The sequence below is a fragment of the Pseudomonas zhanjiangensis genome (assembly GCF_041027545.1).
GTDB lineage: Bacteria > Pseudomonadota > Gammaproteobacteria > Pseudomonadales > Pseudomonadaceae > Aquipseudomonas > Aquipseudomonas zhanjiangensis.
In genome coordinates this window covers 1-57,671 of the sequence record NZ_JBFTEG010000009.1, presented here as the reverse complement: position 1 = coordinate 57,671, position 57,671 = coordinate 1, and the positions used below count along the sequence as shown (strand labels likewise).

General features: G+C 66.7%; 45 protein-coding genes and 1 pseudogene (1 of these 46 running past the window's edge). 25 read left to right on the top strand and 21 right to left on the bottom strand.

All coding sequences use genetic code 11. The annotated features are described in order from the left end of the window. On the top strand, positions 1-848 hold the 3' portion of the coding sequence (rarD, locus tag AB5S05_RS12500; RefSeq protein ID WP_369287857.1) for an EamA family transporter RarD. It extends 40 nt beyond the left edge of the window; only the last 848 of its 888 coding nucleotides appear in the window; its start codon lies beyond the left edge, outside the window; the stop codon is at positions 846-848. Positions 849-1,103: 255 nt separating this feature from the next. Here rarD and AB5S05_RS12495 read toward each other — a convergent pair whose 3' ends face one another. Both AB5S05_RS12495 and AB5S05_RS12490 read right to left on the bottom strand, forming a co-directional pair. Beyond that, positions 1,104-1,622, bottom strand: a complete 519-nt coding sequence (locus AB5S05_RS12495) for a glycine cleavage system transcriptional repressor (protein ID WP_369287856.1) — start codon at positions 1,620-1,622, stop codon at positions 1,104-1,106. A 57-nt stretch (positions 1,623-1,679) separates the two neighbouring features. Beyond that, entirely contained in the window at positions 1,680-2,141 is a 462-nt protein-coding gene (locus AB5S05_RS12490; RefSeq protein ID WP_369287855.1) for a GNAT family N-acetyltransferase, read from the bottom strand. A gap of 297 nt (positions 2,142-2,438) precedes the next feature. Between AB5S05_RS12490 and AB5S05_RS12485 the strand changes: the two genes are divergently transcribed. Next, positions 2,439-4,616: a malate synthase G gene (locus AB5S05_RS12485; RefSeq protein WP_369287854.1), complete on the top strand. Its 2,178-nt coding sequence runs from the start codon at positions 2,439-2,441 to the stop codon at positions 4,614-4,616. A gap of 52 nt (positions 4,617-4,668) precedes the next feature. Here the strand turns inward: AB5S05_RS12485 and AB5S05_RS12480 are convergent, their stop codons facing one another. After that, on the bottom strand, positions 4,669-5,421 hold the full coding sequence (locus AB5S05_RS12480; protein ID WP_369287853.1) for a glutathione S-transferase family protein: 753 nt from the start codon (positions 5,419-5,421) through the stop codon (positions 4,669-4,671). Between the two features lie 165 nt (positions 5,422-5,586). On the opposite strand from AB5S05_RS12480, the gene AB5S05_RS12475 reads away from it, so the two are divergent. After that, positions 5,587-7,518 (top strand): putative nucleotidyltransferase substrate binding domain-containing protein, encoded by a 1,932-nt coding sequence (locus AB5S05_RS12475; protein ID WP_369287852.1) that lies wholly within the window; start codon positions 5,587-5,589, stop codon positions 7,516-7,518. Then, complete coding sequence (locus AB5S05_RS12470) at positions 7,515-8,225, top strand: 3'-5' exonuclease (RefSeq protein ID WP_369287851.1); 711 nt, start codon at positions 7,515-7,517, stop codon at positions 8,223-8,225. Before AB5S05_RS12475 ends, AB5S05_RS12470 begins: the two co-directional genes overlap by 4 nt. Before the next feature lie 104 nt (positions 8,226-8,329). On the opposite strand, the gene trhP is transcribed toward AB5S05_RS12470, so the two are convergent. From trhP to AB5S05_RS12455, 3 genes are all read right to left on the bottom strand, one after another. Continuing rightward, complete coding sequence (gene trhP / locus AB5S05_RS12465) at positions 8,330-9,646, bottom strand: prephenate-dependent tRNA uridine(34) hydroxylase TrhP (protein ID WP_369287850.1); 1,317 nt, start codon at positions 9,644-9,646, stop codon at positions 8,330-8,332. A 147-nt stretch (positions 9,647-9,793) separates the two neighbouring features. Next, positions 9,794-11,560 carry a sodium:solute symporter family protein gene (locus AB5S05_RS12460; protein WP_369287849.1) on the bottom strand — a complete coding sequence of 589 codons (1,767 nt, stop codon included), beginning with the start codon at positions 11,558-11,560 and terminating at the stop codon, positions 9,794-9,796. 10 nt (positions 11,561-11,570) lie between these two features. Beyond that, positions 11,571-11,837, bottom strand: a complete 267-nt coding sequence (locus tag AB5S05_RS12455; protein ID WP_369287848.1) for a DUF4212 domain-containing protein — start codon at positions 11,835-11,837, stop codon at positions 11,571-11,573. Between the two features lie 343 nt (positions 11,838-12,180). Between AB5S05_RS12455 and AB5S05_RS12450 the strand changes: the two genes are divergently transcribed. Next, a complete protein-coding gene (locus AB5S05_RS12450; protein WP_369287847.1) occupies positions 12,181-12,810 on the top strand; it encodes a glutathione S-transferase family protein in 630 nt (209 codons plus the stop codon). Positions 12,811-12,906: 96 nt separating this feature from the next. Here AB5S05_RS12450 and AB5S05_RS12445 read toward each other — a convergent pair whose 3' ends face one another. Both AB5S05_RS12445 and creD read right to left on the bottom strand, forming a co-directional pair. After that, positions 12,907-13,209: a hypothetical protein gene (locus AB5S05_RS12445; RefSeq protein ID WP_369287846.1), complete on the bottom strand. Its 303-nt coding sequence runs from the start codon at positions 13,207-13,209 to the stop codon at positions 12,907-12,909. 12 nt (positions 13,210-13,221) lie between these two features. Next, a complete protein-coding gene (gene creD / locus AB5S05_RS12440; protein ID WP_369287845.1) occupies positions 13,222-14,580 on the bottom strand; it encodes a cell envelope integrity protein CreD in 1,359 nt (452 codons plus the stop codon). Between the two features lie 252 nt (positions 14,581-14,832). On the opposite strand from creD, the gene mgtE reads away from it, so the two are divergent. Beyond that, the gene (mgtE, locus tag AB5S05_RS12435) at positions 14,833-16,485 is read left to right on the top strand and encodes a magnesium transporter (RefSeq protein ID WP_369287844.1); all 1,653 of its coding nucleotides are present in this window, start codon (positions 14,833-14,835) and stop codon (positions 16,483-16,485) included. 15 nt (positions 16,486-16,500) lie between these two features. Here the strand turns inward: mgtE and creC are convergent, their stop codons facing one another. The 4 genes from creC to AB5S05_RS12415 all read right to left on the bottom strand — a co-directional run bounded on the left by creC (position 16,501) and on the right by AB5S05_RS12415 (position 22,098). Next, entirely contained in the window at positions 16,501-17,925 is a 1,425-nt protein-coding gene (gene creC / locus AB5S05_RS12430; protein WP_369287843.1) for a two-component system sensor histidine kinase CreC, read from the bottom strand. Position 17,926: 1 nt separating this feature from the next. Then, complete coding sequence (gene creB / locus AB5S05_RS12425) at positions 17,927-18,655, bottom strand: two-component system response regulator CreB (protein WP_369287842.1); 729 nt, start codon at positions 18,653-18,655, stop codon at positions 17,927-17,929. 100 nt (positions 18,656-18,755) lie between these two features. Beyond that, entirely contained in the window at positions 18,756-20,786 is a 2,031-nt protein-coding gene (locus AB5S05_RS12420; RefSeq protein WP_369287841.1) for a methyl-accepting chemotaxis protein, read from the bottom strand. A gap of 85 nt (positions 20,787-20,871) precedes the next feature. Then, complete coding sequence (locus AB5S05_RS12415; RefSeq protein WP_369287840.1) at positions 20,872-22,098, bottom strand: HD-GYP domain-containing protein; 1,227 nt, start codon at positions 22,096-22,098, stop codon at positions 20,872-20,874. A 167-nt stretch (positions 22,099-22,265) separates the two neighbouring features. Between AB5S05_RS12415 and yihG the strand changes: the two genes are divergently transcribed. The 5 genes from yihG (at position 22,266) to AB5S05_RS12390 (ending at position 28,865) form a co-directional block, all read left to right on the top strand. Further along, a complete protein-coding gene (gene yihG, locus AB5S05_RS12410) occupies positions 22,266-23,168 on the top strand; it encodes a 1-acylglycerol-3-phosphate O-acyltransferase, YihG family (RefSeq protein WP_369287839.1) in 903 nt (300 codons plus the stop codon). A gap of 85 nt (positions 23,169-23,253) precedes the next feature. Continuing rightward, positions 23,254-24,633: an ATP-dependent RNA helicase DbpA gene (gene dbpA / locus AB5S05_RS12405; protein WP_369287838.1), complete on the top strand. Its 1,380-nt coding sequence runs from the start codon at positions 23,254-23,256 to the stop codon at positions 24,631-24,633. Between the two features lie 59 nt (positions 24,634-24,692). Next, positions 24,693-25,928 carry a diguanylate cyclase domain-containing protein gene (locus AB5S05_RS12400; protein ID WP_369287837.1) on the top strand — a complete coding sequence of 412 codons (1,236 nt, stop codon included), beginning with the start codon at positions 24,693-24,695 and terminating at the stop codon, positions 25,926-25,928. 169 nt (positions 25,929-26,097) lie between these two features. Next, the gene (locus AB5S05_RS12395; protein WP_369287836.1) at positions 26,098-27,540 is read left to right on the top strand and encodes a TldD/PmbA family protein; all 1,443 of its coding nucleotides are present in this window, start codon (positions 26,098-26,100) and stop codon (positions 27,538-27,540) included. Continuing rightward, positions 27,540-28,865, top strand: coding sequence for a TldD/PmbA family protein (locus tag AB5S05_RS12390; protein ID WP_369287835.1), 1,326 nt, complete (start codon positions 27,540-27,542; stop codon positions 28,863-28,865). Before AB5S05_RS12395 ends, AB5S05_RS12390 begins: the two co-directional genes overlap by 1 nt. Before the next feature lie 46 nt (positions 28,866-28,911). Here AB5S05_RS12390 and AB5S05_RS12385 read toward each other — a convergent pair whose 3' ends face one another. Further along, positions 28,912-29,649, bottom strand: a complete 738-nt coding sequence (locus tag AB5S05_RS12385) for a substrate-binding periplasmic protein (protein ID WP_369287834.1) — start codon at positions 29,647-29,649, stop codon at positions 28,912-28,914. A 79-nt stretch (positions 29,650-29,728) separates the two neighbouring features. Next, positions 29,729-30,463 (bottom strand): substrate-binding periplasmic protein, encoded by a 735-nt coding sequence (locus tag AB5S05_RS12380; RefSeq protein WP_369287833.1) that lies wholly within the window; start codon positions 30,461-30,463, stop codon positions 29,729-29,731. Positions 30,464-30,854: 391 nt separating this feature from the next. Between AB5S05_RS12380 and AB5S05_RS12375 the strand changes: the two genes are divergently transcribed. The 3 genes from AB5S05_RS12375 (at position 30,855) to AB5S05_RS12365 (ending at position 34,739) form a co-directional block, all read left to right on the top strand. Further along, positions 30,855-31,475, top strand: a complete 621-nt coding sequence (locus tag AB5S05_RS12375) for a class I SAM-dependent methyltransferase (RefSeq protein ID WP_369287832.1) — start codon at positions 30,855-30,857, stop codon at positions 31,473-31,475. Positions 31,476-31,632: 157 nt separating this feature from the next. After that, positions 31,633-32,817, top strand: a complete 1,185-nt coding sequence (locus AB5S05_RS12370; RefSeq protein WP_369287831.1) for a BaiN/RdsA family NAD(P)/FAD-dependent oxidoreductase — start codon at positions 31,633-31,635, stop codon at positions 32,815-32,817. Between the two features lie 80 nt (positions 32,818-32,897). Next, the gene (locus tag AB5S05_RS12365) at positions 32,898-34,739 is read left to right on the top strand and encodes an SLC13 family permease (RefSeq protein WP_369287830.1); all 1,842 of its coding nucleotides are present in this window, start codon (positions 32,898-32,900) and stop codon (positions 34,737-34,739) included. A gap of 15 nt (positions 34,740-34,754) precedes the next feature. Here AB5S05_RS12365 and AB5S05_RS12360 read toward each other — a convergent pair whose 3' ends face one another. The 3 genes from AB5S05_RS12360 to AB5S05_RS12350 all read right to left on the bottom strand — a co-directional run bounded on the left by AB5S05_RS12360 (position 34,755) and on the right by AB5S05_RS12350 (position 36,704). Continuing rightward, complete coding sequence (locus AB5S05_RS12360; RefSeq protein WP_369287829.1) at positions 34,755-35,531, bottom strand: substrate-binding periplasmic protein; 777 nt, start codon at positions 35,529-35,531, stop codon at positions 34,755-34,757. A 55-nt stretch (positions 35,532-35,586) separates the two neighbouring features. Further along, positions 35,587-36,240 (bottom strand): dioxygenase family protein, encoded by a 654-nt coding sequence (locus AB5S05_RS12355; RefSeq protein ID WP_369287828.1) that lies wholly within the window; start codon positions 36,238-36,240, stop codon positions 35,587-35,589. A gap of 71 nt (positions 36,241-36,311) precedes the next feature. Then, positions 36,312-36,704 carry an RNA-binding S4 domain-containing protein gene (locus AB5S05_RS12350; protein ID WP_369287827.1) on the bottom strand — a complete coding sequence of 131 codons (393 nt, stop codon included), beginning with the start codon at positions 36,702-36,704 and terminating at the stop codon, positions 36,312-36,314. Positions 36,705-36,820: 116 nt separating this feature from the next. Here AB5S05_RS12350 and rimB point away from each other — a divergent pair, with 116 nt between their 5' ends. Together rimB and rimK are read left to right on the top strand one after the other, a co-directional pair. After that, the gene (gene rimB / locus AB5S05_RS12345; RefSeq protein WP_438943575.1) at positions 36,821-37,288 is read left to right on the top strand and encodes a retropepsin-like aspartic endopeptidase RimB; all 468 of its coding nucleotides are present in this window, start codon (positions 36,821-36,823) and stop codon (positions 37,286-37,288) included. Then, positions 37,285-38,190, top strand: a complete 906-nt coding sequence (rimK, locus tag AB5S05_RS12340; protein ID WP_369287826.1) for a 30S ribosomal protein S6--L-glutamate ligase — start codon at positions 37,285-37,287, stop codon at positions 38,188-38,190. The genes rimB and rimK overlap by 4 nt, the downstream gene beginning before the upstream one ends. A 3-nt stretch (positions 38,191-38,193) precedes the next feature. Here the strand turns inward: rimK and AB5S05_RS12335 are convergent, their stop codons facing one another. The 3 genes from AB5S05_RS12335 to ompR form a co-directional block, all read right to left on the bottom strand. Beyond that, positions 38,194-41,994, bottom strand: a complete 3,801-nt coding sequence (locus tag AB5S05_RS12335; protein ID WP_369287825.1) for a bifunctional diguanylate cyclase/phosphodiesterase — start codon at positions 41,992-41,994, stop codon at positions 38,194-38,196. Positions 41,995-42,151: 157 nt separating this feature from the next. Beyond that, positions 42,152-43,465, bottom strand: a complete 1,314-nt coding sequence (locus AB5S05_RS12330) for an ATP-binding protein (protein WP_369287824.1) — start codon at positions 43,463-43,465, stop codon at positions 42,152-42,154. A 6-nt stretch (positions 43,466-43,471) separates the two neighbouring features. After that, positions 43,472-44,206, bottom strand: a complete 735-nt coding sequence (gene ompR / locus AB5S05_RS12325) for an osmolarity response regulator transcription factor OmpR (RefSeq protein ID WP_369287823.1) — start codon at positions 44,204-44,206, stop codon at positions 43,472-43,474. 224 nt (positions 44,207-44,430) lie between these two features. On the opposite strand from ompR, the gene AB5S05_RS12320 reads away from it, so the two are divergent. From AB5S05_RS12320 to AB5S05_RS12280, 9 genes are all read left to right on the top strand, one after another. Then, the gene (locus tag AB5S05_RS12320; RefSeq protein WP_369287822.1) at positions 44,431-46,785 is read left to right on the top strand and encodes a Tex family protein; all 2,355 of its coding nucleotides are present in this window, start codon (positions 44,431-44,433) and stop codon (positions 46,783-46,785) included. A gap of 3 nt (positions 46,786-46,788) precedes the next feature. Continuing rightward, positions 46,789-47,175, top strand: coding sequence for a PaaI family thioesterase (locus tag AB5S05_RS12315; RefSeq protein ID WP_369287821.1), 387 nt, complete (start codon positions 46,789-46,791; stop codon positions 47,173-47,175). A gap of 238 nt (positions 47,176-47,413) precedes the next feature. Continuing rightward, positions 47,414-48,994, top strand: a complete 1,581-nt coding sequence (gshA, locus tag AB5S05_RS12310) for a glutamate--cysteine ligase (RefSeq protein ID WP_369287820.1) — start codon at positions 47,414-47,416, stop codon at positions 48,992-48,994. A gap of 154 nt (positions 48,995-49,148) precedes the next feature. Continuing rightward, a complete protein-coding gene (gene rmf / locus AB5S05_RS12305) occupies positions 49,149-49,355 on the top strand; it encodes a ribosome modulation factor (protein WP_369287819.1) in 207 nt (68 codons plus the stop codon). A 289-nt stretch (positions 49,356-49,644) separates the two neighbouring features. After that, positions 49,645-50,163, top strand: a complete 519-nt coding sequence (locus AB5S05_RS12300; RefSeq protein WP_369287818.1) for an Hcp family type VI secretion system effector — start codon at positions 49,645-49,647, stop codon at positions 50,161-50,163. 175 nt (positions 50,164-50,338) lie between these two features. After that, positions 50,339-52,381 carry a type VI secretion system Vgr family protein gene (locus AB5S05_RS12295; RefSeq protein ID WP_369287977.1) on the top strand — a complete coding sequence of 681 codons (2,043 nt, stop codon included), beginning with the start codon at positions 50,339-50,341 and terminating at the stop codon, positions 52,379-52,381. A 17-nt stretch (positions 52,382-52,398) separates the two neighbouring features. Beyond that, a complete protein-coding gene (locus tag AB5S05_RS12290; protein WP_369287817.1) occupies positions 52,399-53,247 on the top strand; it encodes a DUF4123 domain-containing protein in 849 nt (282 codons plus the stop codon). Further along, on the top strand, positions 53,244-56,522 hold the full coding sequence (locus AB5S05_RS12285) for a toxin VasX (RefSeq protein ID WP_369287816.1): 3,279 nt from the start codon (positions 53,244-53,246) through the stop codon (positions 56,520-56,522). Before AB5S05_RS12290 ends, AB5S05_RS12285 begins: the two co-directional genes overlap by 4 nt. After that, the gene (locus AB5S05_RS12280; RefSeq protein ID WP_369287815.1) at positions 56,519-57,478 is read left to right on the top strand and encodes a hypothetical protein; all 960 of its coding nucleotides are present in this window, start codon (positions 56,519-56,521) and stop codon (positions 57,476-57,478) included. Before AB5S05_RS12285 ends, AB5S05_RS12280 begins: the two co-directional genes overlap by 4 nt. A gap of 67 nt (positions 57,479-57,545) precedes the next feature. Here the strand turns inward: AB5S05_RS12280 and AB5S05_RS12275 are convergent. Next, positions 57,546-57,671: pseudogene (locus AB5S05_RS12275) on the bottom strand (IS3 family transposase); the annotation flags it as partial.

The following is a 57,671-nucleotide window of genomic DNA, read 5'->3' as shown; positions in this document are numbered from 1 at the left end:
TGACCGCCTACATCATCTGGGGCCTGTTCCCCCTCTACTTCAAGGCCATCCAGAACGTCCCCGCGCTGGAAATCATCGTCCATCGGGCGCTCTGGTCGGCCGTGTTCGGCGCCGCCCTGCTGCTGCTCTGGAAACACCCCGGGTGGCTGCGCGAACTGCGCGACAATCCCCGGCGCCTGGCCGTGCTGGCCGCCTGCGGGCTGCTGATCGCCTGCAACTGGCTGGTCTATGTATGGGCGGTGAACAACGGGCGCATGCTCGAGGCCAGCCTTGGTTACTACATCAACCCGCTGGTAAACGTGCTGCTCGGCCTGCTGCTGCTCGGCGAACGCCTGCGCCGCCTGCAGTGGCTGGCCGTGGGCCTTGCCGCGCTGGGCGTGGCGCAGCAGGTCTGGCAGCTCGGCAGTCTGCCATGGGTTTCCCTGGCGCTGGCGCTGACCTTCGGCTTCTACGGGCTGATCCGCAAGCAGGCGCCGGTCGCCGCCCTGCCCGGCCTGGTGGTGGAAACCTGGCTGCTGCTGCCGCTGGCCCTCGGCTGGCTGCTGTTCAACCCGACCGCCATGAGCAGCCAGGCGGCATTCTGGGAAACCCCCGCCTCGCTCTGGCTGATCGCCGCCGGCCCGATCACCCTGGTGCCGCTGGTGTGCTTCAACGCCGCGGCGCGCCACCTGCCCTACACCACCCTGGGCTTCCTCCAGTACATCGCGCCGACCCTGGTGCTGCTGCTGGCGGTGTTCGTCTTCGGCGAGCACTTCGAGCCGAGCAAGCTGCTGGCCTTCATCTGTATCTGGGCCGGCCTGGCGCTTTACAGCCTGGACGCCTGGCTGACCCTGCGCCGCCGCGCCTGAGGCGATCGTCCGGGCGCGGGCGAAGGCCGCGCCTGGACAAAAAACGCTCAACCGGCCGCAGGCCGCGCCCGCCGCGGCGCGCAGCCGGTCATCCCGACCTTATCCACAGAACCATCCCCGACCTGTGTGCACAAGTCGTTGAAAATGCTGCTTTTTTAATCAACCACAGGCAAGCCGCGAGCCACTAGCGCCAGCCGCGGGACTCCCCAGGTTATCCACAGCGATACCCACCTCGGCCGTGGATATCCAGCGCCATCACTGTTCGGCGCGCAGATTGAGCTCGACCATCAGTTCATCGGCGAGGGTTTCCAGGCTGCCTTGCAGCGTTTCCAGGGCCATGCCCTGGGGCGCCGCGAGCAGGGCTTCGGCATGGAACAGGGATTCACCGCTCATCGGTGCCGGCACCACCTCGGTGACCAGGCTCTCCAGATTGACCCCCTGCTCGGCAAGCAAGCGGGTGATGTCGCGGATGATCCCCGGGCGATCATTGCCGACCAGATCGAGCAGGATTGGCGTCCAGCTGCCGGCCGGCTCGCCGCCGCCGTCCTCGAAGAGCACGCGAATGCCCTGAGCGCCCAGAGCCTGCAGGGCGCCCATCAGTTCGGCGCGGCTCTCGTCAGGCACGGCGACGCGCAGGATGCCGGCGAACTGCCCGGACATCCGCGACATGCGGCTTTCCAGCCAGTTGCCACCGTGATCGGCCACGCACTGGGCGAGACGTTCGACCAGGCCCGGCTGATCCCGGGCGATGACCGTAAGTACCAGATGATCCATGACAAACCTCGCTTTGTGGTTTTGCGCTGGGCCGGGTCGCTCGGCGCACGGGATAGATCAGCGTCCGGTCTGGCCGGGCAGCTCTAGCCAATAGGTATAGAACACTTGATCGCGGACATAGCCCAGGCGCTCGTACAGGGCCTGGCCGGCCAGGTTGGTTCTGGCCGTCTCCAGCTGCAGGCCGCAGGCACCACTGGCCTCGGCATGGGCACGCGCGGCATTCATCAGCGCTTCGCCGATGCCCTGGCGGCGCGCGGCGGCATCCACATAGAGATCGCTCAGCAGCCAGGCCGGCCGCAATGCCAGGGAGGCGAACTGCGGGTAGAGTTGGACGAAGCCCTGGGCCAGGCCTTGCTCGTCACGAGCGATGATGATGGTCGAGTCGCCACGACGCAGGCGCGTGGCCAGAAAGGTGCGCACCTCGGCCAGCGGCTTAGCCACTCGATAGAACGCCAGATAAGCGGCGAACAAGGGCGCCAGGTCCTCGAGATCGGCTTCTGTGGCAGCCTCTATGGCCATGGGGTGTCGGCTCCGGGCACAGTCGCCAGCAGTATAGCCAGGGCTTCAGCCGGAAGAAGCGGGAATCTACGACCAATTACCTGTGTACACTTTTTTAATCTTTATGAAACAATAACGAGCATTGATTGCGACAAAAAGCCGCACACGGTGACTGCAAAGCACTTCTTGGTCGCAGAGCGACGCTTACCCCCCTGATTTTCCCTAGATCTTGATGTAGTATGCCGCGGCTCGGACTACATGACTAAATTCCAGGTCCGACGCGGCTATTGAGTAGAGCTGAGCAGAGTGAGGCAAGTGATGACTGAACGCGTTCAAGTAGGCAGCCTGCAGGTTGCCAAAGTGCTGTTCGACTTCGTGAACAACGAAGCCATCCCCGGGACCGGCATCGCTGCCGACGCGTTCTGGGCGGGAGCCGAAGCCGTGATCAACGAGCTGGCCCCGAAAAACCGTGCCCTGCTCGCCAAACGCGACCAGATCCAGGCGCAGATCGACGCCTGGCACCAGGCCCGCGCCGGTCAAGCCCATGATGCGGCCGCCTACAAGGCCTTCCTCCAGGAAATCGGCTACCTGTTGCCGGAGCCGGCCGACTTCCAGGTCAGCACCGCCAACGTCGACGACGAGATCGCCCGCCTGGCCGGCCCGCAGCTGGTGGTGCCGGTGATGAACGCGCGCTTCGCCCTGAATGCCTCGAACGCCCGCTGGGGCTCGCTGTACGACGCCCTCTACGGCACCGACGTGATCAGCGAAGCCGGCGGCGCCGAGAAGGGCCGCGGCTACAACAAGGTCCGCGGCGACAAGGTCATCGCCTTCGCCCGCGCCTTCCTCGACGAAGCCGCGCCACTGGCCGCCGGCTCCCACGTCGACTCCACCGGCTACCGCATCGAAGCCGGCAAGCTGGTGGTCAGCCTCAAGGGCGGCAGCAACAGCGGCCTGCGCGACGACGCCCAGCTGATCGGCTTCCAGGGCGACGCCGCGGCGCCGGTCGCGGTGCTGCTCAAGCACAATGGCCTGCACTTCGAGATCCAGATCGACGCCAGCACCCCGGTCGGCCAGACCGACGCGGCCGGGGTCAAGGACGTGCTGATGGAAGCCGCCCTGACCACCATCATGGACTGCGAGGACTCGGTCGCCGCGGTCGACGCCGATGACAAGGTGGTGGTCTACAAGAACTGGCTCGGCCTGATGAAGGGCGACCTGGCCGAAGTGGTGACCAAGGGTGACAAGAGCTTTACCCGCACCATGAACCCGGACCGGGTTTACACCCAGGCCGACGGCAGCGAGCTGACCCTGCACGGGCGCAGCCTGCTGTTCGTGCGCAACGTCGGTCACCTGATGACCAACCCGGCGATCCTCGACGCCGCCGGCAACGAGATTCCGGAAGGCATCCAGGACGCGCTGTTCACCAGCCTGATCGCCATCCACAACCTCAACGGCAACACCAGCCGCAAGAACACCCGCACCGGCAGCGTGTACATCGTCAAGCCGAAGATGCACGGCCCGGAAGAAGTGGCCTTCACCAGCGAGATCTTCGCTCGCGTCGAGGACGTCCTCGGCCTGCCGCGCAACACCCTGAAGGTCGGCATCATGGACGAGGAGCGGCGCACCACCGTCAACCTCAAGGCCTGCATCCAGCAAGCCCGCGAGCGTGTGGTGTTCATCAACACCGGCTTCCTCGACCGCACCGGTGACGAGATTCACACCTCCATGGAAGCCGGCGCCGTGGTGCGCAAGGCCGCCATGAAGGCCGAGAAGTGGATCGCCGCCTACGAAGACAACAACGTCGACGTCGGCCTGGCCACCGGCCTGCAGGGCCGTGCGCAGATCGGCAAGGGCATGTGGGCCATGCCCGACCTGATGGCCGGCATGCTCGAGCAGAAGATCGCCCACCCGCTGGCCGGCGCCAACACCGCCTGGGTACCCTCGCCGACCGCCGCCACCCTGCACGCCCTGCACTACCACAAGGTCGACGTGTTCGCCCGCCAGGCCGAGCTGGCCAAGCGCACCCCGGCCTCGGTCGACGACATCCTGTGCATCCCGCTGGCCAAGGACACCAACTGGTCGGCCGAGGAAATCCAGAACGAACTGGACAACAACGCCCAGGGCATCCTCGGCTACGTGGTGCGCTGGATCGACCAGGGCGTCGGCTGCTCCAAGGTGCCGGACATCAACGACGTCGGCCTGATGGAGGACCGCGCCACCCTGCGCATCTCCAGCCAGCTGCTGGCCAACTGGCTGCGCCACGGCATCGCCAGCGAGGAGCAGATCGTCGCCAGCCTCAAGCGCATGGCCCCGGTGGTCGACCGGCAGAACGCGGGTGACCCGCTGTACCGTCCGCTGGCGCCGGACTTCGACAGCAACATCGCCTTCCAGGCCGCCCTGGAACTGGTGATCGAAGGCGCCAAGCAGCCCAACGGCTACACCGAGCCGGTGCTGCACCGCCGCCGCCGCGAATTCAAGGCCGCCAACGGCCTCTGATTCGCAGCGCAGAAAAAACCGCCCTCCGGGGCGGTTTTTTTATGGCCGGTGGTCAGCCGCGGCTCATCGGCCCGAGTACCGGCTGGGCGCGCAAGTGGCTGCGTGCACTGAGCGGTGCACCAGCCTGGCGCAGGGCCTCGCGCTGCTCGGCGATGGGCGTGCGCGCGGCGACCGTCTCGTATGCGCCAAGCCGGGCGAACGCCGGCAGCGCCAGGGCAGTGTCGACCAGGGCGGCCAGCCTCGGCCAGCGCGCGGCGTCGACGCGGTAACGGACGAACTGGGCGTTGCGCAGGAAGCAGGCGATGGCGATGTCGGCGATCGACAGCTCGCCGAACAGCCAGCCCTGGGCCGGCAGCCGGGCCTCCAGATAGTCGAAGATGGCCGGCAGGTCCTCGTCGTAGGTCTTCTGCAGCAGCGCCTGGTCCGGCTCGCGGCCCCACACCGCGCGGCCGATCGCCAGCTGGTTGAACAGCTGCCAGATCACCACCTGGCCCATGCGGCTGTCGGCATACTCCTCCAGCCAGCGGGCCTGGGCGCGCACGGCGATATCCGCCGGGTACAGGCACGGCTGCGGGTAGCGCTCCTCCAGGTACTGGCAGATCACCGAGGAATCGTTGAGCACCAGGTCGCCGTCGACCAGCACCGGAATCTGCCGCAGCGGGCTGAGACGGGCGAACTCGTCGTCACCGTAGAAGGGCACGATCGGGTCGATCTGGTAGGGCACACCCTTGAGCTCGAGCAGCACCAGGGCCTTGCGCACATAGGGGGACAGGTAGGAGCCGATGATCAGCAACGGTTGCGTCATGGGAAGGTCCTTGTTGTCGATGGGCAGAACGCAGTCTTGCCCTGAACCGCGCTTCTGTACAGCGGGCGGGAGGTCGGTCCGATGCCAGCGACTAGACTTACGTCCAATTTGCAGCCGTCGCCGCGCGGCCGACCATAGTCCCCCAGCAAACCGTCGAGAGCGCCCATGAGCAAAGCGGATGCCTTCAGCCAGGCAGGCAGGGCCGCGGTACTGCAGAACATCCACGGCACCGTGGAGTTCCTGCAGAAGTTCCCGCCCTTCAACCAGATGGACATGGCCCACCTGGCCTACCTGGTGGAACACTGCCAGCTGCGTTTCTACGGCGAGGGTGAGACCATCATCAAGCCGGCCGACGGACCGGTCGAACACTTCTACATCGTCAAGCAGGGCCGGGTGCACGGCGAGCGGCCGCATTCGGCCCGACGCGGCACCGAGACCACCTTCGAGATCACCACTGGCGAGTGCTTCCCGCTGGCCGCCCTGATCGGCGAGCGCGCCACCCGCACCGAGCACCTGGCCGCCGAGGATACCTTCTGCCTGCTGCTGAGCAAGGCCGCCTTCGTCAAGCTGTTCGCCGTGTCCAACCCACTGCGCGACTTCGCCCTGCGCGGGGTCAGCAGCCTGCTCGACCAGGTCAACCAGCAGGTCCAGCTGCGCGCGGTGGAGACCCTCGGCGCCCAGTATTCGCTGGACACCCGCCTGGGCGAACTGGCCATGCGCCAGCCGATCGGCTGCGCGCCCGATACGCCGCTGCGCGAGGCGGTCAAGCAGATGCACGAGCAGCACGTCGGCAGCATCGTCATCGTCGACCCGGCGCTCAAGCCGCTGGGCATCTTCACCCTGCGCGACCTGCGCCGGGTGGTGGCCGACGGCGAGAGCCTGGACCAGCCGATCGCCAAGCTGATGACCCCGGAGCCCTTCCACCTGGCGCCCGACGCCAGTGCCTTCGACGCGGCCATCGCCATGACCGAGCGGCATATCGCCCACGTCTGCCTGGTCGAGCACGAGAAGCTCTGCGGGGTGGTCTCCGAGCGCGACCTGTTCAGCCTGCAGCGCGTCGACCTGGTCCACCTGGCGCGCACCATCCGCCACGCCGGACGGGTCGAGACCCTGAGCGCGCTGCGCGAAGACATCCGCCAGCTGGTCGACCGCATGCTCGCCCACGGCGCCAGCTCGACCCAGATCACCCACATCATCACCCTGCTCAACGACCACACCGTGTGCCGGGTGATCGAGCTGACCCTGGAAGACCTCGGCGATCCTGGCGTGCCCTTCACCTGGCTGTGCTTCGGCAGCGAGGGCCGCCGCGAACAGACCCTGCACACCGACCAGGACAACGGCATCCTGTTCGAAGCGGCGGACAAGACCGAGGCCGCCGAGATACGCCGGCGCCTGCTGCCGCTGGCCGCCGAGATCAACCAGCGCCTGGCGCAGTGCGGCTTCACCCTGTGCAAGGGCAACATCATGGCCGGCAACCCCGAGTTGTGCCTGTCGCGCCAGGAGTGGACCCGGCGCTTCGCCGGTTTCATCGACGAGGCCACCCCGGAGAACCTGCTGGCCTCGAGCATCTACTTCGACATGCGCGTGGTCTGGGGCCCGCCGGACGGCTGCGAACAGGTGCGCGAAGACCTGCTGCGGCGCATCCGCGGCCACAGCCTGTTCCAGCGCATGATGGCCGAGAACGCCCTGCGCCAGCGCCCGCCGGTCGGCCGCTTCCGCGATTTCGTGGTGGCCCGCAAGGGCGCCGAGAAGGACACCCTGGACCTCAAGGTGCAGGGCCTGACGCCCTTCGTCGACGGCGCCCGGCTGCTCGCCCTGGCTAACGGCATCGAGGCCTGCAACACTCTGGAGCGCCTGCGCGAGCTGATCGCCAAGGGCGTGATCGAGAAGCTCGATGGCGCCGCCTTCGAAGAGGCCTATCACTTCATCCAGCAGACCCGCATGCAACAGCACCAGCTGCAGGCCCGCGAGCAGCAGCCCTACTCCAACCGCCTCGACCCGGACAGCCTCAACCACCTGGACCGGCGCATCCTGCGCGAGTCCTTCCGCCAGGCCCAGCGCCTGCAGAGCAGCCTGGCCCTGAGGTATCAGCTATGAGCCAGTTCACCTGGTTCAGCGCCCGCGGCCCGGCCTTGCGCGAGGCCCAGCTCGATCGCCGCGCCCGCCTGCCGGCGCCCGCCGCTCTCGACCGGCGCCCGCTGGGCGAGCAGCGTCTGGTGGTGCTGGACCTGGAAACCAGCGGCCTGGACACCAAGCGTGACCAGGTGCTGTCGATCGGCGCGGTGGTGATCGAGCACGGCGCCATCGACCTCGGCCAGCAGTTCGAGTGCACCCTGCAGCGAGCGGATCACCGGCTCAACGCCAGCGTGCTGATCCATGGCCTGGCACCCAGCGCCATTGCCGCCGGCAGCGAGCCGGCCGAGGCGCTGCTGGCCTTCATGGAGTTCGTCGGCGACAGCCCGCTGCTGGCCTTCCACGCCGCCTTCGACCAACGCATGCTCGCCCGCGCCCTCAAACAGAGCCTGGGCCAGCGCCTGCGCCACCCCTTCTTCGACGTCGCCGAGTTGGCCCCCCTGCTCTGCCCGCAGGCGAAGATCCCGCGCGGGGGGCTGGACGACTGGACCCGCCACTTCGGCCTGCAGGTCCACCAACGCCACCATGCCAGCGCCGATGCCCTGGTCACCGCCGAGCTGGCGCTGATCCTGTTCAGCCAGGCACGCCGCCAGCAGCTCGACAGTCTGCTGGTGCTGCAAGAGCGCCTGAGCGGCTGGCGCCGCCGCCAGCGCGCCCACCAGCTGGCGTAGGGTGGATCGGGGCGACGAGTCGGTGGATGAATAGAGCGTCATCCAGCCTACGCGCTATCGGGCCACGCGCTGAGTGAAGCCTCAGCCAGGCACTCCGATCCAGCCTAGAGGTCGCGCATCAGCAGGCCGTACTCCAGCTGCACCTCGGTCGGCACCGGCAGGTACAGCACATGGCCGTCCCCCGGCGCCACTGCCACGCCCTGGCCCTGGCGGTTCTGCAACTGCTCCAGGTCGAAGCGCAGGTTGCCCTGGGGGGTCATCAGCTCCAGGCGGTCGCCCACGGCGAAGCGGTTCTTCACCCGCACCTCGGCCAGTTCGCCACGGCGCTCGCCGGTCAACTCGCCGACGAACTGCTGGCGCTCGGACATCGACGTGCCGCGCTGGTAGTTCTGGTACTCGTCATGCACATGGCGACGCAGGAAGCCCTCCGTGTAGCCGCGGTGGGCCAATGACTCCAGGGTGTCCATCAGGCTCTTGTCGAACGGCCGCCCGGCGATCGCATCGTCGATCGCCTTGCGGTACACCTGGGCGGTACGCGCGCAATAGTAGTGCGACTTGGTCCGCCCCTCGATCTTCAGCGAGTGCACGCCCATCTGCACCAGGCGCTCGACGTGCTGCACCGCGCGCAGGTCCTTGGAGTTCATGATGTAGGTGCCGTGCTCGTCCTCGTAGGCGGCCATCTGCTCGCCCGGGCGATTGCCCTCCTCCAGCAGGAACACCTGGGAAGTCGGGGCGCCGGCGCCCAGGGTCGGGTCGACCAGTTTGACGATATCGCCCAGCTCGTTCTCCTGCGCCGCCTCGGCCTTGTACTGCCAGCGGCAGGCGTTGGTGCAGGAGCCCTGGTTGGGGTCGCGCTTGTTGATATAGCCCGACAGCAGGCAGCGTCCGGAATAGGCCATGCACAGCGCGCCGTGGACGAACACCTCCAACTCCATCGCCGGCACCTGCTGGCGGATCTCCTCGATTTCCTCCAGCGACAGCTCGCGCGACAGAATCACCCGCGACAGGCCCTGCTGCTGCCAGAACTTCACACTGGCCCAGTTGACCGCGTTGGCCTGCACCGACAGGTGGATGTTGGTCTGCGGGAAATGCTCGCGCACCAGCATGATCAACCCCGGGTCGGACATGATCAGCGCGTCCGGGCCCATGGCGATCACCGGCTCCAAGTCCTTGAGGAAGGTCTTCAGCTTGGCGTTGTGCGGGGCGATGTTGACCACCACGTAGAACTGCTTGCCCTGGGCATGGGCCTCGGCGATGCCCTGGGCCAGGTGGGCGTGGTCGAACTCGTTGTTGCGCACCCGCAGGCTGTAGCGCGGCTGCCCGGCATAGACCGCATCGGCGCCGTAGGCGAAGGCGTAGCGCATGTTCTTCAGGGAGCCGGCCGGGGACAGCAGCTCGGGGGTAGCGATGGGCAGGGACATGGGCGCAGGCTCGACGAATCAAAACCGGCAACTCTAGATCAGGCGCCACCGTCATCTATTGATCTGGGTCTATGAATCGGCGCGATCGAATCGAGCGGACAGCAAAACGCCCCGTTTCCGGGGCGTTGTGTTTACAGCGGTTGACGCTTAGTGCTCGATCGCGGCACCGGCACCACGGGGGATGCGGATGTCCTCGATGATGTGCTGGATATGCTCCGGCGGTGCGGCGGTGACCTTGGCCACGATGATCGACACCACGAAGTTGAAGATCATGCCCAGGGTACCGATACCTTCAGGGGAGATGCCGAACCACCAGTCCGCCGGGCCCGCAGTCGGGAAGATGAACTTGTAGTAGACGATGTAGCTGAAGGTGAAGGCCAGACCGACCACCATGCCGGCGATCGCCCCTTCCTTGTTCATCTTCTTGGAGAAGATGCCCATGACGATGGCCGGGAAGAACGAGGCCGCCGCCAGGCCGAAGGCGAACGCCACCACCTGGGCCACGAAGGCCGGTGGATAGATGCCGAACAGACCGGCGACCACCACCGCCACGCCGGCGGCGATACGGGCGGCGAGCAGCTCACCCTTCTCGCTGATGTTCGGCATGATGGCGCTCTTGAGCAGGTCGTGAGAGATCGAGGTGGAGATCACCAGCAACAGGCCGGCGGCGGTGGACAGCGCGGCAGCCAGACCACCGGCGGCGATCAGGGCGATCACCCAGCCCGGCAGGTTGGCGATTTCCGGGTTGGCCAGGACCATGATGTCGCGGTCGACATACAGCTCGGTGGCGGCCGGAGTCGGCTCGTTGGTCACCAGACGCTGACCATGCTCGCCACGCTCGGCGGCGAAGGTCGGGGTACCGGCGAAGGGCGCGCCCGGGCCGTACTGGATCTTGCCGTCACCGTTCTTGTCCAGCCAGGCGATCAGGCCGGATTTCTCCCAGTTGCTGATCCATTGCGGCGCTTCTTCGTAGCTGATGCCCGGGATGGTGGTCAACAGGTTGGTACGGGCGAAGGCGGCGATGGCCGGCGCGGTGGTATAGAGGATGGCGATGAACAGCAGCGCGTAACCGGCGGACTGACGGGCCGCACGCACGGTCGGGGTGGTGAAGAAGCGCACGATCACGTGCGGCAGGCCGGCGGTGCCGACCATCAGCGCCATGGTGATGAAGAACACGTCGATGGTCGACTTGCTGCCATCGGTGTAGGTGCTGAAGCCCAGCTCGGCGCTCAGGCCGTTGAGGCGCTCGAGCACGGACTGGCCGGTGCCCAGCACTTCACTGCCGAAGCCCAGCTGCGGGATCGGGTTGCCAGTGATCATCATCGAGATATAGATCGCCGGCACCATGTAGGCGAAGATCATCACGCAGTACTGCGCCACCTGGGTGTAGGTGATGCCCTTCATGCCTCCGAGTACCGAGTAGAAGAACACGATGCACATGCCGATCACCACGCCGGTGTTGATGTCCACTTCCAGGTAGCGGGAGAAGACGATACCGACGCCGCGCATCTGCCCGGCCACGTAGGTGAAGGAAATGAAGATCACGCACACCACCGCCACCAGGCGCGCGGTCTGCGAGTAGTAACGCTCACCGATGAAATCCGGCACGGTGAACTTGCCGAACTTGCGCAGGTAGGGCGCCAGGCACATGGCCAGGAGCACGTAACCGCCGGTCCAGCCCATCAGGTAGACGCTGCCGTCGAGACCGACGAAGGAGATGATCCCCGCCATGGAAATGAACGAGGCCGCGCTCATCCAGTCGGCGCCGGTGGCCATGCCGTTGAGGATCGGGTGCACGCCCTTGCTGGCGACGTAGTACTCGCTGGTGGAACCGGCACGGGTCCACAGGGCGATACCGATGTACAGCGCGAAGGTCGCGCCGACGAACAGGTAGATCAGGGTTTGGGTATCCATGTTCGGCGCCTTATTCTTCGTGGACGTCGTGCTTGCGGTCGTACTGATTCATCTTCCACACGTAGAAGAAAATCATCGCCACGAACACATAGATGGAACCCTGCTGGGCAAACCAGAAGCCCAGCGGGAAGCCGAAGAACTGGATCTGGTTGAGTTGATCGACGAACAGGATGCCGCAACCGAACGACACCGCGAACCAGATGGCCAGCAGTATCAACATCAGCCGCAGATTATCCTTCCAGTAGGCTGTGGCAGCCTCTTGCTTAGACGCGGACATATGAGGGACTCCTCAATAATTTTTGTTGTTTTGACCCTTGCAACTTAGCAGCACCAAGGGCGACCGCCACTGAGACTTTGGTCGAGTACCGGGAGCCTCAGGCGCGCCAGCCACGGTTTCAGGCGCCTGCACAGGCACGCCGGCGCCGCTGCTCCCCCGCGTACTCGACCAAGGTCGAATGGGTAAAGGGCCGCACCGGCGCGCGCGGCCGCTACCAGCATAGTCGCTGCCGGGCAGATGCAATGCCGGTGGCAAAGCTCCATCCGCCTGGCTCCCGCGCCTGCATGGAGGTGCCGATCCGAGCCTGCTACCCTGCTGGGCAACACCGCGCCAAGGAGTCAACATGCCCACAGCCAGCATGACCCTGCTCTACTCACCCGCCTCGCCCTTCGTGCGCAAGGTCCTGGTGTTGCTCCACGAGACCGGCCAGCTCGACCGGGTCGCCCTGGAAGAAGTGCAGCTGAGCCCGACCAGCCCCAGCGCGACGGTCAACGCGCAAAACCCGGCCGGCAAGATCCCGGCCCTGCGCCTGGCCGACGGCAACGTGCTGGTCGACAGCCGGGTGATCCTCGAGTACCTCGACCAGCAGCATGTCGGCGAAGCGCTGATCCCGCCGAGCGGCAGCGCCCGCTGGCGGCGCCTGAGCCTCGCCGCCCTGGCCGATGCGATCCTCGATGCCGCGGTGCTGATGCGCTACGAGAGCTTCCTGCGCCCGGCCGACAAGCGCTGGCCCGAGTGGCTGGCCGCCCAGCAGGCGAAGATCGAGCAGAGCCTGGACCACTTCGAGCAGCACGCCATCGCCGAGTTGAGCAGCCGCTTCGACATCGCCGCTATCGGCGTCGCCTGCGCCCTCGGCTACCTGGACCTACGCCAGCCCGAGCTGGGCTGGCGCCAGCGCTGCCCGCACTTGGCCGCCTGGTTCGCCGAGGTCAGCCTGCGCCCTTCGCTGCAGGCGAGCGTGCCGCCGGGCTGATTTCGCCATGCCTTGCTAGCGGACGAAACAGGCGGGCGATGCGCCGGGCCAGCAGGTGCCCGGCACGGCCCTCCTCGCGCAGGCCGACATGCCCGCTCATGACCGATACCACAGGCGGTAGAAGCCGAGCGCCAGCAGCAGCGCGCTCTGCCCCAGCGCCACGCACAGGGCCAGGAAGGACTGCACCGATGGGTTGTGCGCGGCGTCCGCCACGCCGGTCAGGCCGCTCCAGAAGTCCGCCGGCAGCAGGGCCAGGCCCAGCTGCCCCAGTGGCTGGCCGCTCGCCAGCAGGGCGTCGATCAGGCCGAACTGGCCGCCGAACATCAAACCGAGCAACAGCAGCGCGCTCAGCACCAGGCCCAGGGCGAAACAGGCGCAACCTCGCAGTAGTACACGCATGCTCACGTCCTCCTAGACCCTGGCCGCCGCCGTGTTCTCGGTCGGCTTGCCGACCCCGTACCAATCCAGGTTGCGCGTCAGCACCATGATGCAACCAAGCACCCCGAACACCAGCAGCGAGCCCATCAGCAGGGCATAGTCCTCGGCGCTGAGCAGGCCATAGAGCAGTCCGTACAGGGCGGCCAGGAGCAGGCCGAAGGCGCCGCCGCGCAGCCGGCTGTGCAGCACGTGGCTGACGTAGAAGGCGTTCAGCGCCACGCAGCCCGCCGCCGACAGGCCATAGGCCAGGGCGAAGCCCAGGTGCTCGGACAGCGACAGCAGCAACAGGTAGAACAGCGCCAGCGACAGGCCGACCAGGGCGTACTGCAGCGGGTGCACGGCCAGGCGCTTGAGCACCTCGAACAGGAAGAACACGGCGAAGGTCAGGCCGATGAACAGCAGCGCGTACTTGATCGCCCGATCGGTCTTCAGGTACTGGTCCACCGGGTCGACGAAGCTGACGCCGAAGCGCCGGCCGAACAGCCCATCGCAACTGTTCTTGCGCACGCAGGCCTGCAGGCTCTGCTCCAGGTCGGTGGCGAAGAAGCTGGTCTGCCAGTGCGCGTCGAAGCCCTGGGCGCTGACCTCGCGTCGGGTCGGCAGGTACTCGCCGACGAAGCTCGGGTGCGGCCAGTCGGCCTGCAGGCTGACCCGGCTGTCGCGCCCCACCGGCACCACGCTGAGCTGCTCGGTGCCCTGCAGCTTGAGGTCGAAGGCAAACTCCAGGCTCTGCCCGCCCTGGCTGTCGAGGGCCGGCAAGGGCACGTGCACGCCGGCGCCGAAACGCTCGTCGCCGCTGCCCGGGGCGAAGTCCAGGGTGGCGCCGTTGAGGCGCAACTGCAGGGCGTTGCCGATGCCGCGGATGTCGCTGATGCCGACCGCGAGCAGCGGCGCCTCGAAGCGGTACAGGCCCAGCTGATCGCCCAGGCCCATGCGCGCCGGCAGCTTGAAGCGGCCGCTGATCTGGTTGTCGCTGTGGTACAGGCGCGCCTGGTAGATGCCGCGCGAACGCTGCTCGGTGACCACCGTGCCATTGAGCTCGAAGCGCTCGGGTAGAAAATACAGGCGCCCGCGCACCTGACGCTCCTCCAGGTAGCGCTCGCCGGTCTTGGCCTGGGTCTTCCACTCGTGCAGCTCCTTGGTATAGGGCAGCACCAGGATCGGCCCGGTGAGCTGCTGGCTGTAGCTGGAGCTGCGGGCGATATCCTGCAGCACATGGTCGCGTTGGCGCTGCCGCTCATCGACCAGGCCGCCGATCATCAGCAGGGGGATGAGTAACAGCAGGATCAACAGGGCGATGGCGCCCAGCTTGAAACCCAGGGCTCTGGTCATGGTGCGGCTCTCCGGCGCAATTGAGGTAGGAAAATTCTGCGCCGGCACTGGGGTGGTTTTATGGAGGTTGTATGGAGACTGCATGGAGATTCGCCGCCCTCCGGCCTGGGCAAAACGCCTGCGCAGCAGCGCAAGAGTGCATAGCGCTGTAGCTCGGGGCATGGCTGGGCCATACTTGCCAGCCTGAGAACCGCGCCAACGACGCCCCGCCTGCGGGGTTGCTCAACCCTCCGCCACCAGCCGACGGCCACCATGAGTTCGACCGACCCAGACGACCGCCCGACCCAGGATCTGCTTGGGCGCACCGACAGCGAACAGATCATCCAGGCGCTCGATAGCGGGAAGAACAAGCGTGCGCGCAAACTGCTCAGGCGCATGCACCCGGCCAAGATCGCGGCCATGCTCGAGATGCTCGAGGCCGAGCAGCGCCTGGCGCTCTGGCAACAGATCGATGCGGCGCAGGAGGAGCGCATCCTGCCGCACCTGAACAGGCGATTGAGCGGGCAGCTGCTCGGAGACTCGGCGGATGCTCAGCCGGCCAGGCCGGAGACCGAGCAGGAGGAGGAAAAGAGCGAACTCAACCACCTGGAGGCCATACGCCAGGCCTTGAGCCTGAAGAAGCTCAAGCGGGTCGGCAAGATCCTCCACCGCATGCACCCGGCCAAGGTCGCCGGCCTGCTCGAGGCGCTGCCGCCGGAAGAGCGCCTCAGCGTGTGGAGCATGGTCGAGACCGAACGGGCCGGCAAGGTGCTGACCTACCTGCACGACGAGATTCGCATCGCCCTGGCCCTCGAACTGGACCTCGAAGAGCTGATCGCCTCGGCCGAGCACCTCGAGCTCGACGACCGCGTCGACCTGATCCAGACCTTGCCCGCGGCCCTGGGGGCCAAGCTGCTGTATGCCAGCAGCGCCGGCCAGCGCGCCCAGCTGGAGTCGATGCTGTCCTACCCGGAGGACTCGGCCGGCGGCCTGATGAACGCCGACGCCATCCAGGTGCGCGCCGACGTCAGGGTGAGTACCGTGCTGCGCTACCTGCGCCTGCTGGAAAAGCTGCCGCCGCAGACCGACATGCTGATGGTGGTCGACCGCAAGGGCCACTATCAGGGCGCGCTGCACCTCAGTGCCCTGGTCACCGCCGACCTGGGCCGTGCCGTCGCCGAGCTGATGGACCGCAATATTGTCGGCATTGCCGCCAGCGCCTCGGACAGCGAGGTCGACCGCCTCTTCAAGGAGCTCGACCTGCTATCTGCTCCGGTGGTGGACGAGCACAACCGGGTGATTGGCCGCATCACCCTGGACGACGTCGCCGACCTGATGCGCGAAGACACCGAGCGCACCCTGATGCAGATGGCCGGTCTGGATGACGAGGCGGATATCTTCGCCCCGGTCATGGTCAGCTCGCGGCGCCGCGCGGTCTGGCTGGGCATCAACCTGATCACCGCCTTCAGTGCCGCCTGGGTGATCGGCCTGTTCCAGGCCACCCTCGAACAACTGGTGGCGCTGGCCGTACTGATGCCGATCGTGGCGAGCATGGGCGGCATCGCCGGCAGCCAGACCCTGACCCTGGTGATCCGCGGCCTGGCCCTGGGCCAGGTGCAGAAAGGCAATCTGCGCATCCTGCTCAACCGCGAGCTGGGGGTATCGATCCTCAACGGCGTGTTATGGGCCCTGGTCATCGCCTTGCTGGCCGTGGCCTGGTTCGATCACTGGGGCCTGGGCGCCGTGCTTGGCAGCGCCATCCTGATCAATCTGCTGTGTGCGGCCCTGGCCGGCTGGGGCATCCCCCTGCTGCTCGAACGCATGGGCATCGACCCGGCGCTGGCCGGCAGCGTGATCCTGACCACGGTGACCGATATCGTCGGCTTCTTCGCCTTCCTCGGCCTGGCCAGCATCCTGCTGCTGTGACATTGCCGCCAGGGCTCAGGCGCGCGGCAGGCTCAGGCTGACCTCGACCCCGCCCTCGACATTGCCGATGTGCAGCGCGCCGCCGTGCAGCTGCGCCACCTCCTCGACGAAGTTGAGCCCCAGCCCCGTGCTCTTGCGCCCGCTGGCCGGGCGTGGCAGCGAGTAGAAGCGCTCGCACAGGCGCCCCAGGGCGTAGTCGGGAATCGCCTCGGCCTGGTTGAACAGGCGCAGCTCGACCTGGCCGTCGCGGACCTCGGCGGCGAGGCGGATCAGGCCGCCGGGCGGGCTGAAGTCCAGGGCGTTGTCCAGCAGATTGGTCAGGGCCTGGCGCAGCAGAAAACGCTCGCCGCGTACCGCCAGCTCGGCAGCAATGCGGTTGTCCAGCTGCAACCCGGCCGCCTGGATACGCGCGGCCTGGGCCTGCAGCCGCTCCTCGAGCAGCGCTCGCAGCGGCACCGCGACCCGCTCCTCCAGGCCCTGGCGCTGCTCCACCTGGGCCAGGTTGAGCAGGCGCTCGATCAGCTGCTGCATGCGTGCGCTTTCCTGGTCTATGTTGGCGACGAAGCGTCGACGCTGCTCGCTCGGCATCTCGCCGTCGAGCAGTTCGGCGGCGCCGCGCACCGCCGCCAGCGGGCTCTTCAGCTCGTGGGTCAGGGTATGCACGTAGCGCTCGACGTAGGCCTTGCCCTCCAGTTCGCTGCGCATTCGCTCCAGCGCCGCGGCCAGCTGCGCCAGCTCGCCGCCGTGCAGGGCCGGCACCTGCGCCCGCTGGCCGGCGCTGACCGCCTGGGCGTAGCGGGTCAGCTGGCGCAGCGAGGCGCTCAGCCACCAGGACAGCAGGCCGCCGATCAGCAGGCCGAGGCCGACCAGGCCGCCGCCGAGCCAGCCCAGGCGCTGCTGCGAGCGCTCGATATAGGGCTGCAGGGTGCGGTTCGGCTTGGCCACCGAGACCACCCCGATGATCCGCTCGCCATCGAGCACCGGCGCGGCCACGTACATCACCGAGGAGTCCGGGTCGCCCGGGTTCTCGCGGGTCGAGCGGGCGCCGTACTCGCCGCGCAGGGTCAGGTAGACGTCGTTCCAGCGCGAGTAGTCCGCGCCCACGGCCGCACCGCTGGAGTCGAGCAGGACGATGCCGCGCTCGTCGGTGACATAGATGCGGTGGTTGACCCGGGTCTTGTCCACCCCCCAGATCTGCGCCTGCGGCCGGCGCTGGCCATAGGCCTGGAGCAGCTCCGGCAGCCGGCCCTGAGCGAGGCTGCCGGCCTTGAGGTCGTCGCGGATGATTTCCGCCAGCAGGTTGGCGGTGTCGACCAGGGTTTCCTCGGTGGACTGGCGCACCCCGGGACGAATCTCGTCCATCACCGTGCTCAGGACGAACCAGCCGGCCAGGCCGACGAACAGGAAGTAGACCAGGAAGATGCGCACGCCCAGCGGCATCTCAGTGCTCCGGCTGGTAGCTGTAGCCCAGGCCGCGATGGGTCCGGATCGGTTCCTCGGCCGCGGCCACCAGGCGCAGCTTGGCGCGCAGGCTCTTGATGTGGCTGTCGACGCTGCGCTCGTAGCCGGCATCGCTGGCCACGCCCAGGGCGTCGAGTAGCTGCGCGCGGCTGAACACCCGCTCGGGCTGGGCCAGCAGCGCCTGCAGCAGGCGGAACTCGTGGCGGGTCAGATTGAGCAGCTGGCCGTGGTAGTGGATCTGGTAGCGCTGCAGGTCGATGCGAAACGCCGCGTCCGTCGCCGGCCCCGGTTCGGCCGGATGCTGCCCAGCCGGCTGCGGCCCGACCGGGTGCGGCCCGACCGACCGCGGCCCGACCCGCTTGAGGATGGCCCTGACCCGGGCAGCCACCTCGCGCGGGCTGAACGGTTTGACCACGTAATCGTCGGCGCCGATCTCCAGGCCCACCACCCGGTCGATTTCCTCGCTGCGCGCGGTGAGGAAGATCACCGGCACCTCGGAGAACCGGCGCAGGCGCTTGCACGCCTCGAAACCGCTGATATCCGGCAGGCCGACATCGAGGATCACCAGGTCGAACGACTCGCGCGCCAGGGCCTCCAGGGCCTGACCGGCCAGGCCCAGCCACTGGGTGCTGAAGCCATCGGCCTGCAGGGCATAGACCAGGGTATCGGCGATTGCGACTTCGTCTTCGACGATCAGAATGTGCGGCATCGGGCGTCCTGCTCGGTGGCGGTCAGGGCCGGCAGACTGCGTCAGGCCACCCCCGGCGTCAAGGGGGTGGCCATTGGGCAACGCGATCCGCGCCGGCGCCTCAGTTCAGCTGGAAGCGCCCGGTGTTCTGCGCCAGGCCATCGCTGCCGCGGCGCAGCTGCTCGGCGGCGCTGCTGACCGCCTGGGCACCGTCGAGCAAGGCGCTGGCACCCTGGTCGACCTGCTGGATGCTGCCACTGACCTCATCGGCGGTGGCGGCCTGCTGCTCGGCGGCGGTGGCGATCTGCGCCAGGCGGTCGCTGACCCGCTGCACCGACTCGACGATCCCGGCCAGGTCCTCGCCCATGGCCAGCACGCTGCCGACATCGCCCTCGGCCTGACGCACCGCCTCCTCCATCAGGGTCACCGACTGGCCGACCACCCTATGCAGGTTGGCCACGGTCTCGGCGATTTCCGCGGTGGAATTCTGGGTGCGCTGGGACAGCGAGCGCACCTCGTCGGCGACCACGGCGAAGCCGCGGCCCTGCTCACCGGCGCGGGCAGCCTCGATCGCGGCATTGAGCGCCAGCAGATTGGTTTGCTCGGCGATACCCTTGATCACGTCGACCACCCGGGTGATCTGCTCGGTCTGCTCGCGCAACTGCTGCAGGGTCGCGGCGCTGCTGCCCAGGCTGCTGCTGAGCTGGCGCATGCTGGCCGAGGTACGCACGCTGCGCTGGTTGCTCTGGTCGGCGATCTCGCGGGTGTGCCCGGCTTCCACCGCGGCCTCTTCGCAGCTCTGCGCCACACTCTGCGCGGTGGCCGCCATCTGGGTCGCGGCGGCGGCGATCTGGCTCATCTGCCCCTGCTGCTGCTCGACCGCCGCCAGGGCGCTCTGCGCCTGGCCACTGAGCAGCTGCACGGTGCCACCGAGCTGCTGGCTCTCGCGGTCGACCCCCTGCAGCGAGTCGCGCAGCTGCAGCACCGCGGTATTCAGCGCCGCGGCGATACCCGCCAGATCATCCTCGCCGTGCACCTGCATCTGTACCCGCAGGTCGCCATCGCGCAGGCCCTGGGCGGCCTCGATGATGGCGGCGGTGCTGCGCCGGATCGAGGCATTCAGGCAGAACAGCACATAGAGCGCCAGTGCGGTGAGCACGGCGAATACACCGATCACCCAGAGCATTTCGCCCTTGGCCTGCTGGCGGTAGTCACCCAGGCTGGCGGCGAACTGTCGGTAGAGCGCCTGCTGCAAGGCGGCCAGTTGTCCCTGCAGGGTGTCCACCCGCTGAATGAACTGTTGCGGGGTCAGGGTCATGGGGTTGGCCTCGAACATGTCCCGGTCGATTTCGCCGAGAAACGCCTGCATGGCCTGCTCGGTATCGGCGAAGGGGGCCTGCAGCTGCCCGGCGGCCGACGAGTCGAACTGGCCGAGGGCCGCACGCGCCTTGACCAGCTGCGCCAGGGACTCGTCCAGGCCGCGGCGCAGGTCGCGGATCAGCACCCGGCTCTGCAGGGTGAAATGCTCGGACACCACCGCGCCATAGCCCTGGCTGGCGAAGCTGCCGAGGTTTTCCAGCAGGCGCGGCAGAATGAAGGTCAGCTGTTCCATCATCAGGTAGCTGTCGAGGCTGGGGTCGAGGATCAGGCCGCTGTCGGTGGCCAGCTGCTCGCGCAGGGTCATCAGCTGCAACAGGGTCTTTTGGTAACGTTCCAGGCCGTCCGGTAGCGCTATTTTTCCCACTTCGGCCACCGCCAGCCCGGCGCGCAGCGCCTGCAGCTCGGCCAATTGCTGGCGCGCCTGGGCGCTCAGGGGCGCCTGCTCCAACTCAGCCGCGGCCTGTTGCAGGGCCTCGTCCAGGGCCGCTGCGCGCTGTTGCAACAGGGCCTCGGCCGGCTTGTCGGTGCCCTTCCAGCGCGCCAGCAGGGTGCGCTGCTCGAGCAGCGCCTGCTGCACCGAGCCCAGCGCCTGCACCCCGCGCATGCCCATGAGCTCGCGATCGATCAGGCTCAGGCGCGCCAGGTGATCGCTGCTGATCACCCAGAGGGCGTAGCCCAGCGGCAGGGCGAACAAGACGAACAGCAACTGAAACTTGCGCGCGAAGCTGAAACGCTCCAGCACACGAACCCCAGGTTTGAGTACTCCGGTCATAACGACACCTCAACGAATCCCGCGCACCCCGGCAGCGGATGCGGCAAAGAACCCGTGTAGCAAGAATTGAGCCGCACCACTGGCGTCAATTCACTGGCAGGCCCGTCCACAACTCGTCGAGGTGGCGAAAGCCCCAGTCGGCGGCCGACTCGCGGCCGACGATCTTGTCCTGCCCTTCGAGTGCAGCCAGGTCGATGACCCGCGGTGCGATCGGCATCCTGCCGGCAAGCGAGAAGAACACCTTGACCCGCGGGGTCAGCAGCGACTGCCCGTGCTGCTCCAGCACCACCCCCAGGCGACCGCTCTGCAGCCTGACCAGCGAGCCGGTCGGATAAATCCCGACGGTCTTGACGAACGCCTGGAACACCCGCTCATCGAAGTGGCCCTTGCTCCACTCGGCCATCTTGCGGATCGACTCGGCAGGCCCCCAGCCCTTCTTGTAGGGCCGATCGGAGGTAATGGCGTCGTAGACGTCGCAGACCGCGCCCATGCGCGCGAACAGGCTGATCCGTTCGCCGGCCAGGCGATGTGGGTAGCCGCTGCCATCGACTTTCTCGTGGTGATGCAGACAGACATCCAGCACCAGTTCGCTGACCTGCCCACTCTCCAGCAGGATATTCACCCCCGCCTCGGGATGCCGGCGCATGGTGGCGAACTCGCTGTCGCTGAGCTTGTCCGGTTTGTTCAGCAGCCTGTCGGGCACAGCCATCTTGCCGATGTCGTGCAGCAGCCCGGCCATCCCGGCCTCGCGCACCTGCTCCTCGGGCAAGCCGAGTTGGCGGGCCAGGGCGATCATCAGGGCGCAGACCGCGACCGAGTGCATGTAGGTGTATTCATCGGCGTTCTTCAGCCGCGCCAGGCTGATCAGGGCATTGGGCTGGCGCATGACCGAGGCGGATATCTGGTCGACCAGATCGCTCACCTGGCCGACATCCACGGCCCGGCCCATGCGCGCATCGCCGAACATCGCCATGACCGCTGCCTTGGAACTCAGGCAGAGCCTCGCTGCATGCTCGATCTCCTCATCCAGCGTCTTGGCCTCGAACGCCACGGCCACGCTCGGCTCGGCAGCCAGCAGCAGCGCATCGGTCTCGACCCGCACCTGCTCGAGGGTCTGCCCGGCCGGCAGGTCGAGGCCCTTGCGGGTGTCGATCCAAACCTCGCGAATGGCGCTGTCGCGGATGCGCTGCAGATCCCGGGCGGAGTCGAGCAGGAAGCGCGTCTTCCAGAACGGGTGCTCCATCCAGGAGCCGCAGAACTCATGAATGAACATCCCTTCGAGCAACTCGGCAACGGCGATCCGCTTGAGCATTGAGGTGACCACGGCCAGGACAGGTGTGCGAACCAAGCATAAGCCATGGCCGTGCACGCCGGCCCCTCTCCAGGCGCTATTTTTGCGCCGGCACCGCCGCCGTGCGCTGGAGCTCGCCGGCCGGCCTGCCTATGATGGCGCGCAACGCGCACCGCAAAGGAGTCACCATGCGCCCCCTGCTGACCGGCCTGAGCGTCATCCTGCTGTTGCTGCTCAATACCCTGGCCCTGATCGGCCCGCTGCTGCTGATCGCCCTGGGCAAGTTCGTCCTGCCCGGACGGGCCGCCAAGGCCGCCTGCTCGCGCGGGGTGATGTGGGTGGCCGAGACCTGGGCCGAGCTGAACAAGCTGATCTTCGCCGCCCTGCTGCCGACCGTCTGGGATATCCGCGGCGGCGCCGAGCTGCGCCGCGACACCTCCTACCTGGTGATCAGCAACCACCAGTCCTGGGTCGACATCCCGGCGCTGGTGCAGGCCCTCAACCGCAAGACCCCCTATTTCAAGTTCTTCCTCAAGCAGCAGCTGATCTGGGTGCCCTTCCTCGGCCTGGCCTTCTGGGCGCTGGACTACCCCTTCATGAAACGCCACTCCAAGGCCAAGCTGGCCAGGCGCCCGGAGCTGGCCGGCCAGGACCTGGAGATCACCAAGCGCGCCTGCGAGAAGTTCAAGGACCTGCCGGTGACCGTGGTCAATTACCTCGAAGGCACCCGCTTCACCCCGACCAAGCAGGCCGAGCAGGGCTCGCCCTATCGCTACCTGCTCAAACCCAAGGCCGGCGGCGTGGCCTTCGTCCTGGCCGCCCTGGGCGAGCAGCTGGATGCGGTGCTCGACGTCACCCTGGTCTACCCGGGCCAGCGGATTCCCGGCTTCTGGGACCTGATCAGCGGCCAGCTGCCCAGGGTCATCGTCGATATCCGGACCCGCCCCCTGGAACCGGCACTGTGGCAGGGCGACTACCAGAACGACCCGGCGTTCCGCCGCCTGCTGCAGGGCTGGGTCAGCCGGCTGTGGGACGACAAGGACGCGCGCATCGCCGTCCTGCGCGGCGAACAGCGGCAATCTGGCGACTAAAGTGGCGTCCCCCGGTCGCCGCACGTCACCGCCGCGGCCCGCGCCTGCTACACTGCGCGCCATTTCGTTTTTTCAGGTCCGCCCCGTGCCATCCACCGCCTTCAATTCCCTGCCGCTGTCCGCCGCCATGCTGGCCAACCTCGAGTCGCTCGGCTACGCGCAGATGACCCCGATCCAGGCGCAGAGCCTGCCGGTGATGCTCAAGGGCCTGGACCTGATCGCCCAGGCCAAGACCGGCAGCGGCAAGACCGCGGCCTTCGGTATCGGCCTGCTCAACCCGCTCAACCCGCGCTACTTCGGTTGCCAGGCGCTGGTGCTGTGCCCGACCCGCGAGCTGGCCGACCAGGTGGCCAAGGAAATCCGCCGCCTGGCCCGCGCCGGCGACAACATCAAGGTGCTGACCCTGTGTGGCGGCGTGCCCTTCGGCCCGCAGATCGGCTCGCTCGAGCACGGCGCACAGATCATCGTCGGCACCCCGGGGCGCATCCAGCAGCACCTGGCCAAGGGCACCCTCAAGCTCGACGGGCTCAATACCCTGGTGCTCGACGAAGCCGACCGCATGCTCGACATGGGCTTCTACGACAGCATCGCCGAGATCATCGGCCAGACCCCGGCGCGCCGGCAGACCCTGCTGTTCTCCGCCACCTACCCGGCCGGCATCAAGCAGCTGGCCGCGGCCTTCATGCGCGACCCGCAGCAGGTCAAGGCCGAGGCCCTGCACGACGACAGCCAGATCGAACAGCGCTTCTACGAGATCGCCCCCGAGCAGCGCCTGGACGCGGTGCTCAAGCTGCTCGCCAGCTACCGCCCGCAATCCTGCGTGGCCTTCTGCTTCACCAAGCAGCAGTGCCAGGAGCTGGTCGACCACCTGGCCGCCCACGGCATTTCCGCCGCCGCGCTGCACGGCGACCTGGAGCAGCGCGACCGCGACCAGGTCCTGGCGATGTTCGCCAACCGCAGCCTGTCGGTGCTGGTGGCCACCGACGTGGCCGCCCGCGGCCTGGACATCGACGCCCTGGACATGGTGATCAACGTCGAGCTGGCGCGCGACTCGGAGATCCACATCCACCGCGTCGGCCGCACCGGCCGTGCTGGCGAGAAGGGCCTGGCGGTGAGCCTGGTCGCCCCGGCCGAGGGCCACCGCGCCCAGGCCATCGAGACCCTGCAGAAGAGCCCGCTCAACTGGCAGCCGCTGAGCAGCCTCAAGGCCCAGGCCGGCGAGCCGCTGCAGCCGCCGATGATTACCCTGTGCATCGGCGCCGGGCGCAAGGACAAGCTGCGCCCCGGCGACATCCTCGGCGCGCTGACCGGCGAGGCCGGCATCCCCGGCGCCCAGGTCGGCAAGATCGCCATCTTCGACTTCCAGGCCTACGTGGCGGTCGAGCGCGGCATCGCCAAGCAGGCGCTCAAGCGCCTCGGCGAAGGCAAGATCAAGGGCCGTTCGCTGCGCGTGCGCACGCTCTAGCCCCTTTCCAACCCATGCCGTAACTGGAAGCGGCGGTGTAACAAGAACAGGGGCATCCCGTGCGCAATATTCTGGTCATCGAAGACAGTCCGCTGGTGCTGAAGATCCTCGAACACCTGTTCCGCCAGGAGCCCGACCTGCAGCCGTTGTTCTGCGCCTCGCTGGCCGAGGCCGAGGTGATGCTGGAGACTTCCGCCGAGCTGTTCTTCGCCGCCATCGTCGACCTGCACCTGCCCGACGCGCCGCACGGCGAGAGCGTCGACCTGGTGATGCGCTACCGCCTGCCGTGCATCGTCCTCAGCGGCTCCTATAACGAGCAGCGGCGCGACGAGTTGCTGCTCAAGGGCGTGGTCGACTACGTGCTCAAGGAAAGCCAGCACTCCTACGAATACGCCTTCCGCCTGCTGCACCGCCTGGAAAGCAACAGCCAGGTGAAGATCCTCATCGCCGAGGATTCCGATGCCACCCGCCATTACATCCGCCATGTGCTCGCGCCGCACCGCTTCCAGCTGATCGATGCCTGCGACGGCGACGAGACCCTGCGCATCCTCCAGCAGCAGCCGGACATCGACCTGCTGGTGGTCGACCACAGCATGCCGGGCCTCAGCGGCTTCGAGCTGGTCAAGCTGCTGCGCCAGCAGATGAAGCGCAACGAACTGATCATCATCGGCCTGTCGGCCGACGCCAAGGGTTCGCTCAACGCCAAGTTCATCAAGCACGGTGCCGACGACTTCCTGCGCAAGCCGTTCTGCCCGGAAGAGCTGAACTGCCGAGTGATCTCGACCCTGGAGCGCCGCGACCTGATGCGCGCGCTCAAGCAGGCGGCGCAGTTCGATGCCCTGACCGGCCTGAACAACCGCCGCGCCTTCTACGAGCACGGCCTGGAGCAGATCCGCCGGGCCCAGCGTGGCAACCAGCCGCTCAGCGTGGCCATGCTCGACCTCGACCTGTTCAAGCGGATCAACGACGAGCACGGCCATGCCAGCGGCGACAGCGCCCTGGTGGTGTTCGCCCGCGCCCTGGCCGCGGCCTTTCCCGACGCCCTGCTCGGTCGCCTCGGTGGCGAGGAGTTCGCCCTGCTCAGCGCCCTGGACGGCGCCGCCCTGGCCGCGGCCCTCGACCAGTTGCGCCGCACCTGCGCCGGTCTGCACTACGCCACCGGCGCGCCGCCCTTGTCGTTCAGTGCCGGCATCCATCACGGCGCCGCCGAGGACCTCGAGAGCCTGCTGCACCAGGCCGACCTGCGCCTCTACCAGGCCAAGCGCCGGGGCCGCGGCCTGAGCATCTGGCAGTAGCGCTGCCGCCGCCGGGCGCACGCCGCGGCCGGCGGCCCGGCGCGCGGCGATCCGTCCGCCCTTGTCGCACCAGCGCGCTTCGCGCAATCATGCAAGCAGACGCCATCGATCGCCGCCAGCCGCCGGGCCCTTCGCGCCGGCGCGCGGCAGAGCTGACAGGAATCCGCGCATGTTCGAGTCCTTCGCCACGCTCCAGCAGCACTTCGCCGCCCTGCGCTGCGACGCCGAGCACTGGTCGCTGCGCTACGTGCGCGAGGACCACCAGCAGCTGGTGGTGCGCAAGCAGGTGGCCGAGCCGCCGCGCCTGAGCCGCGACCAGGGTGCCATGCTCAGCGTGCGCCTGGCCGGGGTCGAGGCCTACGCGGCGACCAGCGACCTGTCGCGCCGGGGCCTGCAGGCCGCGCTGGACCGGGCCTGCGAACTGGCCCGCCGAATCGCCCCGCGCGCCCTGCTCGAGCTGCCCGAGCTGGCGCCGTCCAGCGCTCGCGGCGACTACCTGTCGCCCAATCTGGAGCAGGTGTTTCCCACCCTCGCCGAGTGCTACCAACTGCTGGCCGCCGAGTCTGCCGCCGTGCCCCGCGACCCGCGCCTGGTCAGCTGGCGGGTCGGCCTCGAGCTGACCTGGGTCGAGCAGCTCTACCTCAACACCAGCGGCGCCCAGCTGCGCCAAGCCCAGCGCTTCGTCTACCCGCACCTGGGCGTCACCGCCTACGACGGCCAGGACAGCCAGACCCGCCACCTCGGCGGCGCCCACCTCGGCCAGCAGGGCGGTGCCGAGCTGATCGAGCGCCTGGGCCTGGTCGGCGCTGCGCCTCGGGTCGCCGAGCAGGCCCTGCAGCTGCTGCTGGCGCCCAATACCCCGAGCGGTGCGCGCGAGCTGCTGCTGATGCCGGACCAGATGATCCTGCAACTGCACGAATCGATCGGCCACCCGCTGGAGTTGGACCGCATCCTCGGCGACGAACGCAACTTCGCCGGCACCAGCTTCGTCCAGCCAAGCGACTTCGGCCGCCTGCAGTACGGCTCGCCGCTGCTCAACGTGACCTTCGATCCGTCCATCCCCGAGGAGCTGGCCAGCTACGGCCATGACGACGACGGCAGCCCGGCGCGCAAGCAGTACCTGATCCGCGACGGCGTGCTCCTGCGCCCCCTGGGCGGCGCCCTGTCACAGGCGCGCAGCGGCCTGCCGGGGGTGGCCAACAGCCGCGCCTGCAGCTGGAACCGCCCACCGATCGACCGCATGGCCAACCTCAATATCGAACCGGGCCAGCACAGCCTGGCGCAGCTGATCGCCGGCATCGAGCACGGCATCCTGATGGCCAGCAACCGCTCCTGGTCGATCGACGACGCGCGCAACAAGTTCCAGTTCGGCTGCGAATGGGGCCAGCTGATCGAGCACGGCGAGCTGCGCGGGGTGGTCAAGAACCCCAACTACCGCGGCACCTCCAGCCGGTTCTGGCGCTCGCTCAAGGCGGTCGGCGACGCCGGCACCCGCGAGGTGCTCGGCACCCCGCACTGCGGCAAGGGCGAACCGAACCAGGTGATCCGGGTCGGCCACGCCACCCCGGCCTGCGTGTTCGCCGCGGTCGACGTGTTCGGGGGGGATGCCTGATGGACCCGCTGGCCCAGTTCGAAGCCCTGACCGAGTGGCTGCGCGGCGCCCTGGCCGCCGGCGAGGACTTCTGCCTCGGCTACAGCGCCGAATCCTCCGAGTTCATCCGCTTCAACCAGGCGCGGGTGCGCCAGGCCGGCCAGGTGCAGCAGGCCAGCCTGAGCCTGCGGCTGATCCGCGACGGGCGCCACGCCGAGCTGCAGCTCAGCCTAGGCGCCACGCCCGAGGAGGATCGTCGGCGCCTGGCCGACGCCCTGGACCAGCTGCGCCAGCTGCTGCCGATGCTGGCGGCCGATCCCTACCTGCAGTTCAATCGCGACGCCTGGCGCAGCCAGGTGGTGCAACTCGAGCCGCTGCCGGACAGCGCCGCGCTGGTCGAACAGATCGGCCGGGAGGCCGGCGACCTCGATCTGGTCGGCTTCTACGCCGCCGGCCCGCTCAGCCGCGGCTTCGCCAGCTCGGCGGGGGCCTTCGGCTGGCACCAGGCGAGCAGCTTCAATTTCGACTGGAGCCTGTTCCACGCCAACGGCCAGGCGCTCAAGGCCCAGTACGCCGGCCAGCGCTGGGATGCCGAGGCGCTGGCCCGGCGCCTGGCGCAGGGCCGCGAACAGCTGGCCTACCTCGGCCGCCCCGTGTGCACCCTGCAGCCTGGCACCTACCGCGCCTACCTGGCGCCGGCCGCGCTGCAGGAGATTCTCGAGCTGCTCGGCTGGGGCGGCTTCTCCGCCCGCGCCCTGGCCGAAAAGGACTGTCCGCTGCAGCGCCTGCACAGTGGCGAGGCCCGCCTCAGCCCGCTGCTGCACCTGCAGGAACAGGTCACGGGCGCCCTGACCCCAGGCTTCTTCGACGAAGGCTATCCGCGCCGCGACCTCGAGTTGATCCGCGCCGGCCGGCCCGGCGAGCCCCTGGTCAGCGCCCGCAGCGCCGCCGAGTACGGCCTGCCGGCCAATGGCGCCAGTGCCTGGGAGAGCCCGGAGTCGCTGGCCATGGCCGGCGGCGAGCTGACCCAGGACGAAATCCTCGCCCGCCTCGGCACTGGTCTGTATATCGGCAACCTGTGGTACCTCAACTACTCCGACCGCCCGGCCGCGCGCATCACCGGCATGACCCGCTTCGCCTGCTTCTGGGTCGAGGACGGGCACATCCAGGCGCCACTGGCGAGCATGCGCTTCGACGACAGCCTGTACCGCCTGCTCGGCAGCCAGCTCGAGAGCCTGACCCGTGAGCGCGAGCTGAGCCTGTCGACCCGCACCTACCGCGAGCGCCACAACGGCTCGAGCCTGCTGCCCGGCGCCCTGCTCGGCCAGCTGAGCCTGACCCTTTAGCTCGGGCCGCGACGCGGGCTCGCCAGGAGTCGCCTGCAGCCCGCGCTCACTGCAGGCCGTGGCGGCGGAAAATCTCCGCGTAGCTGCCGTCGGCATGCATGGCCGCGATGGCCTGGTCGAAGGCCTCGACGATCCGCTGGTGATCGGGGTGGCTGCGCCTGACCAGCAGATGCAGACTGCTCTCGCTCAACGGCTGCGGCAGGAACTCGAGCTGGTCACGGATATCGCGCAGCTCGCGACTGAAGTAATAGCGGGCGACCAGCTCGTCTTCCAGGGTCAGATCCACTCGGCCGCGACTGAGCATGCGCGCGGCATTGATGAAACCGCCGACCACGGACTTGCGCAAGCGCGGATCGTTGTCGAACTCGGGGGAATAGGCGTAACCGCGTCCCACCGCGATCCGGTAGGGGTAGAGGTCGGACAGCCGGCGGAACTGGATACCGCGGCCCTTGCGCTGCAACAGGCGGATCCGGTTGATCAGGTAGGGCTTGGAGAAGTGGCCGTAGAGCGCCCGCTCCTCGCTGAACCAGGCCCCCACCAGCCCGTCGAACTCGCCCCGCTGCAGAAAACGCACCGCGCGCTCCCAGGGCACTTCCTCGTACTGGCTGGCGTAGCCGGCTCGTGCCAGCGCGGTCGTGACCAGGTCGCTGGCGACCCCGTTGTTCAGCGCCGACTCATCGGTGAACGGCGGCCAGAAGTTCGCCGCCAGGCGCAAGGTCTCGGCGCTGGTGCTGCCCCAACCCAGCAGCGCCAGCACACAACAGCAAGCGCGCAGCACATTCATGGTGAATGACCCGTTGCGAATGGTTTACCAATACTAGCCGCTCGCGTGGCGGCGCGACTGGCGTCTGCAGGTAAGTCGGCTATTGCAGGCCATGACGGGCGAAGATCGCCGCATAGCTGCCATCTTCGCGCATCGCTTCGATGGTGCGATTGAAGGCCTCGGCGATACGCCGATGGTCGGGACGATTCAGGCTGACCAGGATATGCAAACCGTTCTCTCTGAGCGGCTGCGGCACGAACTCCAACCGATCGCGGATATCGTTCAACTCGCGGCCGAGGTGATAGCGCGCGACCAGTTCGTCCTCCAGCATCAGGTCCAGCCGCCCGGCGGAGACCATGCGCGCGCCGCTCTCGAAACTGCTGACAATGACCTTGCTCAGCAGCGGGTCGGCATCGAACTCGCGGGAGTAGGCATAGTCGCGCATCACCGCTATCCGATAGGCATAGAGGTCGGCCAGCTCTCGATAGTCCACTGCTGCGCCCTTGCGCCGCAGGAAGCTGATGCGATTGATCAGATAGGACTGGGAAAAATATCCGAACGCTTTGCGCTCATCGCTGTACCAGGCGTTGATCAGCACATCGTAGCGGCCCTGGCGCAAGCCCTTCACGGCCCTGGCCCAGGGCACTTCGGCGTAGGCGGTGGCATAACCGGCCTTGGCCAGCGCGGTACTGACCAGGTCCGATGCCAGGCCGTTATTGGTCAGGGTACGGTCGTTGAATGGCGGCCAGGGACTGGCCACCAGGCGCAGGGGCTGCGCCGCCAGGCCCAGCGGTGTCAGCGCAAGCAACAACAACCACACGCGCAATCCGTTCATGGCGGGCTGTCCACAAGGTCAAGGGGCGGCGACTCGTCGCGGCCGTCGAATCCGAGCAACCTGCGAGTCTTATCGTTGTAGCCGTACTGAACCACCGGAAGCCGACTCCTGGCAACCGCTATCTGGCACGCGAGTACGCTGAGCTATCGCCAAGGGCGGTAACCGATGCGCTGCAGATTGGACAACGGCTGAACCACTGACTAGCTTCGCCGGTACGCAGCAGGCAGGTTTTGCCTGCGCAATGGGCATAGCGCTTCGCGCCGGCAGACCAGACGGAGCTGGGCAGGAAAGCTTATCGCCCAGCAGTGGTGCATGGACGGCATCGCGCGCCGGCGTCCTGATCGGCGCGGGCAGATAAGGGCCATTGGCGGCCAAACAGAGGGATAGCCAAGTGAAGGGATCGCAGGAGTTCTGGGACAAAAGCGCCCATCGTTACGCCAGAAGCCCGATTCGGGACGAGCGAACCTATCAAGAGAAGCTGGCCATCACCCAGGCGTACTTGCGGCCGGACTGGCGCGTACTGGAGTTCGGCTGCGGCACCGGCAGTACCGCGATGATCCATGCCGCGCACGTCCGGCAGATCATCGCGACCGATATCTCCGGCAAGATGCTGGAGATCGCCCGGAGCAAGGCGCGGAGCGCGGGACTGGCCAACATCAGTTTTCAGCAGGGCACCCTGACCAGCCTGGACCTGGAGGCCGAGAGTTTTGACGCGGTGCTGGGACTCAACGTGTTGCACCTGCTCGACGACCCGGACGCGGCCGTTGCCAGGGTGCGTGAACTGCTCAAGCCCGATGGCATCTTCGTCTCCAGCACCGCGTTGGTCGCCGAGCTGAATCTGTTCTGGCGCCTGGCCATTGCGCTCCTGCAGTGGCTGGGCCTGGCCCCCTATGTGAACCGACTCAGCAAGCAGGCGCTGGTGGCGCTATTGACCAATGCCGGCTTCAGCGTCGAGCGTCAGTGGCAACCGGGGAAGGAATCGGTGTTCATCGTGGCCAGGAAGTGCAGCTGAAGTCACGCGGCCGCCGGGTGGGCGAACCGCACCGCCAGCCCCGGCCCTTGCGTCTCCACCCGACGCCTCGCCCTCACCGCCTGCGCGCCTTCGGGTAAGATGCGCGCTGATTGGCGCCGCGCGGGCGGCGCCGCCGGTGTTTTTCGGGGTGCGGCTTGTGCAACAGACGGATGTGGTGATTGTCGGCGCCGGCGCCGCCGGTTTGATGTGTGCGCTGACGGCCGCCGGGCGCGGCAGGCGGGTGCTGCTGCTGGACCACGCCAACAAGGCCGGCAAGAAGATCCTGATGTCCGGCGGCGGGCGCTGCAACTTCACCAACCTGTACTGCGAGCCGGGCAACTTCCTCTCGGCGAATCCGCACTTCTGCAAGTCGGCGCTGGCGCGCTACAGCCAGTGGGACTTCATCGGCCTGGTGGCCAAACACGGCGTGCCCTACCACGAGAAGAAGCTCGGCCAGCTGTTCTGCGACAACAAGTCCAGCGACATCCTCGCCCTGCTCCTGGCCGAGTGCGAAGAGGCCGGCGTCACGCTGCACCTGGACACCTCGGTGACGGAGATCGCCAAGCTGCAGGCCGGCTACCAGCTGCAGACCAGTGCCGGCCAGCTTGCCTGCCAGTCGCTGGTGATCGCCACCGGTGGCCTGTCGATCCCGACCCTCGGCGCCAGCGGCTTCGGCTACCAGGTGGCCAGGCAGTTCGGCCACAGCGTGCTGCCGACCCGCGCCGGGCTGGTGCCCTTCACCCTCACCGACCCGCAGTTGAAAACGCTGTGCACGGAGCTGTCCGGCACCTCGGTGGAGGATTGCCTGGTCAGCTGCAACGGCCAGCATTTTAAGGAGAACATCCTGTTCACCCACCGCGGCCTGTCGGGCCCGGCGATCCTGCAGATTTCCTCCTACTGGCAGCCCGGCGACACCGTGCACATCGACCTGCTGCCGCACATCGACCTGCCCGAGTGGCTGGCCACGCAGCAGCGCGAACGAGGGAGCAGCGAGCTGAAGACCCTGCTCGCCGAGCTGTTCACCAAAAAGATGGCCGGCCTGCTGGCCGACAGCTGGTTCGTCAGCAAGCCGATGAAGCAGTACACCCCGGGCGAACTCAGGGCCATCGCCGAGCGCCTTGCCGACTGGCAGCTGGTGCCCGCCGGCACCGAGGGCTACCGCACCGCCGAGGTGACCCTGGGCGGCGTCGACACCCGTGAGGTTTCATCGAAGACCATGGAGTCGCTGAAGAGCCCGGGGCTGTATTTCGTCGGCGAGGTGCTCGACGTCAGCGGTCACCTGGGCGGCTTTAACTTTCAGTGGGCCTGGGCCTCGGGCTACGCCGCAGCCCAGTATGTCTGAACGCCCGACCGCAATTGGCCGGGGATTTGGCGCTAGGCTAAGGTAGGCGCCCGCCGCACTCTCTAGGACTCCGAACTGGCATGACTCAAGACCAAGGCCTGATTCTCGCGATTCTCTTGGGCACCATGGGCCTGTTCATCTGGGGGCGCTGGCGCCATGACATAGTCGCCCTCGGCTCGTTGCTGGCCTGCGTGCTGGCCGGGCTGGTGCCGGAACAGCAGGCCTTCACCGGCTTCGGCCACCCGGCGGTGATTACCGTCGCCTGCGTACTGGTGCTCAGCTACGGCCTGCAGAGCACCGGTGCGGTCAATGCCCTGGCCCAGCGCATCCTGCCCAGCAACGCCGGGCCCATGTTGTCGATTGCGGCCTTGACCGGACTCGGCGCCCTGCTGTCGGCCTTCATGAACAACGTCGGCGCCCTGGCCCTGCTGATGCCCATCGCCCTGCAGATCGCCGCCAAGCAGGAGCTGCCGCCCGGCCGCGTGCTGATGCCGATGGCCTTCGGCACCATCCTCGGCGGCATGACCACCCTGATCGGCACGCCGCCCAACCTGATCGTCTCCAGCTTCCGCGCCCAGAGCGGCGCCGGGCCCTTCGCCATGTTCGACTTCAGTCCGGTCGGGGTCGCGGTGGCTGGCGCCGGCGTGCTCTTTATCGCCCTGCTCGGCTGGCGCCTGGTGCCCCGCCGCGAGGTGGCCAGCGTCACCAGTTTCGATACCGGCACCTACCTCACCGAGGCGCGGGTCAAGGAAGGCGCCAAGGCCGTGGGCAAGAGCCTGCGCGAGGTCGAGCAGATGCTCGATGAGGCCGATGCCCAAGTGGTCGCCATGGTGCGCAACAAGATGCGCCTGTCGGCCCCCAACCCAAGGCGCATCCTGCGCGCCGACGACGTGCTGGTGATTGAGGCCGAGCCGGAGACGCTGGGCGATGTGCTTGCCAAACTGGGGCTCAAGCTCGAGGCCGAGCGCGAGAAACGGGACAGCGACAAGGCTGAAGACGACGCTGCCGACAAGCAGGACAAGGCCAGCCGAGAAGACAAGCCCGTGGAAAAGAAAGACGGCGACGAGGACAGCGTGCTGCAGGAACTGCTGGTGCGCCCCGACTCACGCCTGATCGGCCGCTCGGCCAGCAGCATCCACCTGCGCAGCCGCTACAGCATCAACCTGCTGGCCATCTCGCGGCACAGCCACCGATCGGTCAAGCGCCTGCGCTCGACCGAGATCGAACGCGCCGACGTGCTGCTGATGCAGGGCGCCCCGGGCGATATCGCCGAGTTCGCCAGCGACTATACCTGCGTGCCCCTGGCCGCCCGCGCCATCAGCATTCCCAACCCGGCGCGGGCCAGCCTGGCGCTGGCGGTCATGCTGCTGGCAGTCGCCGCCGCCGCGGTTGGCCTGCTCTCGGCCGCGGTGGCCTTCGCCGCTGGCGTGCTGGCCTACATGGTCATGCGGGTGGTGCCGCTGCGCGCGGTGTACGAGGCCATCGACTGGCCGGTGGTGGTGCTGCTCGGCGCCCTGATCCCGGTGGCCGGCGCCATGTCCAGCAGCGGCGCGGCCGACCTGCTGGCGCGCCTGCTGATGGAGCACGTGGCCCAGGGCAACCCGGTCATAGTGCTGACCCTGCTGCTGGTGGTGACCATGACCCTCTCGGACTTCATGAACAACGCCGCCACCGCCGCGGTGATGTGTCAGATCGCCCTGAGCGCGGCCAGCCAACTGGGGGTCAACCCCGACTCATTGCTGATGGCGGTGGCCATAGGCGCCTCCTGCTCGTTCCTGACCCCCATCGGCCACCAGAACAACACCCTGATCCTCAGCCCGGGCGGCTTTCGCTTCGGCGACTACTGGCGCCTGGGGCTGCCGATGGAGATCCTCGTGGTGCTGGTCAGCGTGCCCCTGCTGCTGCTGGTCTGGCCGCTCTGAGGCGGGCCGGAGCGCCTAGGGCAACGGCGTCGCAGCGGGCCCGGGCAGGGGCTCGTTGGGCAACCACTTGCGGTAGATCGCCGCGAAGCTGCCATCGGCCTTCATGTCATCGAGTTCCTCCTGCCAGCGGTTGATCAGCGCCTCGTCGGTCTGCGGCGAGAAGGCGATATAGGCGTCGCTGTGCATGAAGGTATACACCAGCTCAACCTCGCCCACGGCAATGCCGCCCCGCCTGAGCAGGGTCGCCAGGCTGAGATTGTCCAGCACCATCAGCTGTATCCGCCCACGCTTGAGCATGCGCACCATCTGCAACGGCTCGCCCACCGGATACAGGTTGGCGAAGCCTGCGGCACGCAGGTATTGATGGCTGTACCAGTCGCGCGGCACCACTATGGCCCTGGCCTGGCGGGCCTGGGCCAGGCTGTCGATCTGCACGCCGGCGCTGCGCAGGGCATAGAAGCCGGTGGCGCTGCGCACCAGCGGGCCGACCCACTTGAACAGCGGCTCGCGCTCGGCGGTGCGCATGGTCACGAACAGCCCGGTATTGGGCCGCACCTGGGCCTGCTGGTAGCCACGCGCCCAGGGCACCACGCTGATCGGCGCACTCTGCCCGGTACGACGCATGATCTCGCGCACCACCTCGGTGGCCAGGCCGGTCGGCTGGCCGTTCTCGCTGTAATTGATCGGCGGATACTGCTCGGTGTACAGGCGCAGTGGCTCGGCCTGCACGGCGGCGCACAGGCAACCGGCCAGCAGCAGGCACATCCAGCGACTGCGCGACGTCCCTCTCATGGCGATTGCCGCTGGCTGATCGAGCGGCCGAGTGCGCCCCGGTAGTCGGCGACGTTCATGAGGCCGGGGTCAGGCCGAGGACGATAGTGAACCGGGCGACCTGCTCGTCCACCGCCGCACCGGCCGATGGCACGAAGGGCACGATCAGGCGTTCGCGCGCCCTTGGATCGGCGATTGAATTGAGAATGGCGTCGCCCTGGTTCGAGCGTTCGCCGCGGATGTAGCACTGGGTGGTGAAGCGCGGCCGACCGGGCAGGGTCACGGCGAAATGAATATGCGGGGCGCGCCCCCGATAAGCCACCGGACGCAGGGTGCGGAAGCGATAGCGACCGTCGCCGGCGGTCAGGTAGCGGCCATAGCCCTGGAAGTTGGCATCGCGCCTGGCCTGGTCGCCGTCCTTGCCGTGCAGGTAGATGCCATTGCCGTCGACCTGCCAGATCTCCACCAACGCATCGGCCAGCGGCGCGCCATGGACATCGAGGACGCGCCCGTAGAGGTGCACCACGATGCCACTGGCCTGGCCCTGCCGACCGTCGACCAGCAGCAGGTCGTTGTCCTGATCCAGTGGCAGCCGATCGGGATAGAAAGGCCCGAGCGGCTGTAAAGGGGTTGCCAGCAGGTCGGCCAGCGACTCGCCACTGGCCAGCAGCAACGCACTGCTGCCCAGCCCGGTCAGCAGTCGACGACGACTGATACGCATCATGCCCATGCACGTCTCCTGAGGTCGAGGATCCATGGCTACAGACTAGCCGGCCAGGCGCCGGGGTGCGATGAGAAGACTCAGTCCTGGGCGTCGCGGAACTGGTGCAGCTGACGTCGCTGCTTCTTGCTCGGCCGGCCATCGGTCTGCACGCCGAGGGCGCCGGCCTTGCGCTGCGCGGCGGCCTGCTCGCGGCGCAGAATACTGTCGGCGGTTTCGCTGTACAGGGCTTGCGCCTCCGGGGCGCCGCGGCGCACCGCCGAGAGCGCCTGGATCACCACGGTGCGTTCGTCGAAGCCGGTGCGGATCACCAACTGGTCGCCGACCTTCGGCTCCTTGCTCGGCTTGCAGCGCTCGCCGCGGCAATGCACCTTGCCGCCCTCGATCGCCGCCTTGGCCAGGGCGCGGGTCTTGAAGAAGCGCGCGGCCCACAGCCACTTGTCCAGGCGCACCTTGTCGTCGTGATCGTTCATCGTACTCCCGAATGAAAATCCCTGGTTCTAGCGCGATTTTGCCTGATGCAGTTGTCCCGGCGCACCACTAGAATGCCAGGGACTATGGGTCAACGGCCTGAGGGCGTCCGCCAACCGTGAAAACCTTCGACCACCTCAGCGTGATCGGCCTGCGCGAATGGATCAACCTGCCCGAGCTGGGCATGATCGGCCTGCGCGCGAAGATCGACACCGGTGCCAGCACCTCCTGCCTGCACGCCAGCGATATCCAGCCGTTCCAGCGCGACGGTGAGCAGTGGGTGCGCTTTACCGCCCACCTCGGCACCCTGGTGCAGCGCCGCCACCGCTGCGAGGCGCCGCTGGTCACGGTGAAGAACATCAAGAGCTCCACCGGCCACGTGCAGAGCCGCTACGTGATCCGCACCCGGCTGACCCTGGGCGATCGCACCTGGCCGGTGGAGTTCACCCTGACCTGTCGCAAGACCATGCGCTACCGCGTGCTGCTGGGCTCCAAGGCCCTGATCCACGGCCAGCTGGTGGTCAATCCGGCGCTGACCTATGTACAAGACAAACCCCTGCTCGCTGACCTGCCTGGTGCCCCATGAAAATCGCCGTGCTATCGCGCAACCCGCGCCTGTATTCCACTCGTCGCCTGGTCGAAGCCGGGGAGCAGCGAGGCCACGAGATGGTGGTGATCGACACCCTGCGGGCCTATATGAACATCGCCAGCCACAAGCCACAGATCCACTACCGCGGCGAACCCCAGGAAGGCTTCGATGCGGTGATCCCGCGCATCGGCGCCTCGGTGACCTTCTACGGCTGCGCGGTGCTGCGTCAGTTCGAGATGATGGGGGTGTTTCCGCTCAACGAATCGGTGGCGATCACCCGCTCGCGCGACAAGCTGCGTTCGCTGCAACTGCTGTCGCGCAAGGGCATCGGCCTGCCGGTGACCGGCTTCGCCCACTCCCCGGACGACATTCCCGACCTGATCCACATGGTCAACGGCGCACCGCTGGTGATCAAGCTGCTGGAGGGCACCCAGGGCATCGGCGTGGTCATGTGTGAGACCCAGCAGGCCGCCGAGTCGGTGATCGAGGCCTTCATGGGCCTCAAGCAGAACATCATGGTCCAGGAGTACATCAAGGAGGCGGGCGGCGCCGATATCCGCTGCTTCGTGATCGGCGACAAGGTGATCGCGGCGATCAAGCGCCAGGCCAAGCCCGGCGAGTTTCGCTCCAACCTGCACCGCGGCGGCTCGGCCAGCCTGATCAAGATCACCCCGGAGGAACGCATGACCGCGATCCGCGCGGCCCGGGTGATGGGGCTCAACGTCGCGGGCGTGGATATCCTGCGCTCGCACCACGGCCCGCTGGTGATGGAGGTGAACTCCTCGCCGGGCCTGGAGGGCATCGAGACCACCACCGGCAAGGACGTCGCCGGCCTGGTCATCCAGTACCTGGAGAAGACCGGCCGACCCAACCTGACCCGCACCCGCGGCCGCGGCTAGGCCTCAGGCCGAGGGCGACGGGCTGACGCTGGGCTGCAGCGGGGTATGCTGCGCCACCCACTGGAAAAACTGCGCCTCGGCCAGCGGCCTGCTGAAATGGTAACCCTGGCCCAGGGCGCAGCCATGCTCGCGCAGCAGCTGCAACTGATGCGGGTTCTCGATGCCCTCGGCGACGCACTCCAGGCCCAGGTTATGGGCGATCATCAGGATGGTCTGCACCAGCATCAGGCCATTGGCCTGGCGCTCCATGTCCCAGGTGAAGCTGCGGTCGATCTTCAGCCGGTCCAGCGGCAGGCGCTTGAGGTAGGTCAACGACGAGTAGCCGGTGCCGAAGTCGTCGATGGCGAAGCGCACGCCATGGGCTTTCAACGCCTGCATATTGGCGATGCACTGCTCGACGTTTTCCAGCAGCACGCCCTCGGTGATTTCCAGCTCCAGCGCCGAGGCCGGCAACTGGTGCCGCGCCAGGCAGGCGCGCACGCGCTCGACGCAGTCGCCACGGCGCAACTCGCGGGGACTCAGGTTGACCGCCAGCACCAGCTGCGGCCAGCGCGGCAGCCAGCGCGCCAGGGTGGCGCAGGCCTGTTCGAGCACCCAGTGGCCGATTTCCTGGATCAGGCCGGTTTCCTCGGCCAGGGCGATAAACTGCCCGGGCGCAACATCGCCATGCTCCGGATGGCTCCAGCGCAGCAACACCTCGGCGCCCACCACCCGGCCATCGTCCAGTGCCAGCTGCGGCTGGAACACCAGATGCAGCTGGCAACGCTCGATGGCCATGCCCAGCTCGCTCTGCAACTGCAGACGCTGGTCGATGGCCTGCTGCATCTCCGGGGCGAAGAAATGCAGGGCGCTGCGCCCGGCATCCTTGGCCCGGTACATGGCGGTATCCGCCTGCTTGAGCACGTCGGCCGCCTCCTGGGCGTCGAACGGATGCAGGGCAATACCGATACTGGCGCTGATGGCCAGCTCATGTCCCTCGATGAAGCAACTGCCCTTGAGACTTCTGAGCAGCTTCTCGGCGGTCACCGCAGCGTGCTCGGCGGCGGTCTGCGGATCATTGCCGAGCGCCTCGAGCAGCACCACGAACTCGTCCCCGCCCATCCGCGCCAGGGTGTCCTCGGCGCGCAGCTCCCCGGCCAGGCGGCCGGAGACCTCGCGCAGCAGGCCATCGCCGACCAGATGGCCGAGGCTGTCGTTGACCGTCTTGAAATGATCCAGGTCGATGAACAGCAACGCACCCAGGCTGCCCTCACGCAACTCGCGATCCATCGCATGCTGCAAGCGATCGAGCAGCAGCCGGCGGTTGGGCAGGCCGGTCAGCTCGTCGCTGAAGGCCAGGCGTTCGATCTCGCGCTGGTAACGCTGGCGTTCGGAAATATCGGTGATGCTGCCGCGGATCAGCAGCTCTTCGCCCGGCATGCGCACCAGGCGCACTTCGCAGGGTATCTGGCGCCCGCCGCTGTCGCGGTGCAGCCACTCGTACACCGGCGCCTCACCGGCGATCGCCTGCGTCAGGTAGCGCTGGCCGATCGACGCCGAGGCCTGGCCATCGGCCTGCTTGGGCGGGCTCAGCTCCTGCACGGTCCTGCCCAGCAGCTGCTCGCGCGGGTAGCCGAACAGGCGCAGGGCATTGTCGTTGCAGTCGACCATGACGCCCTGCTGAGTCACCAGCATGATGGCTTCCGGCGCATGCTCGACCATGATGCGATAGCGCTCATCGGCGACCCGGCGGGCGCTGACGTCCTCGACCAGCAGCAGGAACATGCTGACCCTGCCGCCGGCATGGCGCACCGCGCGCAGGTTGATGCGGGTGTAGACCAGCGAGCCGTCCGGGCGGATGAAGCGCTTGTCCATCTCGTAGCCTTCGCGGATGCCGCCGAGTACCTCATCCAGCAGCAGCTGCTCGTCGGCCAGATCGCCGGGCGGGGAGATCTCGGCCCAGCTGCTGGCCTGCAGCTGCTCGCGGGAGCGGCCGAGAATGCTGCACAGCTTGAAGTTGACCTCCTGCCAGGCAAAGGTCGGGGAGGTCAGGGCCATGCCGATCAGCGGCGCCTCGAAGAACAGCCGCAGGCGTTCGTCGCGCTCGCTCAGCAGCTGCTCGGCGCGCTTCTGCGCACTGATGTCATGCAGCGCGCCATAGACTCGCACCAGCTGACGACCATCGCGCTCGGCCATGCCCTTGACCCGTACCCAGCGATGGTTGCCCTTGGCGGTCAGCAGGCGCACCTCGATGTCGAACTGCTCGAGCCCGTCCATCAACTGCCTCAGGGTCTGCTCGGCCAGGGCGCGCCCTTCGGCATCCAGATAGCCGATCGCCTGCTCGAAAGTCGGCGCTTCCGTGTGCGGCTCCAGCTCGTAGATGCGAAAGCAGCCGCTGCTCCAGAACATGCTGTAGTCGGAAAGGTTCAGCACCCAGCCACCGAGATCGGCGATGTGCTCGGTCTGACTGAACAGGTGACTCTGCTGCAGCAGTTCCTGGCGCTGCGCCGCCACCTGGGCGGCCAGCTGCTCGCGAGCCGTCACGTCATGCTGCAGGGCGACGAAGTGGCTGAGCCCTTCGGCGTCGTGCATCGGCGCCAGGGTCAGCTCGTTCCAGAACAGCTGGCCGTCCTGGCGGTAGTTGCGCAGCACCACCTGGCAACCGGTGCCCTCGCGCAGGGCCTGCTGCAGGCGCGCCAACTGCTGTTGCTGGCGGTCGTCGCCCAGCAGGAAGCGGCAGTCGCTGCCCAGTATTTGCTCACGGCTGTAGCCGGTAATCCTTTCGAATGCCGGGTTGCAGTAGATCAGCGGCAGCTCGGCCTGGCGCGCATCGACGATGGTCACCCCCAGCGGGCTGGCCTCCAGGGCCAGGTTGGCCAGTGCCAGCTGCTGCTGGGTCTGTGCACCGCGCCCCAGGGCCAGGCGCAGATCGCTCAGGCTGCGTCCGACCAGCAGGCTGGCGAGCATGAACAACAGCACGCTCAGGTGCAGCTCCAGACGCTGTGGGTCGAACCAGGTGGCGATATCGCCGAGCCCGCGCAGCAGGGGCACGGTGAGCACCATCAAGGTGCTCAGCAGGGCGCCGCAGAGGGCCCCGGCGAAGCCCCAGAACAGGGCCAGCGCGAGCATCACCACGCCGATCAGCGGTAGGTTGAGGGTCAGCGGCAGCCAGCCGAGCAGCCCGGGCAAGGCCAGCAGCAACACCAGCAGCAACGGCCAGGGCGGCAGACGGCGCAACTCCGCCGGCACCTGCTCGGCCCCGGCGCGCTGCCTGGCCAGCAACCAGCCGCGCCGACGCAGCCAGGGGCTCAGGTAGGTCAGCAGCGGCGTGGTGATGGCCAGCACGCTCAGGCTGTCGGCCAGCCACAGGTTGAGGCTGGCCACCGCCCAGTCACCCGCCGGCAGATGCCCGTCCAGCCACAACAGGGTCTGCAGGCCCAGGGCGATCAGCGCCGTGGGCAGCAGTACGCCGAGCAGGATGAAGCGCAGCAGATGAGCGAAATGAACCAGGGCCACATCGAATGCGCAGCGCCGCAGCAGCCACCAGGCCAGGCCTACCGCCAAGGACTCCGGCAGGGCGTACAGCGGCGCCCACTGCCAATCCAGCCCCCACAGGGGCACGCTGAGCAGGGCGTTGCAGTAGAGTGCCGGCAGCACCCGCGGCCCCCACCAGAGGCAGAACACCAGGCCCAGGGCGAACGGCATGTACCAGATCGCCGCCCCTTCGCTGAACTGGGTTGCCAAAGATAGCCAGGTCGCCAGATGAAACAGCGGCAGCGGCAGCCACCAGGTCCATGCGGGCAGGCGATCGGGAGCGGCAGGCATGTGGACCTCGTGTCAGTGCGCCGAGTCAGCATAGCTCAGCGCAACAGCGGCAGGTTAGCCGTGGTTGGCCGGCCAGATCAATGCCGTGAACCAGGCCCAATAGCGCCGGTTAGACCGCTAGCGCCCCGAACCCGGGCGATGACGGGAGTGCCTGACGCTATACCGCATCGCGGGGCAGCAGCAGGCCCAGCGGCAGGCACACCCGCGCCTCCAGGCCTCCGCCGGAGCGATTGCGCAACTCGACGCTGCCGCCATGCAGGGCGGCGATACGCTTGACGATCGCCAGGCCGAGCCCCGCGCCCTGGCCACCGCGGGCGCGGTCGCCGCGAATGAACGGGTTGAAGATGCTGTCCAGCTCACCCGGGGCGATGCCCTCGCCGCGGTCGAGCACACTGAGCACCACATAGGGCGCGCTGTGATCGCCGGACACCGAGACCGCGACCTCCACGCCATTGCCGCCATAACGCAGGGCATTCTCGATCAGGTTGACCAGCAGACGCTTGATCGACACCCGCCGCAGGGGAAACAGCGGTACCGGCTCCAGACACAGGCGCACCAGCTCGCGTTGCTGGTTGTAGGGCGCCACCACCTCGCGGATCAGCTCGCCCAGATCGAGCGGCTCCAATGGCTCGTCGCGGCCGTCGCGGATGAAGGCGAGGAACTGGTCGAGGATCGCATCCATGTCTTCGATATCGCGGACCATGTCCTCGGTCAGCTCGGCGTCGCTATTCAGCAGCTCCAGCGACAGACGCAGGCGGGTCAGCGGCGTACGCAGGTCGTGGGACACTCCGGCCAGCATCAGCTCGCGTTCACGGGCAGCCTGTTCGACGTCCTCGGCCATCTGGTTGAAGGCGCGGTAGACCTCGGTCATCTCGCTCGGCGTGTCGCTGACCGGCAGGCGTACGCTACGACCCTTGCCGATCTGCCGGGCGGCGAACACCAGGCGTTTGAGGGGGGCGCTCAACTGGCGCACGAATATCCAGGCCGCCGCGGTGGACAACAGGCCGATGCCGAGGAACCAGCCGAGCACGCTCCAGATCCGCTGACCGCGCAGCGGGTGCGGGTACATGGGCACCTGCAGCCAGTCCTTGCCCAGCGCCGGGGCGCGCACCCAGAGCGCCGGCGGGCTCTGCACCCGCACCCGCACCTCGGTGCCGACGCCCAGCTCGGCCTGCATCTGCCGCTCGAATATCTCGCTGTACGGCCAGTGCTGCTCGCTGGCCGGCACCGCGCTGTGCGGCACCCGCTTGAGCCCGGCGGCCGCGGCGATGGTCTGGCGGTTCTGCGGATCCGCCGCCCAATAGGCGCGCAGGGTCAGGGCGGCGCCGTGGCTGTACTGGCGGTCGACCAGCACGTCCTCGTTCATCATCAGGTAGACCAGGGTCAGCGCCTTGGAAAACAGCACCACGATCAGCACCAGCCACAGGGTGCGGGCGAAGAAGCTCTGCGGGAACCAGTAGGGGGTCTTCATGGATGGCTATTTATTACCATCCGGCACGAACACATAGCCCACGCCCCAGACGGTCTGGATATAGCGTGGTTTGGACGGGTCCGGCTCGATCAGCCGGCGCAGGCGCGAGATCTGCACGTCGATCGAGCGCTCCAGGGCGTCCCACTCCCGGCCGCGGGCCAGGTTCATCAGCTTGTCGCGGGTCAGCGGCTCGCGGGCGTGCTGGACCAGGGCCTTGAGCACGGCAAACTCGCCGGTGGTGAGCATATGCACCTGATCGCCCTTCTTCAGCTCGCGGGTGGCCAGCGACAGCTGGTAGTCGCCGAAACTCACCGTCTCGTCCTCGCTGCCCGGCGCGCCCGGCACCACCGGCGCCTGGCGGCGCAGCACGGCCTTGATCCGCGCCAGCAGCTCGCGCGGGTTGAACGGTTTGGCCAGGTAGTCGTCGGCGCCCAGCTCCAGGCCCTGGATGCGGCTGGCCTCGTCGCCCTTGGCGGTGAGCATGATGATCGGCACCTGGTTGTTCGCCGCGCGCAGGCGGCGGCAGGCGGACAGGCCGTCCTCGCCGGGCAGCATCAGGTCGAGCACCACCAGATTGAACAGCTCGCGCGACAGCAGGCGGTCCATCTGCTCGACGTTCTCCACCGCACGCACGCGATAGCCCTGCTCGTCGAAGAAGCGCTCGAGCAGGCGCCGCAAGCGGGCATCGTCGTCGACCACCAGGATTTTCTCGCCTTCAACCACGGGTGCAGTGCTGCTCATAGGGGCTCCTCGACCACGAAACCGCGGCGCCGGGATGATCGCCGACGGTTTCCTACGCCGGCATTATGGCCCAGCGGCGCGCCCAGGCGGGCGGGCCATTGTTAGCAGATTTTTCCCCGAACGGTTCCCAGCAGCCGTCGGCACGGTGTTTATAATGCGGCGCTTTCGTGCCTGGCCCGTGGTCTGCGTGGCCGGTTTTTCGTTTCAGTGTGGGTAGCCTTTTTATGGACAGCATCAACAACCGCATCGCCGAAGAACTGGGCGTGCGCCCGCAACAGGTGGCCGCCGCCGTGGCGCTGCTCGACGAAGGCTCGACCGTGCCCTTCATCGCCCGCTACCGCAAGGAGGTCACCGGCAGCCTGGACGACACCCAGCTGCGCCACCTGGAGGAGCGCCTGCGCTACCTGCGCGAGCTGGACGACCGTCGCGCCAGCATCCTCGCCAGCATCGAGGAGCAGGGCAAGCTGACCCCGGAGCTGGCCCGCGAGATCAACCTGGCCGACACCAAGACGCGCCTGGAAGACCTGTACTTGCCGTACAAGCAGAAGCGCCGGACCAAGGGCCAGATCGCCCTGGAAGCCGGCCTCGGCGAGCTGGCCGACGCCCTGTTCAACGACCCGAGCCTGGCCCCCGAGGCCGAGGCGGCGCGCTTCGTCGATGCCGACAAGGGCTTCGCCGATGTCAAGGCGGTGCTCGATGGCGCCAAGTACATCCTCATGGAGCGCTTCGCCGAGGACGCCAGCCTGCTCAGCAACCTGCGCGGCTTTCTCAAGGAGCACGCCACCCTCAGCGCCCGCGTGGTGACCGGCAAGGAAGAGGAAGGGGCCAAGTTCCGCGACTACTTCGAGCACGACGAGCGCTTCAAGAGCACCCCGTCGCACCGCGCCCTGGCGATCTTCCGCGGGCGCAACGAGGGCGTGCTCAGCGCCAGCCTCAAGGTCGGCGAGGAAACGTCGGGCGCCGTCGCGCCAGGCACCCTGCATCCCTGCGAGCTGATGATCGCCGAGCGCTTCGGCATCGAGCAGCGCGGCCGCGCCGCCGACAAGTGGCTGGGCGAGGTGGCGCGCTGGACCTGGAAGGTCAAGCTCTACACCCACCTGGAAACCGACCTGCTCGGCGAGCTGCGCGAAGGTGCCGAGGACGAGGCGATCTCGGTCTTCGCCCGCAACATGCACGACCTGCTGCTGGCCGCCCCGGCCGGCCCGCGCGCCACCCTGGGCCTGGACCCGGGCCTGCGCACCGGCTGCAAGGTCGCGGTGGTCGACGCCACCGGCAAGCTGCTCGACACCGCCACCGTCTACCCGCACGCACCGAAGAACCAGTGGGACCAGACCCTTGCCGTGCTGGCCGCGCTCTGTGCCAAGCACTCGGTCGACCTGATCGCCATCGGCAACGGCACCGCCAGCCGCGAGACCGACAAGCTGGCCGCCGAACTGATCAAGAAGTACCCGGCCCTGAAGATGACCAAGGTGATGGTCAGCGAGGCCGGCGCCTCGGTCTACTCGGCCTCGGAACTGGCCGCCAAGGAATTCCCCGAGCTGGACGTGTCGCTGCGCGGCGCGGTGTCCATCGCCCGTCGCCTGCAGGACCCGCTCGCCGAGTTGGTGAAGATCGATCCGAAGTCCATCGGCGTCGGCCAGTACCAGCACGATGTGTCCCAGCTCAAGCTGGCCCGCTCGCTGGATGCGGTGGTGGAGGACTGCGTGAACGCCGTCGGCGTCGACGTCAACACCGCCTCGGCCGCCCTGCTCGCGCGCATCTCCGGGCTCAATGCGACCCTGGCCCAGAACATAGTCGCGCACCGCGACGCCAACGGCGCGTTCAGGACCCGCGACGCGCTGAAGAAGGTGCCGCGCCTGGGCGACAAGACCTTCGAGCAGGCCGCCGGCTTCCTCCGCGTGATGAACGGCGACAACCCGCTGGACGCCTCGGCGGTGCACCCGGAAACCTACCCGCTGGTACAGCGCATCGCCCAGGATACCGGCCGCGACATCCGCTCGCTGATCGGCGATTCGACCTTCTTGAAGCGCCTCGACCCGAAGAAATTCACCGACGAGCGCTTCGGCCTGGTGACCATCGGCGACATCCTCAGCGAACTGGAGAAGCCCGGCCGCGACCCGCGCCCGGAGTTCAAGACCGCCGAGTTCCAGGAAGGCGTCGAAACCCTCAAGGACCTCGAACTTGGGATGATCCTCGAAGGCGTGGTGACCAACGTGACCAACTTCGGCGCCTTCGTCGACATCGGCGTGCACCAGGACGGCCTGGTGCACATCTCGGCGCTGTCGGAGAAATTCGTCAAGGACCCGCACGAGGCGGTCAAGGCCGGCGACGTGGTCAAGGTCAAGGTGATGGAGGTGGACATCCCGCGCAACCGCATCGCCCTGTCGATGCGCATGAGCGATACCCCCGGCGAGAAGGTCGAGGGCGCGCGCGGCGGCCAGCGTGGCGGGCAATCCCGCGGCGGCGCACGGGGCGGCAACACGCCGCGCAGCGAACGCCACTCCAGCCAGGACAAGCCGGCGCCGGCCAACGCCGGCATGGCCTCGCTGTTCGCCAACGCCAAGCAACTGAGGAAGTAAGCCATGAGCCACAACTCCCCGGTCGGCCAGGACAGCGCCTTCAGCAAGCTGCTCGGCATGACCATCGACAAGGCCGAGAACGGCGAATCCCAGGTGCGCATGAGCATGCAGGATCACCTACTCAACCTGCACGGGCGCATGCACGGCGGTGCGCTGTTCTCGCTGATCGACACCGCCCTCGGCCAGGCCAGCCACAGCCTGTTCGGCGGCGAGGCCGGCAGCATGACCCTGGAATGCAAGGTCAACTACATCCGCGCGGTCAACGAAGGCGAGATCGTCTGCAACGCCCGCGTGCTCAATGCCGGACGCAAGGTGCACGTGCTGGAGGCGCGGGTGCAGCAGGGCGACAAGCTGGTCGCCACGGCCCAGGCCACCTTCATCTGCAAGTGAGCCGCCCGCTCCGGCGGCGCCGACAGCGGCCGCCGGAGCCCGGTGCTCGCAGGCAACGCGGGCACGGCGCGAAGCGAGTCGCTGAGGCGCAAGCGACCTTCGCCTGGGTGTAATTTCCCGTTCGCCGGCTGGTCTAGGGTAGGCAGACTGCGGCGCAAAGCGTCGTTACCGATTCCCCCTTGTAGAGCAGTGGATTCGCCCCCATATTGGGCCGACCGACGCGTGAAGGAATGCAATCTTGAGCGACCTGTTATCCCGCCGCCTGGCCCTGCTCGGCGAGCGCGCCAACCTCTCCCTGCTTTCCCAGTGCTTGCACGGCATCGAGCGCGAGTGCCTGCGCGTCGACAGTGACGGCCAGTTGGCCCTGACCCCGCACCCGGCGGCGCTGGGTTCGGCGCTGACCCACCCGCAGATCACCACCGACTACTCCGAGTCGCTGCTGGAGTTCATCACCCCGGCAGAACCCGACCCGGCCACCACCCTGGCCGACCTCGAGCAGATCCATCGTTTCGCCTACAGCAAGCTCGACGGCGAATACCTGTGGAGCCCCTCGATGCCCTGCGCCCTGCCGGACGAGGAGAGCATCCCGATCGCCCGCTACGGCAGCTCGCATATCGGCGAGCTGAAGTACGTCTACCGCAAGGGCCTGGCCCTGCGCTATGGCAAGACCATGCAGTGCATCGCCGGGATCCACTACAACTTCTCCCTGCCCGAACAGCTCTGGCAGCTGCTGCAGCAGGCCGAGGGCGACAGCCGCAGCGAACGCGACTACCAGTCGGCACGCTATATCGGCCTGATTCGCAACTTCCGCCGCTACAGCTGGCTGCTGATGTACCTGTTCGGCGCCTCGCCGGCACTGGACAAGGGCTTCCTGCGCGGTCGCCCGCACCAGCTGCAGCAGCTGGACGCCGACACCCTCTACCTGCCCTATGCCACCAGCCTGCGCATGAGCGACCTGGGCTACCAGAGCGAGGCCCAGTCCGGCCTGACCCCTTGCTACAACGACCTGACCAGCTATACCGACAGCCTGCGCCTGGCGGTCGGCACCCCCTACCCAGCCTACGTCGAGATCGGCGCCAAGAAGGATGGCGAGTGGCTGCAGCTGAACACCAACATCCTGCAGATCGAGAACGAGTACTACTCCAACATCCGCCCGAAGCGGGTGACCCACAGCGGCGAGCGGCCGATCCAGGCGCTGATGGCGCGCGGCGTGCAATATATCGAAGTGCGCTGCCTGGACATCAACCCCTTCCTGCCCTTGGGCATCGACCTCAGCGAGGCGCGCTTCCTCGACGCCTTCCTGCTGTTCTGCGCCCTGGAAGACAGCCCGCTGCTGGAAAGCGGCGAATGCCACACCTGCACCGACAACTTCCTCAAGGTGGTCAAGGAAGGCCGGCGGCCTGGCCTGCAGCTGCAGCGCCAGGGCCAGGACGTCGGCCTGCAGGCCTGGGCCGAGGAGCTGCTCGAGCGCATCCAGCCGCTGGCCGAACTGCTCGACCAGAGCCAGGGCGGCGACGCCCACCTGCAGGCGCTGCAGGCTCAGCGCGCCAAGGTCGAGGCCCCCGACCTCACGCCCTCGGCCCAGGTACTGGCGCAACTGCAGCAGGGCGAAAGCTTCACCCAGTTCGCTCTACGCCAGAGCAAGCGCCACGCCGACTACTTCCGCGACCGCCCGCTGAGCAGCGAACAGCTGGCAGCCTTCGAGGCCACCGCCGAGCAATCACTGCATCAGCAAGCCGATTTGGAAACCTATCAGGAAGGCGATTTCGACAGCTTTGTCGCCGCCTATCAGGCCAGCATCCTCGCTCAGGCGCTCTGAGCGCTGCGCCTTGCATTCGCCCCTCTGCCTGCGCGACAGAGGGGCGAATACGTCACAAATATCACAAACGGCAGCCCAGCCGGGATCAATGACAGGGCGCCTGGCGCCGGACGCGACTAGCATAGCCCCTGACAGAGCCAGACGAGCCGTGCCCATGGCGCCCGCCGCCCGCAACGAAGATGACCGCCACTGGAGCCTGGAGAGCCTGAACAAGGCTTATAAGCAGGGCTACATGGCGGGCCTGACCGGCCAACCCATCACCCAGCACGAGCACACGGCCTCGGTGCTGGCTGCGGCCTGGGAAGCCGGCTGGGACGATGGCCACGAGCAATACGCCCTGGCCAAGCAGCGCATCGCCTGACCCCTCCCCCTGAGCAGCTTGTTGCGCAAGCCGCTGTGGATAAGCCTGTGGACACTTACGCCGAACCAGCGCTGACCAAAGGCCCGAGCGGCCCTGCGCCACTTTCTGCGCAGGGCTGTGCAACTCGCTGCGCAAGCCACTGCGACCCACCGCACAAGGTGACCAATGACCGACACAGAGTCACGCTAAACAACTGATTTAAAAGGATTTAGCAAAAACGGCACGCTTCTCGCTCTCTATCAGGCTCCCGGATCACTCTCGATCCATGACCCAGGCAAGGAGAGCACTCATGCCAACACCCGCGTACCTGTCCCTCGAAGGCACCAAACAAGGTCTGATCACCGCTGGCACCTTCACCGAGGACTCGGTCGGCAACATCTTTCAGGAAGGTCATGAAGACCAGATTCTGGTCCAGGCATTCAACCACCAGGTCATCATCCCGCGTGACCCGCAGTCCGGCCAACCGACCGGCCAGCGCGTACACAAGCCGCTGATGATCACCAAGGTGTTCGACAAGTCCTCGCCGCTGATCTTCAACTCCCTGACCTCCGGCGAGCGCCTGAACAAGTGCCGCCTGGAGTGGTACCGCACCTCCTCCACCGGTACCCAGGAGCACTACTTCACCATCGAACTGGAAGACGCGGTGATCGTCGACGTGCAGTCGCGCATGCCGAACTGCCAGGACCCGGGCATGTCCCACTTCACTCACCTGGAAGACGTCTACTTCACCTACCGCAAGATCGTCTGGACCCACGAAGTCTCCGGCACTTCCGGCTCCGACGACTGGCGTACCCCGATCGCCGGCTAAGTTGGTGATCGCGCGGTAACGCTCACGACGGCCAGGCAGAGTCCTGGCCGTCGTGTTTCAGCCGGGAAATACCCGAAAAAGTCGAGTACGCACGTTCTCCACGCCGCGCCTGGGTTACAACGGCGCCGCCGCGTGTACTAGCGCGACTCAAGGAATGATTGAAGAGGAACAACGGATGTTCGCCCAGGCCAACCAGACCCATTTCAGCCTGGATATCGAAGGCGTCAGCCACGATCTCCAGATCCTCGAATTCAGCGGCCGCGAGGCGATCAGCCAGCCCTTCGCCTTCGAACTGGAGCTGGTCAGCGAACGCCTTGACCTCGACCTGGAGGCCCTGCTGCATCGGCCGGCCTTCCTCGCCCTGTCGCCTGCCGGCAACGGCATCCACGGGCACATCTACCGCTTCGCCCAGGGCGAGTCCGGCAAACGCCTGACCCGCTACCACCTCAGCTTGAGGCCGCAGCTGGCCTATCTGGCCCATCGCATCAATCAGCGCATTTTCCAGCAGCTGACGGTCGCGCAGATCATCAGCCAGGTGCTCGAAGAGCACGGCATCCAGGCCAACGCCTACCAATTTCAACTCGGCTCGCGGTACCCCGAGCGCGAGTATTGCGTGCAATACGACGAATCCGACCTGCACTTCATCCAGCGCCTGTGCGAGGAAGAAGGCATCCACTACCACTTCCAGCACAGCGCCCAGGGCCATGTGCTGGTGTTCGGCGACGACCAGACGCCCTTCCCCAAACTGGCCCCCACCGCTTACCAGCAGGACAGCGGCCTGGTCGCCGACGACCCGGTGATCAAGCGTTTCGGCGTGCGCGTGGAAACCCGTTCGAGCCGGGTGACCCGCCGCGACTACGACTTCGAAAAGCCCAGGCTGCTGCTGGAAGCAGACGCCACGAGCAGCTTCAGCCCGGACCTCGAGGACTACGACTACCCCGGCCGCTTCGTCGAGCGTGAACGCGGCAAGCACCTGAGCCAGCGCGCTTTGGAGCGGCATCGCCACGACTTCGAGCTGGCCGAGGGCGAGAGCGATCAGAGCCTGCTGGTCAGCGGCCACTTCCTGGCCTTTACCGACCATCCCCGACAGGACTGGAACGACCTCTGGCTGCTCACCGAAGTGCAGCACCTGGGCAAACAGCCCCAGGTGCTGGAAGAGTCGGTAACCAGCGACGTGCATGCCGCTGACGGCTTTACCCAGGGCTACCGCAACCGCTTCAGCGCCACGCCCTGGACGGTGCCTTACCGTCCACCACTCGAGCATCCCAAGCCGCGCATCCTCGGCAGCCAGAGTGCGGTGGTCACCGGCCCGGCCGGCGAAGAGATCCACTGCGACCAATACGGTCGGATCAAGGCGCAGTTCTTCTGGGACCGCGAGGGCCAGGCCGACGACAAGACCAGCTGCTGGCTGCGCGTGTCCTCCAGCTGGGCCGGCGACCGCTACGGCGGCATCGCCATCCCGCGCATCGGCATGGAGGTGTTGATCACCTTCCTCGAAGGCGACCCCGACCAGCCGCTGGTGACCGGCTGCCTGTACCACAAGGAACACGTCGTCCCCTACGATCTGCCGGCCAACAAGACCCGCAGCCTGTTCAAGACCCTGAGCAGCCCAGGCGGTGGCGGCTACAACGAACTGCGCATCGAAGACCGCAAGGGCCAAGAGCAGATCTACATCCACGCCCAGCGCGACTGGGACGAAAACATCGAGCACGACCAGAAGATCCGCATCGGCCACGAGCGCCACGACACCGTCGAGGCCAACAGCTACAGCGAGTTCAAGGCCGAAGAACACCGCACCACCCACGCCGACCGCAAGAGCGAGGTCAAAGCCAACGACCACCTCACCATCGGCAACAACCAGCACATCAAGATCGGCACCGGCCAGTTCATCAACGCCGGCAGCGAGATCCATCTGTCCAGCGGTCAGAAGGTGGTGCTCGAAGCCGGCAGCGAACTGACCTTCAAGGCCGCCGGCAGCTTTATCAAGCTGGACGCCGGCGGCATCACCCTGGTCGGCCCGGTGATCAAGCTCAACTCCGGCGGCGGGCCGGGCAGCGGCTCGGGCGCCGCGCCCATCCTGCCGGGCAAGGTCAAGGCAGCGGATACGGACAAGGCCGGGGAGTTGCTGATCCAGGCGCAGAAGCAAGCCCTGCAAAATGCCGCCCGCACCGCACAGCCAGTCTGTGAAATTTGTCAGCAGATGGAGGCCAAGGCGTGAACGCGCAGACCCGCTGCATGAACTACCTGTTGCTCGATGGCGCGCAGATCGACGGCTTGCTTGCCCGGCTGTACAGCCTCGAAGAAACCCCCGTTGTGTACCTGCTCTATCAGCAGACAGCCTATGAAGCCCTGGCCGATGTCGGAGCGGTGCTGATCGCGCTGAACCCAAACAGTGAGCTGGCCCAGGTCTTCGACCAGGAGTGGCGCACATCGGCCGGCATCTGGCTGGAGTCCGATGACGAGCCGGAGGCGCTGGTCGAACACTTGCGCAGCCTGGTGCACGCCCGTGTCGATGGGGCGGTGACGGTGTTGCTGCGCTATTACGATCCGCGCATCACGCCCCTGTGGCTAGGGTCGATGCAGCCCGAGCAGCGCGACACCGTATTAGGCCCGGTGAGCCGCATTCGCTTGCCGGACGAAACCGGGGGCGAGCAGCTGTTCCAACGCGAAATTAGCCCGCACAGCGTTGCGCGCTACACCGACACACCCTGGCTGCGCCTGACGCAAGCACAGCTGGAACATATGAACCAAGCCAAGCAGGCCTGTTTCGATCAGCGCCTGCTGACTCACCTGCAGCGCTACTACCCCGAGTGTATGGATGGGCTGGATGCGCCGCAGCAACAGCAGTGGGCCGCGCAATGCCGAAAGAGCGCGGCCCACTATGGCTACAGCTCAGCCGCTAACGTCATCCGCTGGGCCTGCCTGTGTGCGGAGTTGGGCAACGACTTCCCACAGGCGCCGGAGCACGCGGCCTACCGGCAGTTGCTCGAGCAGCGAGGGCAGCTCCCGGCGCAGCGCCTAGATAACCTCATCACCGAACTTCATCGCCAGTTGTTGCGCGCCGACAAGGAGTCCGTCGCATGAGCGCCACCCCTCAGGACAAATCCCTGCGCCTGGCCCAAGCGGATCAAGCCGCACAGCAGAACTTCGAGAAAGACGACCTGGGCAGCCCGGTTGCCAGTTGCCCGGCCCGCCAGGCCGAGGTGTTTATTGTGCCGGTACGCTATGCGCTGGCCGAATCGGCGGCGCAGCACAGTCGCTGCAAACCTGCGGTGAAAACCCATAGCCACCCCATGGCGCTGCGCCGGCTGCGTCCCGGTTACCTCTACCTGTGGCACGACCAGGGGCCGTTGCGCCGCTTTACGGTGGCAGGTGATGGGCAGCTGGTGGAGCAGGGCTTGGATGATGCCGATGCCCAGGTGCCGAAGGGCGCCCTCGCCGGTATCGCCCTCAACAAACAACACGATGCCTGGTTGCTGTACAGCGAGATCCCGCTGCCCAAAGCCGCCTATCAACGCTTGGCCAGTGAGGCGGGCGAGCGCAAGGCGCGCATGCGCCGTATCAGCTTGAGCCAGGTCGCACGAACCCTGGAGGCCGAGCACTGCCCGCCGTTGGACAGTGCCGATCTGGTCATGGCGGAACTGATGCCCGATGTGCGTGACCAGGCGTTGGCCCACGACTATGCGCAGAACGGCGATGGCTACCGCGAGGGCACTAGAGCCCTCGGCGAGCAGATGAGGAAAGACCCTCGCCCCGAAGTGATCAACGCCTATATCAGCGCCTGTAAATGGCTACGCGAGCGTGAGGACGCCCACGGCCGCCACCCCAACGCGGGCGAACATCCCCCAGGCGAGTGGAGCGCGCAACCCTGGGACGTGGCAGCCACCGATACCTGGCTCAACCAGGCACGCAGCCAGGCCGGGCTGCTGCATGGCGTGTTTGCCAGCCTGGATGATGACCTGGGCGTGTTGCGCGACCTGAACTTCGAGCAGGAGCAGCTAGAGGCTCGTCACACAGACTGGGTGGCCGACAATAACCTACGCCAATCGGTTGGCGGTTTTATACGCAGCTTGATCAGTGAGGACGGTGGCGAAGTTGCCAACATGCTCAATTACCGTTACCGCGAACATGATATCCAGCTCACCCCGGCGCAGGGTGAGACGATGCTCGAAAGTCAGCGTCAGTTAAATGAGCTGTTCAAGGAAGAAACGCGCATCAATCATGAGCGTGGCCGGCAGTACTCGCATCGCCAGGCAGATGCGCTTTTAGTTCAAGTGCATGCTCAAGTCGCGGCGGCCACTGCTCCGGTTCGCAGCTTTATTCCCGCGCATTTGCAGACTGAAGCTGAATACGTCGTGCGCGAATACAGCAAAGCCAAACTCAGCAATCTTGAGGGCGGGCGTGCTAGCGCGAAGGTGGCTGAATACGTCGACCTCCCACGCATGGACGCCTGGCTTGACGAGGAAGCGCCTGCGCACTATCGCCAAGTCGAGCAGCGCAATGACGTGTTTTATGCGGATCGTGATCGATACCTGCCACGGCATGCATTGGGTACGTGGTTCGTTGAGCACGAGAACCCCGCCCATCAAGAGTGGCTCGATGGCCTTGCTGCTGCCTGCCTAAGCGCCCAGTGTACGAGGGAGCGTGGCGCTATGCAGTTCGCCAGCTATGTCCGAGCGGCAGATGACGGGATTTTCCGCTTGATTTTCCAGGCATGGAGCCCCTCTATCGAAGCGGCGTTGAACAACACCAATCGATTTAATGAGCTGGTTACCGCCCTTAGTCACGAAAATCTTGCAGATACTCGCACGGCTTTGGCTGCCAGCTTGGATGAGCCTGTCTTGCGAGCCATTGAGCGACTTGCCCATGAGGTAGAGGGCGCATGGGCGACAACGGTTGCTCGGCTCGGTGGGGCGCTGGTGTTGTTGAAGGCTAAAGCAGGTTTGGCTACCCATTGGGCCGGCTTGATGTTGGTGGCCCGGTTCGGCCAGGACTCAAGGTTGATACGCGGGATAGAGGAAGGGGTTGAGGTTTGGCGTCTGGCAGGGGCCAAGGCCGATGCGCTGAAGCAGTGGACTCAGAACACAGCGCAAGCTATTCGCTCTGGGCGAGCGGCAGGCATCGTGCAATCTCCTGCGGTAAAAAACAGCGGAGGGGTTTTGCCTTTGCTGGCCTTGCTGCTAAACGCCATGAACGCGGAGATCTATGTCAGTCAGGCCAGCGTGCTTGAAGGTGAAGATGAACAGCGTAGGGCCGACCGCGTCTCCGCCACCTTGTTTACCGCCGCTGCGCTGGCCGCCGTAGTGCAGAACTGGATGATTAAGGGGAAAGGGATTCAAGAGATAACCGGGCGATTGGGCAGCAATATTTCCGCTACTGCCCCTACCCTGACACTGTTTGGGGGGGCTGTTGGAATAATATCCGCAGCTGCAGCCTTTAAAGAGCTCGCTTCGTTGCAGCTACAGATCGAAAACGCTCAAAGCCGTATCGACCCTTGGCTGGAGATTCGCAGGCTGGCTGTCACCGGCCAGGTAGCCGTTTATGGCGCCCAAGGGCTGCTGGGTCTCAGCCTGACGGCCATGCGTTTGGCCAATAAAATCGATACGCCAGCGGCTATTCGCCAGTTCAAACTGAGAAACGGCCCGCTCAACCTCTTGTTGCTGGCCCTAGGCGGCGCCTATATCTACGCTTGGCTTCGCCAGGCCACCCCGTTGCAGAACTACCTGGCCAGTTGCTGTTGGTCGCGTGGGCGGGCTTACAAGAATGAAGGCATCGCGCCTGCGACTCAGCTCGCCGAGTTCGAGCAGTTGCTCGTGTTGCTATACCAGCCGCACCTGAGCATGCAGATTCAAAGCGTACAGATTGCCGGCACGGCAGGCGATACCGTCACCCAGGATGGCATCAGTGCGTTGAGCATTGATCTGCCAGGGGCCGAGCCAGGCAGCGCACAGTTGGAGTTGGCGATGATCGGCAACCCTACCCCGGCGAACGTCAGGATGTTCGGCGAAGGCACACGCGGTACACCAACCGACCTGGGTGCAGTTTGGCTGGCCCGTAGCCAGTGCTCCTGGATACCTGTCAACGAAGGTCAAGGCCTGCGTCTTAGTGGCCCCTTCGCGCGCCCGCTCACTCGCCTGTCACTGCGCCTGCGTTACCATAGCCCGGTCGCCGTGCTGGCCGGTGCTGGCAACGTCGTCGGTGGCGAGCGCGGGCTCGCCTATACCCTTAGCCCTGGCGGCTTTCTCACCGATGGTGAGGTGATTCCGCTACGCCCAACTGACCCTACCCCTGAGCTGAATCGTGCCGTACCGCAGCTACTCAAAGGGCCTGAACACTTTCAGCCAAAGGACTCTGCATGACCACACCTGCCGCTGGCACCAGTCGAACCGGGCTGCTCTCGCGGGACGATTACCTCGCTCCGCCACATATCCCTACAGGGCAACCGCCGAAAGATGTGCTCAACGCCATATGGCGTAAGAACGATGTGTTTCTGGATATCGGTTCCTACAGCATTGGTTCGGCGGTAATGGTGATATGGACATCGTTACTATTGGCCGTTCTGATTCTGTGGAGTACTGGAGGCTTTGGGGGTGAGAACTTCGGGTTAACCGTTATTTTCTCAATCATGCTCGGCATTCCCATTCTCATTATGCTTCACGGCCTGACTCAACCCGTTCCGCCGCCAGTACGCTTCAACCGCCAGCGACGAGAGGTCTGTGTGCCGCAAAGTGACGGTAGCCATTGGATCGTGCCCTGGGAGACGGTCACGGCGGCGGCCACCGCTGTTTCCTCTGTAGGGCAACACGGCAAAACCACACAAGGTTTATTGATAGTGGGCTTCAGCAACCCAGACCCAAATGCGAAACTGGAAGATCGCGACTACACCTTAAGCTTTAGCTGTGGTGGCGGCACCACAGCCATGTGCCTATGGGAGTGTATGCGCAGCTACATGGAGGTCGGCCCGGAGGCCATCCCTCAAGGCAATGATCTAGAGAATTTGCGAGCCACACTGGGCGGAAAAGGTGTATTTCTGGGAGTCTGTTGGTCGTTCGTAAAGGACATTAAAAGTCACTTATGGGCAAAAGAGTTTAAGCAAGCCTTATGGATGTTTTTCGGTATATTTGCGTTTGGCTCGCCTCTCATAATGTTGTTGGTGGCTTGGAAGTTGGCGCCTCCACCACAGTTCACTGACCCCAAAATCCTAGAGTGGTCAAAGCCCTTGCCCCATGACCAGTGGGTCAAGCGCTCTCCCGAGCTGGAGCAGGCTATTGCCCAGCGTGAGGCGGAGCTGGGCGCAGATCAAGTAACTGCATGACTTCACCTGCCGCTGGCACCAACAAACGCGGGCTGCTCTCTCAGGACGACTACCTAGCCCCGCCGCGCATGCCCAGGATGCTCCGGCTACCGGCCGAGCCTCGACTCTGACTGAACAACTGGTTGACCTGGCTACGTAGTGCAACACGACGAGCATCGACACGGCGACGTCGAAGGCGATGGGCGTAGTAGCA

Coding starts and splice junctions, on each gene's coding strand:
- AB5S05_RS12495 (WP_369287856.1), bottom strand. CDS start 1,622: ATGGATCATCTGGTACTTACGGTCATCGCCCGGGATCAGCCGGGCCTG.
- AB5S05_RS12490 (WP_369287855.1), bottom strand. CDS start 2,141: ATGGCCATAGAGGCTGCCACAGAAGCCGATCTCGAGGACCTGGCGCCC.
- AB5S05_RS12485 (WP_369287854.1), top strand. CDS start 2,439: ATGACTGAACGCGTTCAAGTAGGCAGCCTGCAGGTTGCCAAAGTGCTG.
- AB5S05_RS12480 (WP_369287853.1), bottom strand. CDS start 5,421: ATGACGCAACCGTTGCTGATCATCGGCTCCTACCTGTCCCCCTATGTG.
- AB5S05_RS12475 (WP_369287852.1), top strand. CDS start 5,587: ATGAGCAAAGCGGATGCCTTCAGCCAGGCAGGCAGGGCCGCGGTACTG.
- AB5S05_RS12470 (WP_369287851.1), top strand. CDS start 7,515: ATGAGCCAGTTCACCTGGTTCAGCGCCCGCGGCCCGGCCTTGCGCGAG.
- trhP (WP_369287850.1), bottom strand. CDS start 9,646: ATGTCCCTGCCCATCGCTACCCCCGAGCTGCTGTCCCCGGCCGGCTCC.
- AB5S05_RS12460 (WP_369287849.1), bottom strand. CDS start 11,560: ATGGATACCCAAACCCTGATCTACCTGTTCGTCGGCGCGACCTTCGCG.
- AB5S05_RS12455 (WP_369287848.1), bottom strand. CDS start 11,837: ATGTCCGCGTCTAAGCAAGAGGCTGCCACAGCCTACTGGAAGGATAAT.
- AB5S05_RS12450 (WP_369287847.1), top strand. CDS start 12,181: ATGCCCACAGCCAGCATGACCCTGCTCTACTCACCCGCCTCGCCCTTC.
- AB5S05_RS12445 (WP_369287846.1), bottom strand. CDS start 13,209: ATGCGTGTACTACTGCGAGGTTGCGCCTGTTTCGCCCTGGGCCTGGTG.
- creD (WP_369287845.1), bottom strand. CDS start 14,580: ATGACCAGAGCCCTGGGTTTCAAGCTGGGCGCCATCGCCCTGTTGATC.
- mgtE (WP_369287844.1), top strand. CDS start 14,833: ATGAGTTCGACCGACCCAGACGACCGCCCGACCCAGGATCTGCTTGGG.
- creC (WP_369287843.1), bottom strand. CDS start 17,925: ATGCCGCTGGGCGTGCGCATCTTCCTGGTCTACTTCCTGTTCGTCGGC.
- creB (WP_369287842.1), bottom strand. CDS start 18,655: ATGCCGCACATTCTGATCGTCGAAGACGAAGTCGCAATCGCCGATACC.
- AB5S05_RS12420 (WP_369287841.1), bottom strand. CDS start 20,786: ATGACCGGAGTACTCAAACCTGGGGTTCGTGTGCTGGAGCGTTTCAGC.
- AB5S05_RS12415 (WP_369287840.1), bottom strand. CDS start 22,098: ATGCTCAAGCGGATCGCCGTTGCCGAGTTGCTCGAAGGGATGTTCATT.
- yihG (WP_369287839.1), top strand. CDS start 22,266: ATGCGCCCCCTGCTGACCGGCCTGAGCGTCATCCTGCTGTTGCTGCTC.
- AB5S05_RS12395 (WP_369287836.1), top strand. CDS start 26,098: ATGTTCGAGTCCTTCGCCACGCTCCAGCAGCACTTCGCCGCCCTGCGC.
- AB5S05_RS12390 (WP_369287835.1), top strand. CDS start 27,540: ATGGACCCGCTGGCCCAGTTCGAAGCCCTGACCGAGTGGCTGCGCGGC.
- AB5S05_RS12385 (WP_369287834.1), bottom strand. CDS start 29,649: ATGAATGTGCTGCGCGCTTGCTGTTGTGTGCTGGCGCTGCTGGGTTGG.
- AB5S05_RS12380 (WP_369287833.1), bottom strand. CDS start 30,463: ATGAACGGATTGCGCGTGTGGTTGTTGTTGCTTGCGCTGACACCGCTG.
- AB5S05_RS12365 (WP_369287830.1), top strand. CDS start 32,898: ATGACTCAAGACCAAGGCCTGATTCTCGCGATTCTCTTGGGCACCATG.
- AB5S05_RS12360 (WP_369287829.1), bottom strand. CDS start 35,531: ATGAGAGGGACGTCGCGCAGTCGCTGGATGTGCCTGCTGCTGGCCGGT.
- AB5S05_RS12355 (WP_369287828.1), bottom strand. CDS start 36,240: ATGGGCATGATGCGTATCAGTCGTCGTCGACTGCTGACCGGGCTGGGC.
- AB5S05_RS12350 (WP_369287827.1), bottom strand. CDS start 36,704: ATGAACGATCACGACGACAAGGTGCGCCTGGACAAGTGGCTGTGGGCC.
- rimK (WP_369287826.1), top strand. CDS start 37,285: ATGAAAATCGCCGTGCTATCGCGCAACCCGCGCCTGTATTCCACTCGT.
- AB5S05_RS12335 (WP_369287825.1), bottom strand. CDS start 41,994: ATGCCTGCCGCTCCCGATCGCCTGCCCGCATGGACCTGGTGGCTGCCG.
- AB5S05_RS12330 (WP_369287824.1), bottom strand. CDS start 43,465: ATGAAGACCCCCTACTGGTTCCCGCAGAGCTTCTTCGCCCGCACCCTG.
- ompR (WP_369287823.1), bottom strand. CDS start 44,206: ATGAGCAGCACTGCACCCGTGGTTGAAGGCGAGAAAATCCTGGTGGTC.
- AB5S05_RS12320 (WP_369287822.1), top strand. CDS start 44,431: ATGGACAGCATCAACAACCGCATCGCCGAAGAACTGGGCGTGCGCCCG.
- AB5S05_RS12315 (WP_369287821.1), top strand. CDS start 46,789: ATGAGCCACAACTCCCCGGTCGGCCAGGACAGCGCCTTCAGCAAGCTG.
- rmf (WP_369287819.1), top strand. CDS start 49,149: ATGGCGCCCGCCGCCCGCAACGAAGATGACCGCCACTGGAGCCTGGAG.
- AB5S05_RS12300 (WP_369287818.1), top strand. CDS start 49,645: ATGCCAACACCCGCGTACCTGTCCCTCGAAGGCACCAAACAAGGTCTG.
- AB5S05_RS12295 (WP_369287977.1), top strand. CDS start 50,339: ATGTTCGCCCAGGCCAACCAGACCCATTTCAGCCTGGATATCGAAGGC.
- AB5S05_RS12290 (WP_369287817.1), top strand. CDS start 52,399: ATGAACTACCTGTTGCTCGATGGCGCGCAGATCGACGGCTTGCTTGCC.
- AB5S05_RS12285 (WP_369287816.1), top strand. CDS start 53,244: ATGAGCGCCACCCCTCAGGACAAATCCCTGCGCCTGGCCCAAGCGGAT.
- AB5S05_RS12280 (WP_369287815.1), top strand. CDS start 56,519: ATGACCACACCTGCCGCTGGCACCAGTCGAACCGGGCTGCTCTCGCGG.